Source organism: Bradyrhizobium sp. 137 (assembly GCF_023074095.1).
Taxonomy (GTDB): domain Bacteria; phylum Pseudomonadota; class Alphaproteobacteria; order Rhizobiales; family Xanthobacteraceae; genus Bradyrhizobium.
Genome location: NZ_JADPKU010000053.1, coordinates 1 through 55,671, shown reverse-complemented (window position 1 = coordinate 55,671; position 55,671 = coordinate 1). Strand labels below are relative to the sequence as shown.

General features: G+C 63.8%; 56 protein-coding genes (1 of these 56 only partly in view). 19 read left to right on the top strand and 37 right to left on the bottom strand.

The genetic code is table 11. The features are described from left to right. Nucleotides 1-366, bottom strand: the beginning of a protein-coding gene (locus IVA78_RS14190; RefSeq protein WP_247465994.1) for an EAL domain-containing protein. It extends 2,322 nt beyond the left edge of the window; the window shows 366 of its 2,688 coding nt (coding positions 1-366); it begins with the start codon at nt 364-366; its stop codon lies off the left edge, out of view. Between the two features lie 202 nt (nt 367-568). Here IVA78_RS14190 and IVA78_RS14185 point away from each other — a divergent pair, with 202 nt between their 5' ends. Beyond that, complete coding sequence (locus tag IVA78_RS14185; RefSeq protein ID WP_247465991.1) at nt 569-1,672, top strand: NAD(P)/FAD-dependent oxidoreductase; 1,104 nt, start codon at nt 569-571, stop codon at nt 1,670-1,672. 168 nt (nt 1,673-1,840) lie between these two features. Here the strand turns inward: IVA78_RS14185 and IVA78_RS14180 are convergent, their stop codons facing one another. Next, nucleotides 1,841-2,020: a DUF465 domain-containing protein gene (locus IVA78_RS14180; RefSeq protein ID WP_025034152.1), complete on the bottom strand. Its 180-nt coding sequence runs from the start codon at nt 2,018-2,020 to the stop codon at nt 1,841-1,843. 330 nt (nt 2,021-2,350) lie between these two features. Between IVA78_RS14180 and IVA78_RS14175 the strand changes: the two genes are divergently transcribed. The 3 genes from IVA78_RS14175 (at nt 2,351) to IVA78_RS14165 (ending at nt 3,164) form a co-directional block, all read left to right on the top strand. Then, the gene (locus IVA78_RS14175; RefSeq protein ID WP_008546179.1) at nt 2,351-2,557 is read left to right on the top strand and encodes a DUF465 domain-containing protein; all 207 of its coding nucleotides are present in this window, start codon (nt 2,351-2,353) and stop codon (nt 2,555-2,557) included. A gap of 115 nt (nt 2,558-2,672) precedes the next feature. Then, complete coding sequence (locus tag IVA78_RS14170) at nt 2,673-2,891, top strand: hypothetical protein (RefSeq protein WP_247280165.1); 219 nt, start codon at nt 2,673-2,675, stop codon at nt 2,889-2,891. Between the two features lie 21 nt (nt 2,892-2,912). Further along, nucleotides 2,913-3,164, top strand: a complete 252-nt coding sequence (locus IVA78_RS14165) for a hypothetical protein (protein ID WP_247465989.1) — start codon at nt 2,913-2,915, stop codon at nt 3,162-3,164. A gap of 2 nt (nt 3,165-3,166) precedes the next feature. Here IVA78_RS14165 and IVA78_RS14160 read toward each other — a convergent pair whose 3' ends face one another. Then, a complete protein-coding gene (locus IVA78_RS14160) occupies nt 3,167-3,877 on the bottom strand; it encodes a GGDEF domain-containing protein (protein WP_247280167.1) in 711 nt (236 codons plus the stop codon). A 141-nt stretch (nt 3,878-4,018) separates the two neighbouring features. On the opposite strand from IVA78_RS14160, the gene purE reads away from it, so the two are divergent. After that, nucleotides 4,019-4,507 (top strand): 5-(carboxyamino)imidazole ribonucleotide mutase, encoded by a 489-nt coding sequence (gene purE / locus IVA78_RS14155; RefSeq protein ID WP_247280168.1) that lies wholly within the window; start codon nt 4,019-4,021, stop codon nt 4,505-4,507. Continuing rightward, entirely contained in the window at nt 4,504-5,610 is a 1,107-nt protein-coding gene (locus IVA78_RS14150; RefSeq protein WP_247465987.1) for a 5-(carboxyamino)imidazole ribonucleotide synthase, read from the top strand. The genes purE and IVA78_RS14150 overlap by 4 nt, the downstream gene beginning before the upstream one ends. 35 nt (nt 5,611-5,645) lie before the next feature. Here the strand turns inward: IVA78_RS14150 and aqpZ are convergent, their stop codons facing one another. Further along, nucleotides 5,646-6,368, bottom strand: a complete 723-nt coding sequence (gene aqpZ / locus IVA78_RS14145; RefSeq protein WP_247465984.1) for an aquaporin Z — start codon at nt 6,366-6,368, stop codon at nt 5,646-5,648. Nucleotides 6,369-6,630: 262 nt separating this feature from the next. Here aqpZ and rpsU point away from each other — a divergent pair, with 262 nt between their 5' ends. Next, complete coding sequence (gene rpsU, locus IVA78_RS14140) at nt 6,631-6,924, top strand: 30S ribosomal protein S21 (protein ID WP_247280171.1); 294 nt, start codon at nt 6,631-6,633, stop codon at nt 6,922-6,924. Nucleotides 6,925-7,177: 253 nt separating this feature from the next. Next, nucleotides 7,178-7,828, top strand: coding sequence for a tetratricopeptide repeat protein (locus IVA78_RS14135; protein WP_247280172.1), 651 nt, complete (start codon nt 7,178-7,180; stop codon nt 7,826-7,828). 21 nt (nt 7,829-7,849) lie between these two features. Here the strand turns inward: IVA78_RS14135 and IVA78_RS14130 are convergent, their stop codons facing one another. The 12 genes from IVA78_RS14130 to IVA78_RS14075 all read right to left on the bottom strand — a co-directional run bounded on the left by IVA78_RS14130 (nt 7,850) and on the right by IVA78_RS14075 (nt 18,750). Next, nucleotides 7,850-8,827, bottom strand: a complete 978-nt coding sequence (locus IVA78_RS14130; protein ID WP_247465979.1) for a hypothetical protein — start codon at nt 8,825-8,827, stop codon at nt 7,850-7,852. 93 nt (nt 8,828-8,920) lie between these two features. After that, nucleotides 8,921-9,205 (bottom strand): cupin domain-containing protein, encoded by a 285-nt coding sequence (locus IVA78_RS14125; protein ID WP_247465978.1) that lies wholly within the window; start codon nt 9,203-9,205, stop codon nt 8,921-8,923. Between the two features lie 22 nt (nt 9,206-9,227). Then, nucleotides 9,228-10,325, bottom strand: coding sequence for an ionic transporter y4hA (locus IVA78_RS14120; protein ID WP_247465975.1), 1,098 nt, complete (start codon nt 10,323-10,325; stop codon nt 9,228-9,230). A gap of 49 nt (nt 10,326-10,374) precedes the next feature. After that, complete coding sequence (locus tag IVA78_RS14115; RefSeq protein ID WP_247465972.1) at nt 10,375-11,853, bottom strand: sodium:proton antiporter; 1,479 nt, start codon at nt 11,851-11,853, stop codon at nt 10,375-10,377. Then, on the bottom strand, nt 11,807-12,604 hold the full coding sequence (locus IVA78_RS14110) for an alpha/beta hydrolase (protein ID WP_247465970.1): 798 nt from the start codon (nt 12,602-12,604) through the stop codon (nt 11,807-11,809). Before IVA78_RS14110 ends, IVA78_RS14115 begins: the two co-directional genes overlap by 47 nt. Nucleotides 12,605-12,814: 210 nt before the next feature. Continuing rightward, nucleotides 12,815-14,212, bottom strand: coding sequence for an NAD(P)(+) transhydrogenase (Re/Si-specific) subunit beta (locus tag IVA78_RS14105; RefSeq protein ID WP_247465968.1), 1,398 nt, complete (start codon nt 14,210-14,212; stop codon nt 12,815-12,817). Between the two features lie 39 nt (nt 14,213-14,251). Then, nucleotides 14,252-14,569 carry a proton-translocating transhydrogenase family protein gene (locus tag IVA78_RS14100; protein WP_235543528.1) on the bottom strand — a complete coding sequence of 106 codons (318 nt, stop codon included), beginning with the start codon at nt 14,567-14,569 and terminating at the stop codon, nt 14,252-14,254. Between the two features lie 11 nt (nt 14,570-14,580). Continuing rightward, nucleotides 14,581-15,708, bottom strand: a complete 1,128-nt coding sequence (locus IVA78_RS14095; protein WP_247465966.1) for a Re/Si-specific NAD(P)(+) transhydrogenase subunit alpha — start codon at nt 15,706-15,708, stop codon at nt 14,581-14,583. A 138-nt stretch (nt 15,709-15,846) separates the two neighbouring features. After that, on the bottom strand, nt 15,847-15,999 hold the full coding sequence (locus IVA78_RS14090; RefSeq protein ID WP_247465963.1) for an aa3-type cytochrome c oxidase subunit IV: 153 nt from the start codon (nt 15,997-15,999) through the stop codon (nt 15,847-15,849). A gap of 98 nt (nt 16,000-16,097) precedes the next feature. After that, a complete protein-coding gene (locus tag IVA78_RS14085) occupies nt 16,098-16,493 on the bottom strand; it encodes a type II toxin-antitoxin system death-on-curing family toxin (protein ID WP_247451484.1) in 396 nt (131 codons plus the stop codon). Between the two features lie 10 nt (nt 16,494-16,503). Then, entirely contained in the window at nt 16,504-16,728 is a 225-nt protein-coding gene (locus IVA78_RS14080; protein WP_124162834.1) for an AbrB family transcriptional regulator, read from the bottom strand. Nucleotides 16,729-16,815: 87 nt separating this feature from the next. After that, nucleotides 16,816-18,750: a M3 family oligoendopeptidase gene (locus IVA78_RS14075; protein WP_247465960.1), complete on the bottom strand. Its 1,935-nt coding sequence runs from the start codon at nt 18,748-18,750 to the stop codon at nt 16,816-16,818. Between the two features lie 127 nt (nt 18,751-18,877). Here IVA78_RS14075 and IVA78_RS14070 point away from each other — a divergent pair, with 127 nt between their 5' ends. The 3 genes from IVA78_RS14070 (at nt 18,878) to IVA78_RS14060 (ending at nt 24,823) form a co-directional block, all read left to right on the top strand. Further along, nucleotides 18,878-20,374, top strand: a complete 1,497-nt coding sequence (locus IVA78_RS14070; RefSeq protein WP_247465957.1) for a sigma-54 dependent transcriptional regulator — start codon at nt 18,878-18,880, stop codon at nt 20,372-20,374. A gap of 346 nt (nt 20,375-20,720) precedes the next feature. Then, nucleotides 20,721-22,931: a L,D-transpeptidase family protein gene (locus IVA78_RS14065; protein ID WP_247465955.1), complete on the top strand. Its 2,211-nt coding sequence runs from the start codon at nt 20,721-20,723 to the stop codon at nt 22,929-22,931. 275 nt (nt 22,932-23,206) lie between these two features. Continuing rightward, on the top strand, nt 23,207-24,823 hold the full coding sequence (locus IVA78_RS14060; RefSeq protein ID WP_247465954.1) for a DUF882 domain-containing protein: 1,617 nt from the start codon (nt 23,207-23,209) through the stop codon (nt 24,821-24,823). Between the two features lie 53 nt (nt 24,824-24,876). Here the strand turns inward: IVA78_RS14060 and IVA78_RS14055 are convergent, their stop codons facing one another. The 3 genes from IVA78_RS14055 to IVA78_RS14045 all read right to left on the bottom strand — a co-directional run bounded on the left by IVA78_RS14055 (nt 24,877) and on the right by IVA78_RS14045 (nt 27,487). Continuing rightward, nucleotides 24,877-26,640 (bottom strand): adenylate/guanylate cyclase domain-containing protein, encoded by a 1,764-nt coding sequence (locus tag IVA78_RS14055; RefSeq protein WP_247465951.1) that lies wholly within the window; start codon nt 26,638-26,640, stop codon nt 24,877-24,879. 80 nt (nt 26,641-26,720) lie between these two features. Then, entirely contained in the window at nt 26,721-26,993 is a 273-nt protein-coding gene (locus tag IVA78_RS14050) for a DUF2312 domain-containing protein (protein WP_008546273.1), read from the bottom strand. 188 nt (nt 26,994-27,181) lie between these two features. Further along, a complete protein-coding gene (locus IVA78_RS14045) occupies nt 27,182-27,487 on the bottom strand; it encodes a DUF1244 domain-containing protein (protein WP_247465949.1) in 306 nt (101 codons plus the stop codon). Between the two features lie 190 nt (nt 27,488-27,677). Here IVA78_RS14045 and IVA78_RS14040 point away from each other — a divergent pair, with 190 nt between their 5' ends. Continuing rightward, the gene (locus IVA78_RS14040; protein WP_247280188.1) at nt 27,678-28,268 is read left to right on the top strand and encodes a DUF1036 domain-containing protein; all 591 of its coding nucleotides are present in this window, start codon (nt 27,678-27,680) and stop codon (nt 28,266-28,268) included. Next, the gene (pyk, locus tag IVA78_RS14035; protein ID WP_247280189.1) at nt 28,265-29,701 is read left to right on the top strand and encodes a pyruvate kinase; all 1,437 of its coding nucleotides are present in this window, start codon (nt 28,265-28,267) and stop codon (nt 29,699-29,701) included. Before IVA78_RS14040 ends, pyk begins: the two co-directional genes overlap by 4 nt. A gap of 145 nt (nt 29,702-29,846) precedes the next feature. Here pyk and IVA78_RS14030 read toward each other — a convergent pair whose 3' ends face one another. Further along, nucleotides 29,847-30,527: a TetR/AcrR family transcriptional regulator gene (locus IVA78_RS14030; RefSeq protein ID WP_247416228.1), complete on the bottom strand. Its 681-nt coding sequence runs from the start codon at nt 30,525-30,527 to the stop codon at nt 29,847-29,849. Here IVA78_RS14030 and IVA78_RS14025 point away from each other — a divergent pair. Then, nucleotides 30,507-32,300 carry a hypothetical protein gene (locus IVA78_RS14025; RefSeq protein WP_346275303.1) on the top strand — a complete coding sequence of 598 codons (1,794 nt, stop codon included), beginning with the start codon at nt 30,507-30,509 and terminating at the stop codon, nt 32,298-32,300. The genes IVA78_RS14030 and IVA78_RS14025 overlap by 21 nt on opposite strands. Nucleotides 32,301-32,561: 261 nt before the next feature. Here IVA78_RS14025 and IVA78_RS14020 read toward each other — a convergent pair whose 3' ends face one another. Then, on the bottom strand, nt 32,562-32,726 hold the full coding sequence (locus IVA78_RS14020) for a Flp family type IVb pilin (protein WP_247280192.1): 165 nt from the start codon (nt 32,724-32,726) through the stop codon (nt 32,562-32,564). Nucleotides 32,727-33,115: 389 nt separating this feature from the next. On the opposite strand from IVA78_RS14020, the gene IVA78_RS14015 reads away from it, so the two are divergent. Further along, the gene (locus IVA78_RS14015) at nt 33,116-34,606 is read left to right on the top strand and encodes a hypothetical protein (RefSeq protein WP_247465947.1); all 1,491 of its coding nucleotides are present in this window, start codon (nt 33,116-33,118) and stop codon (nt 34,604-34,606) included. A gap of 43 nt (nt 34,607-34,649) precedes the next feature. Here IVA78_RS14015 and IVA78_RS14010 read toward each other — a convergent pair whose 3' ends face one another. Then, complete coding sequence (locus IVA78_RS14010) at nt 34,650-35,561, bottom strand: arginase family protein (protein WP_247465945.1); 912 nt, start codon at nt 35,559-35,561, stop codon at nt 34,650-34,652. 156 nt (nt 35,562-35,717) lie between these two features. Between IVA78_RS14010 and IVA78_RS14005 the strand changes: the two genes are divergently transcribed. Further along, nucleotides 35,718-36,332: a TetR/AcrR family transcriptional regulator gene (locus IVA78_RS14005; RefSeq protein WP_247465890.1), complete on the top strand. Its 615-nt coding sequence runs from the start codon at nt 35,718-35,720 to the stop codon at nt 36,330-36,332. Nucleotides 36,333-36,404: 72 nt separating this feature from the next. After that, a complete protein-coding gene (locus IVA78_RS14000; protein ID WP_247416223.1) occupies nt 36,405-37,265 on the top strand; it encodes an EamA family transporter in 861 nt (286 codons plus the stop codon). Nucleotides 37,266-37,438: 173 nt separating this feature from the next. On the opposite strand, the gene ftsH is transcribed toward IVA78_RS14000, so the two are convergent. The 10 genes from ftsH to tolQ form a co-directional block, all read right to left on the bottom strand. After that, entirely contained in the window at nt 37,439-39,361 is a 1,923-nt protein-coding gene (ftsH, locus tag IVA78_RS13995) for an ATP-dependent zinc metalloprotease FtsH (protein WP_035998585.1), read from the bottom strand. A gap of 289 nt (nt 39,362-39,650) precedes the next feature. Then, nucleotides 39,651-40,709 (bottom strand): tRNA lysidine(34) synthetase TilS, encoded by a 1,059-nt coding sequence (gene tilS, locus IVA78_RS13990; protein ID WP_247465888.1) that lies wholly within the window; start codon nt 40,707-40,709, stop codon nt 39,651-39,653. Nucleotides 40,710-40,791: 82 nt separating this feature from the next. Further along, nucleotides 40,792-41,859: a tol-pal system protein YbgF gene (gene ybgF, locus IVA78_RS13985; protein WP_247465887.1), complete on the bottom strand. Its 1,068-nt coding sequence runs from the start codon at nt 41,857-41,859 to the stop codon at nt 40,792-40,794. Between the two features lie 188 nt (nt 41,860-42,047). Then, nucleotides 42,048-42,536: a peptidoglycan-associated lipoprotein Pal gene (gene pal / locus IVA78_RS13980; protein WP_035704649.1), complete on the bottom strand. Its 489-nt coding sequence runs from the start codon at nt 42,534-42,536 to the stop codon at nt 42,048-42,050. A gap of 268 nt (nt 42,537-42,804) precedes the next feature. Then, nucleotides 42,805-43,539: a hypothetical protein gene (locus IVA78_RS13975; protein ID WP_247466485.1), complete on the bottom strand. Its 735-nt coding sequence runs from the start codon at nt 43,537-43,539 to the stop codon at nt 42,805-42,807. Nucleotides 43,540-43,692: 153 nt separating this feature from the next. After that, nucleotides 43,693-46,023 carry an EAL domain-containing protein gene (locus IVA78_RS13970; protein WP_247465884.1) on the bottom strand — a complete coding sequence of 777 codons (2,331 nt, stop codon included), beginning with the start codon at nt 46,021-46,023 and terminating at the stop codon, nt 43,693-43,695. Nucleotides 46,024-46,264: 241 nt separating this feature from the next. Then, nucleotides 46,265-47,632, bottom strand: coding sequence for a Tol-Pal system beta propeller repeat protein TolB (gene tolB, locus IVA78_RS13965; protein ID WP_247465881.1), 1,368 nt, complete (start codon nt 47,630-47,632; stop codon nt 46,265-46,267). Between the two features lie 23 nt (nt 47,633-47,655). Further along, the gene (locus IVA78_RS13960) at nt 47,656-48,615 is read right to left on the bottom strand and encodes a protein TolA (protein ID WP_247465879.1); all 960 of its coding nucleotides are present in this window, start codon (nt 48,613-48,615) and stop codon (nt 47,656-47,658) included. A 3-nt stretch (nt 48,616-48,618) separates the two neighbouring features. Then, nucleotides 48,619-49,068 carry a protein TolR gene (gene tolR, locus IVA78_RS13955; RefSeq protein ID WP_028173005.1) on the bottom strand — a complete coding sequence of 150 codons (450 nt, stop codon included), beginning with the start codon at nt 49,066-49,068 and terminating at the stop codon, nt 48,619-48,621. A gap of 43 nt (nt 49,069-49,111) precedes the next feature. After that, nucleotides 49,112-49,828: a protein TolQ gene (gene tolQ / locus IVA78_RS13950; protein WP_028180156.1), complete on the bottom strand. Its 717-nt coding sequence runs from the start codon at nt 49,826-49,828 to the stop codon at nt 49,112-49,114. Nucleotides 49,829-50,262: 434 nt separating this feature from the next. On the opposite strand from tolQ, the gene IVA78_RS13945 reads away from it, so the two are divergent. Further along, on the top strand, nt 50,263-50,781 hold the full coding sequence (locus tag IVA78_RS13945) for a DUF2231 domain-containing protein (RefSeq protein ID WP_247465876.1): 519 nt from the start codon (nt 50,263-50,265) through the stop codon (nt 50,779-50,781). A 351-nt stretch (nt 50,782-51,132) separates the two neighbouring features. Further along, nucleotides 51,133-52,296 (top strand): acyl-CoA desaturase, encoded by a 1,164-nt coding sequence (locus IVA78_RS13940; protein WP_247465873.1) that lies wholly within the window; start codon nt 51,133-51,135, stop codon nt 52,294-52,296. Nucleotides 52,297-52,416: 120 nt separating this feature from the next. Here IVA78_RS13940 and IVA78_RS13935 read toward each other — a convergent pair whose 3' ends face one another. The 5 genes from IVA78_RS13935 to IVA78_RS13915 form a co-directional block, all read right to left on the bottom strand. Further along, the gene (locus IVA78_RS13935; RefSeq protein WP_247280203.1) at nt 52,417-52,908 is read right to left on the bottom strand and encodes a DUF2852 domain-containing protein; all 492 of its coding nucleotides are present in this window, start codon (nt 52,906-52,908) and stop codon (nt 52,417-52,419) included. A 107-nt stretch (nt 52,909-53,015) separates the two neighbouring features. Beyond that, nucleotides 53,016-53,753, bottom strand: coding sequence for a TetR/AcrR family transcriptional regulator (locus IVA78_RS13930; RefSeq protein WP_247465871.1), 738 nt, complete (start codon nt 53,751-53,753; stop codon nt 53,016-53,018). A 129-nt stretch (nt 53,754-53,882) separates the two neighbouring features. Continuing rightward, nucleotides 53,883-54,248 carry a hypothetical protein gene (locus IVA78_RS13925; protein ID WP_247280205.1) on the bottom strand — a complete coding sequence of 122 codons (366 nt, stop codon included), beginning with the start codon at nt 54,246-54,248 and terminating at the stop codon, nt 53,883-53,885. A gap of 58 nt (nt 54,249-54,306) precedes the next feature. Next, nucleotides 54,307-54,711 carry a YciI family protein gene (locus tag IVA78_RS13920; RefSeq protein ID WP_247465867.1) on the bottom strand — a complete coding sequence of 135 codons (405 nt, stop codon included), beginning with the start codon at nt 54,709-54,711 and terminating at the stop codon, nt 54,307-54,309. Nucleotides 54,712-54,848: 137 nt separating this feature from the next. Further along, nucleotides 54,849-55,268: a YciI family protein gene (locus IVA78_RS13915; RefSeq protein ID WP_247465864.1), complete on the bottom strand. Its 420-nt coding sequence runs from the start codon at nt 55,266-55,268 to the stop codon at nt 54,849-54,851. Between the last annotated feature and the right edge of the window lie 403 nt (nt 55,269-55,671).

Sequence of the window (55,671 nt, the reverse complement as noted above, 5' to 3'; positions counted from 1 at the left end):
ATAGATCTCGAGATAGCGGTCGTTGCAGAAGATGACGCGCCGCTGCGCATCCGTCATCACCACGCCCTGGTTGAGATTGTTCATTGCCGAGGAGACGAAGGCATTGCGCCGCATCTGCGAACGCCTGGTCCGCCGCAGCGAGGAATGGATCCATAGCGCGATCGCGGCGAGGAACGAGCAGACGATGATGCTCGCGATCAGGACTTCCCAGATCACGTTGGGATCGAGCTTGGCGAGATCGCCCGGAGCGGTGAAGCTGTCCGACAGCGCAAAGGCGTGCGCAGGGCCGACCGCGCTGGCCAGGCACACGACGGCCTGCACAGCAATCGGAAGCGCACTGCCCACGTGCCAGTTTTTCTCAGCCATCCGCCACCCGCGATTTCAACGCCGGATTGTCTGGCTTCGCGGGTTTGGATCGGGTAAACGCCTGTACGCGCAACGGAAAAATGTGACGCGAAACACGGCAATTGCCCTGACATGATAAATGCTTCCTTAACGGAAAACGGCCGCGCGCCGTCGCCTCAAGGCCCACTGCCACCGGCTCTCCCAACTGACGTCCTGCACGACCATGGATAGGGTCGATTGCGTCGTCATCGGAGCCGGCGTGATCGGGCTCGCGGTGGCTCGAAGGCTCGCTCAGGCCGGGCGCGAGGTCGTCGTGCTCGAGGAAGCCGAGGCCATCGGCACCGTCACCTCCTCGCGCAACAGCGAGGTGATCCATGCCGGCATCTACTACCGCGCCGGGAGCTGGATGGCGCGCATGTGCGTCGGCGGCAAGCAGGCGCTGTACCGCTACTGCGCTGAGCGCGGCATCCCGCACAAGAATTGTGGCAAGCTGATCGTCGCGACCAGCGCGAAAGAGACCGAGAAGCTGCAATCGATCAAGGCGCATGCCGAAGCCAACGGCGTGCTCGACATGCAACTGCTTTCGGGCGAGGCCGCACGCGCGCTCGAGCCGGCGCTCGCCTGCGACGCCGCGCTGCTGTCGCCGTCGACCGGCATCATCGACAGTCACGCCTACATGCTCTCGCTACGCGGCGAAGCCGAGGAGGCCGGCGCGGCCTTCGCGTTCCACACGCCGCTGGTCCGTGCCAAGGCAGCCGCCGACGGCATCGAGATCGAGGCCGGCGGTGAGGCGCCGATGACGCTGCAATGCAGCCTTCTCGTCAACGCCGCGGGACTCTCGGCGACGAATGTGGCGCGTAACATCGACGGCATGCCGCTGGACCGGATTCCGCCGGCCTATCTCGCCAAGGGGAATTATTTCAGCTGCAGTGCCAGGGCGCCGTTCTCGCGCCTGATCTACCCGGTGCCCGAGCCCGGCGGGTTGGGGGTGCACCTGACGCTGGACATGGCGGGTCAGGCCCGCTTCGGCCCCGACGTCGAGTGGATCGAGACCATCAATTACGAGGTCGATCCGGCACGCGCCGAGCGCTTCTATCCCGCGATCCGCAAATACTGGCCAACACTGCCCGACGGGGCGTTGATTCCGAGCTATTCAGGCATTCGCCCGAAGATCGTGCCGCCAGCGGTGGCGACGCAGGATTTTCTGATGCAGGGCCCGCGCGATCACGGCGTGGCAGGCTTGATCAACCTGTTCGGCATCGAATCGCCGGGACTGACGTCGTCGCTAGCAATCGCGGATCACGTCGCGGAGCTCGCGGACATCTAGAGCGTTTCGAGCAAAGCGGATACCGGTTTGCGTCAAGAAAATGCGTCGAAGCAAAAGGCTGACGCCGCACAAATTTGCACGACGCGCGCTCCTTGCAGCAGGGATGAGCGCAAAGGCGCTCATCCCTGCCTAAGGAGTACGATCAACTCTACGCTGTTGCGGGGGTCACTAGTGGAGCGTGTCGCCTTGCTTCAGACGCTCGATCTGGTCCTTGACCATCAACTTCCGGCGCTTCAACTCAACAATTTGCAGGTCGTCTGTTGAAAGGTGCACGAGAGCTTCGTGCAATTCGTTTTCGAGAAGTTTGTGCTTCCGTTCCAATTCAACAAGATGTGCCTGAATTGTCATTCGAAACCTCCTCGGTAGGGTTGAACCTCAGGATTCGATCCGGACGAGGGAAGTCTACATCACCGATTCGTTCTGTCGATGGGTATCCGTGGTTGCGCCGTCATTTTTGAAAATTCATATGTAACGAAGCGTGAGTAAGGGAACCACGCAGGAAAAAACCATGATATCAATGCGCTTGCACAGCGCCGCGGCGACCCGCAGAAATATGTTGCGGAAGATCAGCGGCCGGCGGCCGCAGATCGCTTGCGGTCACGCCGCGCAAGGACGATAATTTCCACAGGGCATCCACAGCCCAGATCTCACGGCTATCGGTTTTCGGCCACCGCAGACATGACCAATGAAGACGAGCGTGAGCTCGAAGCCGAGCTCACCCGGTTGCAGCAGGAACACCGAGACCTCGATGCGGCGATCGATGCACTGCATCAGTCGCCCGCCCCCGACCTGTTGCGGTTACAACGGTTGAAGAAGCGCAAGCTGTTGTTGCGCGACCGCATCGCTTTCATCGAAGACCAGATCACGCCCGACATCATCGCCTGATCCGCAAGGCGGCCTTGCGGCGGCTTGCGGGTGCGTGAATCTGCTTGACTCAACGAGAACAAAATAGGAACATTCTGGCTTCCAACGCCCCCAGGAAACGCCAAGGACAACGCAGATGTCGGCAACCGCCCTTCTCGACAACAGCCATTATGAACAGGCCTGCGATCAGGCGATCGCGATGTGCGACGGCAATCTGCGCAGCACCATCAAGGCGCTGATCATGGCCAATGAATATCTGGAAGCCGAGCTGGAGGAATTGCAGGCGGCGATTTCCGCCGGCTGCGTTCCGGAGATCTCGCCCGGCAAGATGCGAAGCAAAAGCAGCGCCGCCTGAGTTCAACATCGGAGCAACGCCATGTCGGATGTAACCTACTACGTTGCAATGCCCCTCCTGATCGATGCTGACGGATCGCCCGTCGCGGGCGCCGCAGAGGAGTGCCAGAGCTCGACGGCCGCGTTGCGGCGCGCCGAAATCCTATCGCGCGGCGCTGGTCACATCGGCGCGATCGCGTTCAGCCGCAGCGGCGATCCCATGACCGGCGAATTCGGCGACGCCACATTGCTGCGCAAGTTCGGCAATGTGCCACAAGATCTCACCGCGCTGTAGGATTAGCTCCCGGCCAGCCTGGTCCGCGGCTCGTGCCGCCGGCACGCCTTGCGCACATACATGGCGGCATCGGCTTCCTCGAGGGCGCGGCCTGCGTCGGACTGCGCCCCCAGCAACGCGACGCCGGCCGAGGCGCCCGCAGCCACGTGCTGGCCCCGAAAGGTGAAGGACAATTCGTCGATCGCCTGCTCGAACGAGGCGGCCTTCGCTTTGGCGTCGGTCTCGCTGAGATTCCACAGCAGCAGGGCGAACTCGTCGCCGCCAAGACGGCCGACCACGTCCGAGGCGCGGACCTGCCGCGTCAGCGTCGCGGCAATCGCCTTGAGCACTTCGTCGCCGGCGGCGTGTCCGAAGGAATCGTTGATCGGCTTCAGCCGATCGACGTCGAGCACGATCAGCGCGCCGCTGGCGCGGTAGCGCTTCATGTAGGCGATGGCGCGGTTGAGCTCGCGCTCGAAGCCGCGCCGGTTCGGAATCTCGAGCAGGAAATCGGTGTCAGCGGCCGCTTCGAGCTCCGCGACCCGCCGCTCCGCCGCCTTGAGCTTGCTCCGCAAGCCGCGGATGGTCGCCTTGATGCTTTCCGTGGCGCCATTGGCCTGCGTTCGGCGCCGCGACGGCCTGGCCGGAGGCTTGGCAGCGGCCTTGGAACGGCTGGCGCTGGTCTTCCGGCCTTTTTCGGCCTTCGCAGCACTCGCCCTTTTTGGTTTCTTCATGGGCATCCTGCTCAATGAAGGCTTGCGGGGATTCACCAAGACAGGATAGTGCATTCCCTTCTCCTTGCCACCGCCTTGCGAGCCGCCGGCCGGAACCTTTAATCTGGCCTATCTTTCTGTTTTCCGGGCACAATTGACGTCATGACCGCGCCGATCGCCATCATCATGGGAAGCCAGTCGGACTGGGACACGATGCGGCATGCCGCCGACACGCTTGCCGCGCTCGGCGTCGCCGCCGACACCCGCATCGTTTCGGCCCATCGCACGCCCGATCGCCTGTTTGCCTTCGCCAAAGGCGCCAAGGCGGCGGGATACAAGGTCATCATCGCCGGCGCTGGCGGCGCCGCGCATCTGCCCGGCATGGCGGCCGCGCTGACGGAGCTGCCGGTGTTCGGCGTGCCCGTGGAATCGAAGACGCTCAAAGGCCTCGATTCGCTGTATTCGATCGTTCAGATGCCCGCGGGTATCCCGGTGGGCACCCTCGCCATCGGCAAGGCCGGCGCGATCAACGCCGCGCTGCTGGCAGCTTCCGTGCTGGCGCTGTCCGATCCCGCCCTGTCCGGTCGCCTTGCCGCCTGGCGCAAGGCGCAGACCGAGGCAGTTGCCGAGCGCCCGGAGGACAAGGCGTGACTGACGCAAAGCAGGTGACGCTGAAGCCGGGCGACACCATCGGAATCCTCGGCGGCGGACAATTGGGCCGGATGCTGGCGATGGCTGCGGCGCGGCTCGGGCTGCGCTGCCAGGTCTTCTCGCCCGATCCGGACTCGCCGGCCTTCGACGTTGTCCTCAATGCGACCTGCGCCGAATATGCCGATGTCGAGGCGCTCGAGCTGTTCGCCAACGAGGTCGACGTCATCACCTACGAATTCGAGAACGTGCCGGCGGCCGCCGCGATGGTGCTGGACGCGCGCCGCCCGGTGCTGCCCAACCGCAAGATCCTCGAGACCACCCAGGATCGATTGGCCGAGAAGGATTTTGTCACCCGGCTCGGCATCGGCACCGCCGCTTACGCCGACGTCACCTCGGTGGCTTCGTTGCGCGAGGCGATCGTCGGGATCGGCCTTCCAGCCGTGCTTAAAACCCGCCGCTTCGGTTATGACGGCAAGGGCCAAGCCATCATCCGCGAGGGCGACGATATCGCCAAGGTGTGGACCAGTCTCGCCACCAAATCGGCGATCCTGGAGGCATTCGTGCCCTACGAGCGCGAGATTTCCGTGATCGCCGCCCGCGCGGCGACGGGTCAGGTCGAGTGCTTCGACGTCACCGAGAACGAGCACCGCGACCACATTCTCAAGATATCGCGCGCGCCCGCACCGATCGCGGACTCGCTCGCCGAAGAAGCGCGCAGCATCGCCAGCAAGATCGCCAGCGCGCTCGACTATGTCGGCGTGCTCGCCGTCGAGATGTTCGTGCTCACCAATGGCACCGGACCGAAGGTGCTGGTCAACGAGATCGCTCCGCGCGTGCACAATTCCGGACACTGGACGCTGGACGGCGCGTCCGTGTCGCAATTCGAGCAGCACATCCGCGCCATCGCCGGCTGGCCCCTCGGCAAGCCCGTGCGCCACGGTGAATGCGTCACCATGACCAATCTGATTGGCGACGAGATCAATGACTACGACAAGTGGCTGACGGTTCCTGGCGCCACGGTGCACATCTACGGCAAGGGCGCGCCGCGCCCCGGCCGCAAGATGGGACACGTCACCGAAGTCACGCCGACAAAAGCCAAATGAGGGGACCGCAGCAATCGCTGCGATCCCCCTTGCGATCACGCCGTCTTTGCGCCGGCGACGACACCTGTAGGCTCCTCGCTGAGCCAGCGGTAGATCACCCCGCCTAACGCGCCGCCGATCAATGGCGCGACCCAGAACAGCCAGAGCTGCGACAGCGCCCATCCGCCGACGAACAGCGCGGGGCCGGTGCTGCGCGCCGGGTTCACCGAGGTGTTGGTGACGGGGATACTGACGAGATGGATCATCACCAGCGCGAGCCCGATCGCGAGCGGCGCGAAGCCCGCGGGCGCACGGCCATGGGTGGCGCCCATGATGATGAACAGGAACATCATGGTCATCACCACCTCGGTGAGGAAGCACACGATCATGCTATACTGGCCGGGCGAATGCGCGTCATAGCCGTTCGACGCGAAGCCCTTGGCGACGTCGAATCCGGGCGCCCCGCTCGCGATGACATAGAGCAGCCACGCGGCAACGATGGCGCCCGCCACCTGTGCGATCACATAGGGCAGGATCTGGCCGGCCGGAAAACGGCCACCTGCGGCGAGGCCGATCGTGACGGCCGGATTGAGGTGGCAACCCGAGATGTGGCCGATCGCATAGGCCATGGTGACGACGCTCAGCCCGAACGCCAGAGACACACCGACCAGTCCGATGCCGACCTGGGGAAAGCCGGCGGCAATGACGGCGCTGCCGCAGCCTGCGAATGTGAGCCAGAAAGTGCCGATGGCTTCGGCGGCGTATTTTTTGATGTCCATGTGTCGTCCCCTGATTTCAAGTTTCCGGAACAAAGCTCCGGAAACGACCCCGCCATGGGCGTCAAATCGCCCAAATCGGGGCCGCACAGAGGTATTTTCGCCGCATTTAATGGCCGAAATTGGCCCGAAACCCGGCTTGGCCGGTGGACATCTGCAGTTTTGTCTGATACATCCGCGCGCTCAAGGTTAAGGGCTTGCGCGTTTTGCCATCCCCTTAATTCTTACCAGAATTCAAATCCGATCCACCTGAAGAGGATGCCGCGTGCAGGTTCTCGTCCGCGATAACAATGTCGATCAAGCCCTCAAGGCGCTGAAAAAGAAGATGCAGCGCGAGGGAATTTTCCGTGAGATGAAGCTCCGCGGTCATTATGAGAAGCCGTCCGAGAAGAAGGCCCGTGAAAAGGCCGAAGCCGTGCGCCGCGCACGCAAGCTGGCCCGCAAGAAGCTGCAGCGCGAAGGCCTGCTGCCGATGAAGCCGAAGCCGGTGTTCGGCGCAGGTCCGGGCGGTGATCGTGGCGGTCGCGGCCCGGGTGCAGGTCCGCGCGGACCGCGCTGATCTACCGGATCTTGCAAGACTTCAGTTTTCGATAACGCGGGCCCCTGGCCCGCGTTATTGTTTTGAGCGGTGCCTATTCTGGGACAGGGGCGCCACCGATGCGGCACTGAAGCACGATGAGATTGGGATTGAACGTCATCGCGCTTTGGTTTGTTGTTTGAGCATGATCTCCGCGCAAACGCATTTCCGCGTTTGTCGCGAGGGAGAACCGCTTCACACTTTTCGGACCATGCTCTAGCGCGAGCGACCGTAGATGGCCTCCCCTTTCCCCGAGCGCAGCTTGGCGCGGCTACGCCAGATCTGGCAGCAACCGTTCGTGTTGGCTTTGATCGGGATTGCGCTGTGCAGTTGCTCCTTCGATCTGGGATCGCTGATGCCGGAGAAGGAGAAGCCTCAGGAGGCGCCGAAGGCGATCGCGACCGCCGAAAGCGCGGTCAGCGCTGGCAACGTCAGCGAAGCTCAGGCGCACACGGCAAAGGCCCAATCCCTGGCGAAGTCAGGCGAGGCCGCAGCTGCGCTCGACGAATTCAATCGCGCGGTCGGGCTCGATCCCTACAACGCGCAGGCGCTCTATGGCCGTGCCTTGATCTATCAGGGCAATAACCAGCACGATTTCGCAATCGCCGATTTCAGCGCTGCGAGCGGGCTCAACCCGCAGAAAGTCGAACCACTGCTCGGCCGCGCCACCAGCTATCTCGCGCTCGGCAAGATCAAGGAAGCCGCAGCCGATCTGGACGAGGCCTCCGAGTCCGATCCGCACAACGCCCAGGTCTGGACCACCCGCGGACAGGCCTATGAGCGGCTGGGCGACAGGGCCAAGGCAGCGGCGTCCTACACCAAGGCGGTCTCGCTTCGCCCACGCGACGATGCCGCCCGCAGCGGCCTCGCCCGGGTCGGCGGCTGACAGCGCGGCTCAGATGCCGTCCTAATCGGCAGTGGCGGGTTTTGGCAGAACGGCGTGGAACATCGATTTCACGCCGGACAGCATCTCATCGGCGACATTAGTCTTCGGCCGCCGCATGGTCGTGGCCGCGGCGGCGTCGGCGCGCAGATCGAGCGGCGGTGCGATCACCGGCACGGGAATGTCAGCCGGCGGCGTGATCCGATTCGGGTCGTCATTTCCGACCGAGGCCATGTAAGGCGGGTTGAGCGGCGACGAGCCGCTATTGCCATAGGCCTCGGGTGACGGCGTCGACACGGTGATCGGCGGCGGCAGCGGACGCACCGTGGACGGCTCCGCGGTGATCACACGCGGCGCCTCCGGGGTACGGGCTGCTTCCCGTACCGCAGGCTCCGCCGGCCTTTCAGCCGGCTTGGTCTCGGAAGACTTGGTCTCGGAAGACTTGGTCTCGATTGATTTGGCCTCAGCGGCCTTGCCCTCAGGCGACTTGCGCAGACGCTCGATCGCGGCACGCACGAGATCGTTGGCGTCGGGGGCCGCGGCCGGGGAAGCCGCAGCCGGCGCCGAATTGGCCTCCACCATCGGGGCGGTGGCGGGAACCGCAGCAGCCGGAGCGGATTTGGCGGCCGCCTTTTCGCGCGCGGCGGTGCGGCCGCGCGGGCTGGTCTCGGCGGGAGCAACGTCTGCGGCCTTGGTCTCGGCAGCAGGCTGATGATCGGCAGGTTTCTCGGCCGCCGGCTTGTCCGCAGCGTTCTTCTCGGAAACGCTCTTCTCGGAGACGCTCTTCTCGGAGACACCCTTGGCCTTGACGCCGGGCGCGGGAAGGCTGGCGGTATCCGCCGGCTTGCCCTCACTGCCAGCCTGGGCAGGCACCGCCACGGCCGCAGGAGCATCGGGTGCGGGCTTGGCATTGATGTAGTGATTAACGATGTAAGCCCCGATGATCGTCGCGAGCACCGAGGGGAAAATATCCATCGAGATTTTAGCGAGGTATTTCAGCATTTCTCGGCCACTCCCCGCGCGATCTGATGCGGGAACTTTGGGGCATTGTGAGGGATCAACTGCGACGGATCGATGGCAAACAGCAACGCCAACCTACGGTTTTAGCTCGACTTCAAGGAACACGATCTCGGTTGAGGTTTCGTTAAGTACGTCATGCTGGACGCCAGCCTTGCGGAAATAGGATTTCCCGGCCGCAAGCTGCGCCTTGGATCTCTCGCCGCCGGGCGCCACGATGGTCATCTCCCCCGCCACCACGGGTACAATCACATAGTCCATGCCGTGCGTGTGATGCCCGGTGGCGCTCCCCGGCGCAAGTCGCCACTCGGTCACGCGAACCTGCGCGTCGTCGACCTGAACCTCGGACTGGGCGGCAAGCATCGGGAACTCTCCTTGTCGCGCTTCAGGGCACGAAGACCATGAACACGTAGACGGCAAATACCACCATGTGGACCAGACCGAACAGGACATTGGTCCTCCCGGTGCCGAAGGTCAGCATGCTCAAGAAGAAGGTCAGGAGCAAGAGCACGCTGCCCTGGGCGTTGAGGCCGAGTTCGAGCTCCTTGTCGAGCGCGTAGGTGGCGACGCCGACGGCCGGGATGGTCAGCCCGATGGTCGCGAGTGACGATCCGAGCGCGAGGTTAATGCTCTTCTGGAGGTCGTTCTTGCGGGCAGCCGCGATGGCCGCGACGCCCTCGGGCAGCAGGATCAGGAGCGCGACCAGAAGGCCGGCGAAGGCCGGCGGCGCGCCGATCCTGGCGCCCACGGCATCGACCACCAGCGAGAATTTCTTGGCGAGCAGCACGACCGCCAGAAGTGAGACCAAGAGCAGCGCCACGGTGAGCGCGAGCGCCCCACTTGACAGGTGCACCTCCCCGCCCTCGCCCTGCGCCCGATCATGAACGAAGTAATCCTTGTGCAGGACGGTCTGGGTGTAGAGAAACACCGCATAAAGCGCGAGCGTGACCACGTCGACGAAACCGAGCTGAACCGCCGAATAGACCGGCCCGGGCGTGGTGGTGGTGTAGTTCGGCATGATCAGCGTGATGGTGGCAAGCGCAAACAGGACGCTGAGATAGACGTTGGCCCCGGAGAGCTGGAAACCCTGCTCGCGATAACGCAGGCCGCCGATGAAGATGCAGAGCCCGACGAGGCCATTGCAGACGATCATGACCACGGCGAACACGGTGTCGCGCGCGAGCGCCGGGGCGGGCTTGTCGCCCAGCATGATCGTGGTGATCAGCGCCACTTCGATGATGGTCACCGAGAGCGTCAGCACCAGCGTGCCATAGGGTTCGCCGACCCGCTCAGCGATCACTTCGGCATGATGAACCGCGGCGAATACGGTGCCGAACAGGATGATCAGAAGGACAATGGCGAAGACGAGCCCGCCGAGCGACAGCGTGAACACGTAGTCCGTCGCGCTAACAGCCGCGAACAACAGCACGGCCAGCGCCGGGAAGATCCAGGCCGACCGGGGCATCGGGTTATGTGCGCTCATCCATCGCTTCCATGTGCTGGCATGAGCAGTAGCAAATCAGGCGTGAGATTCAATGCCAGTGCAGGATCGGCGCCACCGGCAGAAGCGTCAGCAGCAGGAACAGCGGAATCAGCACGGCGCCGGCGCGCAACATATAGCCGAAGAAGCTCGGCATCTCGATGCCGTTCTCGCTGGCAATGCTGCTCACCATGAAGTTCGGCGCATTGCCGATATAGGTGAGCGCACCCATGTAGACCGCGCCCATGGAGATCGAGGCGAGCGTACCCGAGAGTTCATGCATTAGCACTTGCGGGTCGCCGCCGGCGAGTTCGAAGAACAACAGATAGGTCGGCGCATTGTCGAGGAACGCCGACATCAGGCCGGTGAACCAGAAATAGGCGACTTCGCGCGGCGCACCGTCCGGCGCCGTCACCGCCGACAACAGCCAGGCGAAGGCACCGTGATGGCCGGCATTGAGCATGGCAATGACGGGAATGATCGCGACGAAAATGCCGGCGAACAGTTTCGCGACCTCGCGGATCGGCTCCCAGGTGAAGCCGTTGGCCAGTCTGTGCTCGTCCGGCGTCAGCCAAACCGACAAGGCCGCAATGGCCAGCAGCACCAAATTGCGGACGACGTCCTCCAGTTGCAGCTTGGTGCCGAGAATGTCGAAGGCAATGCCGGGCTTCCACATCGCCGACGCCAGCAGGCTCGCGACGATGGCCGCGATCAGCACCAAATTGACAAGGCCGCGGATGCGCAGCGGCTCCCCGCAACCTGCGTCGCCGGGCGGCGACTCGTTGCGGAAGCGCCAGACGTCGATGGCGACGAAGATGGCGAGCAGCAGTCCGGCCACGATTGCGGTCTGCAACCAGATGGTACGCGTGGTCCAGAAGAAATCGACGCCATGCAGGAAGCCGACGAACAGCGGGGGATCGCCGAGCGGGCTCAGCGCGCCGCCGACATTGGCAACCAGGATGACGAAGAAGATGACGACATGGGTATTGTGGCGCCGCAGCCGGTTGGCGCGGATCAAGGGACGGATCAGGATCATCGCGGCTCCCGTGGTGCCGACAATGCTCGCCCCCAATGTGCCGAGCGCGAGGATGCCGAAATTGGTCGCCGGCGTGGCCTTGATATCGCCCGTGATGAGGATGCCGCCGGCCACGACATAGAGCGAGAACAGCAGCACGATGAAGCCGAGATATTCGGCGAGCATGGCGTGAACGAGCGCCGCCAGCGTTGCCATGCTCCCGGCAAAGATGACGAGCGCGGCGAGTGCCAGCAGCGACCAGGCCGCGGCGATCTTGCCGTAGTGATGATGCCAGATTTTTGGAAACAGCAGCGGACCCAATGCGATCGACAGCAACAGGCCGGCAAAGGGTAGCGCATAGGGCCAGCACATGGCGGCACCATCGAGCCCGGTCGCTGCCCATGCGTGTTGCGGCGACAACGCGAGGATCGCGGCGAAGGCCAGGCGCCAGGGCCACGTGACGAACTGCTTAGGATTCAATGAAGCGCCTTGCCGTTTCGATCGCACCGAAAGCATCGAGATTGTCGTGTCCGCCGCCCGCGAAGCGAACGAACTGCTTGGGTCCGCGGGCGAGCGCAAACAGACGCTCTCCGAACACGATCGAAATGACAAGGTCATTCGTGCCATGCATGATCAGCAGCGGCACCGTGACGCGCGCGATCCGCTCGTCGGAGCGAAACGGGTCGCGCATCAGGAGGCGCACCGGCACGAACCGGAACGCCGATGCGGCGATATCGACCGCCGAGGTATAGGGCGCCTCCAGGATCAGCTTGCCGATCGGATGCTCGGATGCGAGCGCGACGGCCACGCCGGTGCCGAGCGAAAAGCCCCAGGCGACGATCCGTTCCGCGGCATAGCGCCCCGACGTGAAATCGTAGGCAGCTGCGGCATCGCGCAGCAAACCCTCCTCACTCGGCGCACCGCTCGACCCGGCATAGCCGCGATAGGACAGCGCGACGAGGCCGGTGCCGTCGGCCGTCATCGCCCTGAAGCGGCTGACGCGACCGGCGAGAAAATCGCCATTGCCCGGAAAATACAGGATCACGGGACGGCTACGCTTCGCCGGCACGTGCCAGACGATGACCTTCTCGCCGTCCGACGTGGTCAGGACATGCTCTTCCGCCTCGGGAAGGCCCGCGGCATCGGGTGCGGTGCGACCGGCGGGCGGGATCGGAAACATCATCTGGCGCTGTCGGACATACAGCACGAGGAGACCGGCGCAATAGACGGCCGCGAGCAGGATGGCGATCCACTTGACTATGGTCATGATACGCGGCCGGCCTTTCGGCTCACGGCTTGCGACGGCTCCGCAGCAATTTCATGACATGGGGCCGGAGGCTGGCCGGAACATCGCGGCAGCGGCACGCCGCCTTGCGGGCGGCCCGCCGGCTGCGCGCTGCGCGCGCGTCGCTTTGGGAGGCATGCGATGGGACCGGTGCCATTCCTTTGTGATGGGCACGGTCCGTTTGCTTCCGCGCTACATCGCCTTGACGATGTTCTCGGTGACCTTCTTGGCGTCGCCGAGCAGCATCATGGTGTTGTCGCGATAGAACAGCGGATTGTCGATGCCGGCATAGCCGGAGGCGAGCGAGCGCTTGATGAACATCACGGTGCCGGCCTTCCAGACCTGGAGCACGGGCATGCCGTAGATCGGTGAAGTCTTGTCCTCTTCGGCGGCCGGGTTGGTAACGTCGTTGGCGCCGATCACGAAGGCGATGTCGGCCTGCGCGAATTCGGAGTTGATGTCCTCGAGCTCGAACACCTCGTCATAGGGCACGTTGGCTTCGGCGAGCAGCACGTTCATGTGGCCGGGCATGCGGCCGGCGACCGGGTGAATGGCATATTTCACCTCGACACCTTCCTTCTTCAGGATGTCAGCCATCTCGCGCAGCGCGTGCTGGGCCTGCGCCACCGCCATGCCGTAGCCGGGCACGATGATGACCTTGGAGGCGTTCTTCATGATGAAGGCAGCATCGTCGGCCGAGCCGAGCTTGGCGGGCTTCTGCTCGCCCGTACCGCTGGCGGCCGCAGCGGTCTCGCCGCCGAAGCCGCCGAGGATGACCGAGATGAAGGACCGATTCATCGCGTGGCACATGATGTAGGACAGGATCGCGCCCGAGGAGCCGACCAGTGCGCCGGTGATGATCAGCGCGGAATTGCCGAGCGTGAAACCGATGCCGGCAGCGGCCCAGCCGGAGTAGGAGTTCAGCATCGAGATCACGACCGGCATGTCGGCGCCGCCGATCGGGATGATCATGAGCACGCCAAGCACCAGGGCGAGGATGACGATCAGCCAGAAGTCGAGCGCGCTGCCGGTCAGCACGAGGCCGACGATAAAGAACACCAGCGCCACGGCGAGCGCGATGTTGATGACGTGGCGGAACGGCAGGATGATCGGCGCGCCGCTCATGCGTGCGGAAAGCTTCAGGAAGGCGATCACCGAACCGGTGAAGGTCAGCGCGCCGATGGCGACGCCGAGCGACATCTCGACCAGGCTCTGCGGATGGATGTTGCCGGGGGTGCCGATGTCGAAGGCCTCGGGCGCGTAGAACGCGCCGGCGGCGACCAGCACCGCGGCCATGCCGACCAGCGAGTGGAAGGCGGCGACCAGTTCCGGCATCGAGGTCATCGGCACGCGGCGGGCGATCACGGCGCCGATCGCGCCACCGATGGCGATACCGAGGATCACGAGGATCCAGGCGACGCCGTCCGCAGGCGGATGGCTGGCGAGGGTGGTCGCAACCGCGATGCCCATGCCGATCATGCCGAACAAATTACCCTGGCGCGACGTCGCCGGGCTCGACAGCCCGCGCAGCGACAGGATGAACAGCACCCCCGCCACGAGATACAAGAATGCAGAGAGATTGGCGTTCATCTCAGGTCCCCATCTGTCCCTTCAGCCCGAGGTGGCCGCTTACTTCGACTTCTTCTTGTACATCGCAAGCATGCGCTGCGTGACAAGGAAGCCGCCAAAGATGTTCACGCAGGCAAAGATGAGCGCGACGAAGCCGAAGCCGCGCGCCCAGCCCGAGCCGCTCGAGATCATGCCGACGCCGACCGCGAGCAGCGCACCGACCACGATCACCGACGAGATCGCGTTGGTCACGCTCATCAGCGGGGTGTGCAGCGCCGGCGTCACCGACCACACCACGAAATAGCCGACGAAGACGGCGAGAACGAAGATCGACAGCCGGAAGATGAAGGGGTCGACGACCTGTGCAGCATGCTCCATGGCGACTCTCCTTAAACCTTCGGCTGGAAGTTCGGGTGGATGACGGCGCCGTCTTTCGTGAGCGCAGTGGCCTTGACGAGCTCATCGTCCCAGTTGACGGCGAGCTTCTTCTCTTTCTTGTCGACCATGGTCTCGATGAAGGAGAACAGATTGCGTGCGTAGAGGCTGGAGGCAGAGGCCGCGACGCGGCCGGCGACGTTGGTGTAGCCGACGATCTTGATGCCATCGAGATCAACGACCTCGCCGGCCCTGGCGCCCTCGACATTGCCGCCACGTTCGACGGCGAGATCGACCAGCACCGAGCCCGGCTTCATCGACTTGACCATCTCGGCACTGACGAGCTTCGGCGCCGGCCGGCCCGGAATCAGCGCGGTCGTGATCACGATGTCCTGCTTCTTGATGTGCTCGGCCGTGAGCGCGGCCTGCTTGGCCTGGTACTCCTTCGACATTTCCTTGGCGTAGCCGCCGGCGGTCTGCGCGTTCTTGAACTCCTCGTCCTCGACGGCAAGGAATTTCGCACCGAGCGATTCCACTTGCTCCTTGGTGGCGGGACGCACGTCGGTGGCGGTCACGACGGCGCCGAGACGGCGCGCGGTCGCGATCGCCTGGAGACCGGCAACGCCGACGCCCATCACGAACACCTTGGCCGCGGGTATAGTGCCGGCCGCCGTCATCATCATCGGGAAGGCGCGGCCGAAGGCCTCGGCGCCCTCGATCACGGCACGATAGCCGGCAAGATTGGCTTGCGAGGACAGCACGTCCATCACCTGCGCACGGGTGATGCGCGGCATCAATTCCATCGCGAAGGCGGAGACGCCGGCATCGGCCATCGCCTTCAGCGCCGCCTCGTTGCCATAGGGATCCATGATGGCGATGACGAGCGCGCCGCGCTTGTATTGCGAGAGTTCCGACGCCTCGGGGCGCTTCACCTTGATGATGATGTCGGCGTCCTTCAGCGCATCAGTGCTGACGGTGGCGCCCACGGCGGTGAATTCGGAATCCGGCAGGCCCGACTTGAGGCCGGCGCCCGGCTCGAGGGCGATCTCGGCGCCCAGCGCCTTGAACTTCTTCACCGTATCAGGCGAAGCGGCGACCCGCGGCTCGGACGGATCGATTTCCTTGGCAACGGCAATCTTCATGAGGCCTCCGGCGGCGCAGGACAGCGCGCGCGCAAACTAAAGCGTTACTCCCGCGGCGTTCGATACCGGTTCTGGGACCGGTTTGTATGCAAATTTTCTGGGCAGCTGCTGCCGCTGGCGTGTGCAGCTGCCGATCGATCAGGTGAGGAAGATCGCCATCAGGATCACGATGAGCGCGACCGAGGCCGTGCCGTACTTCACCAGCTTGATGAAGCCGTCGTAGGTCTGCTCGTGCGCAACGTAGTCGTTGCCGTCGGCGGTGGTGTACGCCACTTCGCTATGGTCAGCCATGGATTGTCCCCAGTCGAAAAGTCGAATTCTTGGGCTGGGATACCGCAAACTTTCGGGCAGGGCAACGGCACGCGGGCGCGGTTTTCCCGCAAATGAGGTCATTTGGAATTCCAATTGTCGCGGATCCAGCGCGCCAGGCTCTGCTCGCTGACTTCGCCCGCGGCAAGCGAGAGGATCATCGTTGTCGCTTCCGCGGGAGCGGGACTGAAGGCGACGCCGTTCTTGTGAAGGAAGACCATCATCGCCATGAAGGCGATGCGCTTGTTTCCGTCGACAAATGCATGGTTCTTCGCGAGGCCGAACGCGTATGCTGCAGCGAGTTCTTCCATTGGCGCCTGTTCATAGCGCCATTTGTTGATCGGACGCTCCAGCGCCGAACGCAGCATGCCCTCGTCGCGCAATCCGGGCGCGCCACCGAAGCGCCGGAGCTGTCGGCTATGAATTGCGACAGCCTGCTCGTAGGTGACCCAGAGTGGCTCCTGAGGATCACTCATGCGCCGGCCGCTATTTTGCCAGCGCAGCGAGCGTATCGCGATACTTATCCATCACCTCATCGGCAATTTCCATCGTCCGCTCGAAGTCGGGGTCGTAAGGCAGCAATTGAAAACCCCCACCGGGCAATTCCACGACATGCAATTGCTGCCCGCGCTTGAGATCGAGTCGCTGCATAAGCTCGCGGGGCAGCAACAACCCGTCCGAATTGCCGATCTTCTTGATCTCGATCTTCATGGCTAACCTCCAGCGGTTATACGGGTGTATAACATTGCTGGACTCTTGGTTCAACAGACGTTTTACGCCCCGTAAGAAGCCAGCCACTCAGGCCATCTTCTCCAGCTCGTCGATCATGCCGGCGATGACGCTGAGCCCGCCATCCCAGAATTTTGGGTCCTTGGCGTCGAGCCCGAATGGCCGCAGCAGCTCGGAATAGTGCTTGGTGCCGCCGGCGGCAAGCATGTCGAGATAGCGCTCGGCAAAGCCCTCGGCCGCATTCTCGTAGACCGCATAAAGCGAGTTCACGAGACAATCGCCGAACGCATAGGCGTAGACGTAGAACGGCGAGTGGATGAAGTGCGGGATGTACATCCAGTAGTTCTCGTAGCCCGCCTTGATCTCGATCGCGGGCCCCAGGCTCTCGCCCTGCACCGACAGCCAGATCTCGCCGAGCCGGGTCGCGGTGAGCTCGCCGTTCTTGCGCTCGGTATGAACCGCGCGTTCGAACGAATAGAACGCGATCTGCCGCACCACGGTGTTGATCATGTCCTCGACCTTGCCGGCGAGCAGCGCCTGGCGCTGTTTTGCGCTCTTGGTCTGCGCCAGCAGCCGCCGGAAGGTCAGCATCTCGCCGAACACGCTCGCGGTCTCCGCCAGCGTCAGCGGCGTCGGCGCCATCAGCGCGCCGTTCTTCGCGGCGAGCACCTGATGCACGCCATGGCCGAGCTCGTGCGCGAGCGTCATCACGTCGCGCGGCTTGCCCTGGTAGTTCATCAGCACGTAAGGGTGCGCCGACGGTGTGGTCGGATGCGAGAACGCGCCGGGCGCCTTGCCCGGACGCACCGGCGCGTCAATCCAGCGATCGGTGAAGAAGCGCTCCGCAATGTCGGCCATCTTGGGCGAGAAGCCGCGATAGGCGGTCAGCACCATGTTCCGCGCATCGGGCCAGCCGATGACGTCGGTCGCGGCAAAGGGCAGCGGCGCGTTACGGTCCCAATAAGCGAGCCGCTTCTTGCCGAACCACTTCGCCTTCAGCCCGTAGTAGCGATGCGATAATTTTGGATAGGCCGCGCGCACCGAGGCGACAAGCGCATCCACCACCTCGCGCTCGACGCGGTTGTTGAGGTGCCGGGAATCCGCAACATCCTGAAAGCCGCGCCAGCGGTCGGAAATGTCCTTGTCCTTCGCGAGCGTGTTGGTGATCAGCGCAAAGGTGCGCTCATTTGCCTTGAAGGTCTTCGCCAGGGCTTCGGCGGCGGCCTTGCGCTTTGCGCCGTCTGGATCCTGTAGGAGATTCAGCGTCGGCTCGATCGCGAGCTCTTTTACGCCCACCTTGAAGCGCAGGCCCGAGATGGTCTGGTCGAACAGCCTGTTGAAGGCGGAATAGCTGGTCTGCGCCTTCTCCAGGAAGAGCTGCTCGAGCTTGTCGTCGAGCTGATACGGCTTTTCCTTGCGCAAATCCTCGATCCAGGGGCGATAGTGTGCCAGCTCCGGTGTCTGCATCGCGCGGTTCAAAATATCGTCATCGATCCGATTGAGCTCGAGCGCGAAGAACAGAAGATGTGTCGACGCCGCCGTCAGGCGCTCGGACACGTCGCCGTAAAACTTTGAAATCGCAGGGTCCACGCTGTCGCCGGCGTGGACCAGGCCGGCATAGGAGCCGAGACGGCCGGCGAGGTCGTCGATCGCCTCATAGCGTCGCACGGCTTCAGCGAGCCATTTTCCGCCATCTTCGTTTGCTGTCCCTGTCGCGAGCTTGCCCTTGTAGTCCGTCTCGAACGCGACGCAATCGGCATCCATCTTGTCGAGGTCGCGCGCCACTTCCGGCGCCTCGATCCCCGAATAGAGATCGGCCAGGTTCCACTCCGGAAGCTTGCCGGTCTTGCTTGCAGGCTTTGCAGGCGGAGACTTTGCGGAAGGCCTGGAGGACTTTGCTTTGGCGGCGGATTTCCTGGTGCTCGGCTTGCGGGGAGCGGACTTGCTGGAAACGGGCTTCTTGAGAGCAGACTTCTTGAGAGCGAGCTTGGAGCGCGAATTCATTGTGCGGGAAACCTGTGTTCAACCGTCGCGACGGCGGGCGTGGGCATCAAGGTTTAAGAGTGCGTTAATCGGCTTCGGCCAGAGTGCCCCGATTCGAGACAGATAGTTGTAGCGTGCAGGGAAAACCATGGCTGCTAGTATTTTGATCGCCGACGACGACGCTGTAGCCCGCCGGCTGGTCGAAAACATGGTGCAGAAATGCGGCTACGAGACGGTCGTCGTGGATTCCGGCGACGCCGCGATCGCTGCCCTCACCGCTCCCGACGCCCCGGCCATCGACGGCGTCATCCTCGATCTCGTGATGCCCGGCCTCGACGGCATGGGTGTGTTGGCGAAAATCCGCGAAGCGGGCCTCAGCATCCCGGTCATCGTGCAGACCGCGCATGGCGGCATCGACAACGTGATCTCGGCGATGCGCGCCGGCGCGGCGGATTTCGTCGTCAAGCCGGTCGGCTTGGAGCGGCTTCAGGTTTCACTGCGCAACGCGCTTAACGCCTCCGCACTGAAGGGCGAATTGCAGCGCATCCGTCACAGCCGCGAGGGCCGTCTGAGCTTCTCCGACATCATCACCCGCTCCGAGGCGATGGCAGGCGTGATGCGCACCGCGCAGAAGGCGGCGAACTCCTCGATTCCCGTGCTGATCGAGGGCGAGTCCGGCGTCGGTAAGGAGATGTTCGCGCGCGCCATTCATGGCAGCGGCGAGCGTAAGGCAAAACCCTTTGTCGCCGTGAATTGCGGCGCGATCCCCGACAACCTCGTCGAGTCCATCCTGTTCGGCCACGAGAAGGGCGCCTTCACCGGCGCCACCGAGCGGCACATGGGCAAGTTCGTCGAGGCCCATGGCGGCACGCTGTTCCTGGACGAGATCAGCGAGTTGCCGCTGACGGCGCAGGTCAAGCTCTTGCGCGCGCTCCAGGAAGGCGCGGTCGAGGCGGTCGGCGGCCGCAAGCCCGTCAAGGTCGACGTGCGCATCATCTCCGCGACCAATCGCAAGCTCCTGGAGCGGGTCAAACAGGGGCACTTCCGGGAAGACCTGTTTTATCGCCTGCACGTGCTGCCGTTGACGATCCCGTCGCTGCGGGCCCGGCGCGAGGACATTCCGCATCTGCTGCGGCATTTCCTGGCGCGCTTTGCCGCCGAGGAGAACCGCACCATCACCGGCATCAGCGGCGAAGCGGTGGCTCACCTCGCCCAGCTCGACTGGCCTGGCAACATCCGCCAGCTCGAAAATGCGGTCTACCGCGCGGTGGTGATGAGCGACGGCGACCAGCTTGGCCTCGGCGATTTTCCCCTGCTCGCTTCGCAGCCGCATCCCGCAACCGACATTCCGACTGCGCCACTGATGCTCGAGCCGATTGCGGCGCCTTCCTTGGTATCAGGTAACGAAATACCGATTGCTCCCCTCCCGTCGGCAGGAACTCTCTGCATGCTGACCGCGAGCGGCGATGTCCGCCCGCTGGAGGACATGGAGAACGAAATCATCCGCTTCGCTATCTCGCATTACCGCGGGCAGATGTCCGAAGTCGCCCGCCGCCTCAAAATCGGCCGGTCCACGCTCTACCGCAAACTCGACGAAGCAGGCGTGCCTGGCCATGGCGGGAAAAGCGACGAGGAGACGCACTGAGCCGTATCTGCACAGCGGATTGCCCGTTGCCGCGAAGAGGCCGCAAGCCCTTCGCATCACGGTGAAATTTCGTCGCGACGCGAACCGTGACCTGGAAGTGACAGACACAGGGAAAAGCGCGTGGGGCATGCGCATAATTCGTTGCCAAAAAGGCTGCCTTGAAGTCAGTTTGTCGTGAGTTGTCCCGGGTAGCGCTGGCCGCAAAAACGGGGCCCGTATATCGTCTGCGTATGAATCGTTGCGTGCAGGCGTGCGACTTTCGAGCGGCCGGCGCGTTTAGCCGAAGATTTAGCGACGATAACGAAGCTGTTCCACGAGGGACAGTTCACCCGAGGGGTGTGACACAATGCGTGACTGTTTGAACCACCGTGCAGGCTTTGACCGTGTCTTGATGACGGTCGCGGCAACCTTCCTCACGGTGTCGGCCAGCTCAGCCCTGGCGCAGGATCAGACGCGCAGCAGCGCCGCCGAGCTCGCGATCGAGGCCGCGATCCCGCGCCCCGAGCCGGCCAACGTCCCGCCCCCAACCGCCTCCGACATCAAGCTCGATACCACCGCCACCGTTCAGGCCACTGCGAAGGAGCCCGTGAAGACCGAAGTCGCACCGGCGCCCGACAAGGTCGAGACCAGGCCTTCCGACGTCGCCACCTCGCCCGGCACTGAGGCGCCGACGAGCGAGACGGCCAAGACCGAACCTGCGAAGACCGAACCCGCGAAGACCGAGCCTGCCACATCTGAACCCGCCAAGGCAGAGACGGCGACGGCAACGCCGGCCGCGCCTGTGGCCCCCGCTGCGGCTCCGGCCGCCGAGCCGGTGAAGGCCGCGAGCAACGTTCCAGCTGCCGACCAGCCGGTCGCCGACAGGCTCAAGGACATCATCGGCGCCAAGACGTCGCGCCATTTCGACCGCAAGAACGAGCGCGCGGCGATCGAGAAGTTTTACGGTGCGCGCGACTTCGCGCCGGTCTGGACTCAAGGCGGCAGCCTGACCGCTGCAGCCAAGGGTGTGATCGCACGGCTGAAGGACGCGGCCTCCGACGGCCTCAATCCGGCCGACTATCCGGTGCCGGATTTCGCCGCCGCGACCACGCCCGATACGCTCGCCGATGCCGAGCTGAAACTCACCGCCAGTATGTTCGACTATGCGCGGCACGCCCAGAGTGGCCGCATGCACTGGTCGCAGGTCAGCGGCGACATCCTTTATCCCGAGCACCCGGTCGACCCGAACGAAGTGCTTGCCAAGGTCACGACCGCGACGGATGCGTCCGCCGCGCTCGACAGCTACAACCCGCCGCACAAGCTCTATAAGGAGCTGAAGGCCAAGCTCGCGGAGCTCCGCGGCCACGGCAGCGGCCCGTTGATCGAGATCACCGACGGTCCGGCGCTGAAATACACCCCGGCCGGCAAGAAGCAGGCCGAGATCGTCGTGGAAGATGCGCGCGTGCCGCAGCTGCGCGCCAAGCTCGGCATCACCGAGAACGCGAACGACACCCGCTATGACGCGGCGGTCGCCGACGCCGTGCGCAGATTCCAGAGCGGCGCCGAGATGAAGGCGACCGGCATCCTCGACGACAAGACCGTCAAGGCGCTCAACACCCCCAAGCGCGACAAGCAGATCGACGTGGTGCTGGTGAACATGGAGCGCTGGCGCTGGCTGCCGCGCGACCTCGGGGCGCCCTCACTCGGCGATGCCTATGTCATCCTCAACATTCCCGACTATACGCTGAAGGTGATGCAGCGCGGCCAGCAGGTCTGGACCACCCGCGTCGTCACCGGCAAACCGGGCACGCATGCGACGCCGCTGCTCACCGAGACGATGAAGTACATCACGGTCAATCCGACCTGGAACGTGCCCCCGTCGATCGTCTACAACGAATATCTGCCGGCGCTTCAGCAGGACCCGACCGTGCTTCAGCGCATGGGCCTCAAGCTCGAGCAGAACCGCGACGGCTCGGTGCACATCTCGCAGCCGCCGGGTGAAGCCAACGCGCTCGGCCGCATCCGCTTCAATTTCCCGAACAAGTTCCTTGTCTATCAGCACGACACGCCGGACAAGCATTTGTTCGCCCGGGACGAGCGCGCCTTCAGCCACGGCTGCATGCGTGTGCAGAATCCGGATCAGTACGCGTCCGTGCTGCTCAATATCACCATGCCGAACGACAAGTACACGCCCGAGCGCGTCCGCAGCATGTACGGCAAGAGCGAGATCGACCTGAAATTCCCGACCCCGATCCCGGTCAACATCACCTATCAGACCGCGTTCGTGGATGACGCCGGCAAGCTCCAGTTTCGCAAGGACATCTATGGCCGCGACGCGACCATGATCAACATCCTGAAGAACAACCGCGGCAAGGACCTCGAGGCGGTCGTGGCGCATTCGCAGCCGAGCTATTCGCGCCCGGCGACGACGCTGCCCTCTGGCGTGGCGGTGGCCAACAATGGCGGTGGCTTCGGCTCGTCCGGACCGAACTTCTTCGAGCGGCTGTTTGGGGCACCAGCCCCGACCGCGCCGCCCGCACCGGTGGGCCGCCGCCCGCAGCGGGTGTTTACCCGCTGAGGCTCAGCTCCTCTGTAAAATTCTGCAATAAAATCAGCGACCCCGCCCCTGGACGGGGTCGCTTAACGTTAACCACCCTCAACCTCGGCCCGGACAGCGGGCGTTTTTTTGCCACAGTCAACCGTTTAGGATTGTATTCTGACTTGGTTTGGGGGCGGGAAGGTCAACCTCGAATTAACCTTCTCGCTTTAAGAAAGCGTTCATCCTCTTTCGCGCTGCTACGGGGTTGGCGGGAGAGTCCATTTTGAACGCTGGTCGACTGGGTGGGCTCATACGTGCTGACTGGTCTCGCACGCCAATTCGCTGTGCTGTCGTTGTCCCATGCGGGAGTGAAGGCCGGATCCAGGATCGGCCTCGCTGCTGCACTGCTGCTTGCTGCCGCAGGTTCGGTTCATGACGCCGCCGCGCTGAACGAAACCAAGACGCTCTCCTTTCATCACACCCATTCCGGCGAAGACCTCACCGTCACCTTCAAACGAGACGGCCGGTATGACGAAGCCGCGCTGAAGCAGCTCAATCACTTTCTGCGCGACTGGCGCACCCAGGACGAGACGGTCATGGACCGTCGCCTGTTCGACATCCTCTGGGAAGTCTATCGCGACGTCGACGGCAAGCAGCCGATTCAGATCATCTCCTCCTACCGCTCCCCCGCTACCAACGCCATGCTCCGCCGCCGCTCCTCCGGTGTGGCGCGCTTCAGCCAGCATATGCTGGGCCACGCGATGGACTTCTATATCCCCGGCGTGCCGCTGGAGCAGATCCGCTTCGCCGGCCTGCGCCTCCAGCGCGGCGGCGTCGGCTTCTATCCGACCTCCGGCTCGCCCTTCGTGCACCTCGATACCGGCAGCATCCGGCACTGGCCGCGCATGACGCATGACCAGCTCGCCCGCGTTTTCCCGGACGGAAAAACAGTGCATCTGCCAACCGACGGCGTTCCGCTGAAGGGTTATGAGCTCGCCAAGGCCGAGATCGAGCGACGCGGCAGCGGCGACGATTCCGGCAGCAAGACCAATTTCTTCGCCGCCTTGTTCAAGGGCACGTCGGCGGCTCCGGCTGCCAGCAGCGACGAGGATGACGAGGGCGCACCGGCGCCGGCCGCGAAACCGGCGACGCCGACTGTGGTCGCCGCCGCGGCCAAGTCCGCCGAGCCGGTGCCGACGCCGCGCGCCAAGCCGCAGATCGCTGCAACGCTCCAGCTCGCCTCGGCCGACGCGCAGATCGTTGCGCCACCCAAGCCGAAGCCGGGGGCTGACAAGCCGGCGACCGCCAAATCTGCCGATGCCAAGCCCGAGACCCCGGCCGACATCATCAATGCCCGCGGCTTCTGGGATGATATCCCGGCCGCGCCGCAGCAGGCGACGCCGGCACAGGTCGCAGCGTTGAAGGCGCGCCAGGCACTTGCCGCCGCCACCGATCCGCAAGCCACCGCGAGCGTCTCCAGCGCAGCCTACCAGGCGCTGGCCTTTGCCCCCGCTTCCGCCTCGCCGGTCGACCGCGCCAATGTCGTCGCCGCCTCTACGCCGATCCCGCGCTCCGCTCGTCCCGCTTCCACGACGCGCAGCCTCGCTCAGGCCGAGATCAACACCGTGGTCGGCAAGAGCATCGATGGCAGGATCGCTACCGCGACCCGGCTTTCCGCGGCCAAGGGCGACAGCATCTGGCTCAAGATCGTGATGCTGTCACCGAGTGCCAGCCGTGCGATGTCGGTGACGCTGATGGGCGAGCTCGATACCGCGGCGCTGCGCCGCTATTTCATCAAGCCGCAGGCCGTGATCGCGATGGGTTTTGTCGAGGACCCGATGCAGGGCCTGTCCTGCGACAGTTTCTCGGGTAGCGCCACCGCCAAGCTCGAGACGACGTCCTTCGTCATGCGCACTGCCGCGCTGCGCTGAGAGCCGCGGCCCAGCCAAGCTCTCGCCTGCCCTGTTCTTCCTGCGCGTATCGATCAAGCCGGCAGGCCAGCCCTGAGGAGGCCGGATTCGTGACGCTCGCGATCGATCTCGCGCTTGTAGTGCAGGGTTGCAAGATAGGCTGCCACCGAGAACCCGGGTTCGCGCTTCAGGACCTCCGCGGCGTGAGCGCCAGCCGCGACGGCATTGTTCATCTGCGCGAATATCGCTGCAAGGAACGCGTGATGGGTATAGTCGGGCCGCGTGATCCTTGAAAACGCCTCGGCGGCCTCGGCGTATTTCTCCGCGCAATAATACGCGCGACCGAGATGGCTCCAGAATCGCTCGGGATGATGAGGGTTGAGCCGCATCGCTTTCCTGATCCAGTCGATGCCCTCCTCAGGCAAGCCCAGCCAGGTCAGGAGCTCTCCCTGCTGCACGACAACCAGATCGTAGTTCGGGTTGAGGGCCAACGCACGCTCCTGATGATAAGTGGCTTTTTCATAGTCGTGGCGCGTCAGATTGAGCGCGGCGAGGATGCGGTGCACGTCTGCATCATTGTCGTCGAGTGCCAACGCGATCTCGAGTTCTGCAGCCACCTGCTCGAAAGTCGCGTCGCGGTCAGCGCACCAGCCATAAATCCAGCACTGGCCGAGCACACACGCCTTCCAGGCGTGAGCGTGGGCGTAATTAGGATCCATCGCCAGCGCCCGGTTGAGCAGTATCTGCGCCTGCGCGTTGTCCTCGCGTGTTGAACGGTGATGCAGGAGCTTTGCAGCCAGCACGCATTCGTAGGCGCGCATGTTCTCGGTCGGCTTGCGCTTGGTGCGGTCATGCGCTGCCGCTTCGACGCGACCAGGCAACGTCGCGACGATCGCGCGGGTCATCTCGTCCTGGATGGCGAAAATATCCTGGAGCTCGCGATCGTAACGTTCAGCCCAGATGTGGCGATCGGTTTCCGCGTCGATCAGCTGCACGGTGACGCGGACACGCCCGCCGGCTTTCCGCACACTGCCCTCGATGACATAGTCGACCCCGAACTCACGGCCGATGTCCTGGACCTTTACGGCCTTGCCCTTGTAGACGAAGGTCGAGTTTCGCGAGATGACGAGCAGGTCGTGGAAGCGCGAGAGCTCGGTGATGATGTCTTCCGTGAGACCGTCGGCGAAGAACTCCTGTTCCGGATCGCCGCTCATGTTGGCGAACGGCAGCACGGCGATGGACGGCTTCTTTGAGACAGTTGGTGACGTAACAGCCTTCGTCGCCTCTGGCAGGCTTGCAGGCCCTTCCGCCAGCCGCATGCGGAAGATGCGGATCGGGCGAGCGATGTTCTTGACGTTCTGCTCGCCGAGATCGTCGAATTGAACTCCGTCGAGCCGGTCGCCCACCTGATCGCGGACCGCGCCTGAAACGCAGATCCCTCCAGGCTCGGCCAGCGCCTCCAGTCGTGCTGCGACGTTGACGCCGTCACCAAAAATGTCGTTTTGATCGACGATGACATCGCCAAGATTGATGCCGATGCGGAATTGTATCCATCGCGGCGGCGGGACATCGGCATTGCGCCGCGCCATGCGGCGCTGAACCTCCGCGGCACATAGCACGGCATCGACGACGCTGTGGAATTCGGCGAGCATGCCGTCACCCGTCGTCTTGATGATGGTGCCGCGATTCTTGGCAATGGCCGGATCGATGAGCTCGACCCGATGGGTCTTGAGGCGCGCAAGGGTACCCGCCTCGTCGACTTCCATGAGCCGGCTAAAGCCGACCATGTCGGCGGCGAGGACCGCGGCAAGCCTGCGCTCTGGTCCCGGCACATCCATCGCTCGGTCCCTTCACCGGGCACTCTAGCAGATGAAGGGATTTCGCCCAAGCTTGGTGCGCTGCAACGCCCCCGGGCGCCTCAGATCATCCCCAGCGCCTGCATGTAGGTCTCGAGAATGGTCTCGGCTTCAGCGCGCTCGTTAGGGTCCTGCTTGCGCAGGCGCACGATGGTGCGCAGCGCCTTGACGTCGTAGCCGTTGCCCTTGCTCTCGGCATAGACGTCGCGGATGTCGTCCGAGATCGCCTTCTTCTCCTCCTCCAGCCGCTCGATGCGCTCGATGATGGATTTGAGCTGGTCCTTGGCAAATTTCGTCGCGGGCTCGTCGTCGCGGACGGCGGCGGAGGTGGCCATCTTGGTACTCCCAATGGAACTGGCAAAAACAAGGTGACGCCGGCATCCTCACCGCGCGTGCTGGGTAGACCCTTAGGGTTGGCGCTCCCGGCGTTCAAGGCAGCATCGCGCTCGTCCACAGCGCGCCCACACCTTCCTGCGGCTGCTTGAAGAAAGCTGTTGTGTGGCGCGACTCAGCAGGCCGTCGTTCAGTGCCCGTGGGGATGGACTTTCTTCATCGCCTCGATCTGCTCCGGCGTGGCTGTGCCCTGGTATTTCGATTTCCAGGTCTCGTAGGGCATGCCGTAGACGGCCTCCCGGCTCTCATCCTTACTCAAGGCGACGCCTTGGGCGTCGGCGGCGTCCTTGAGCCAGTTGGACAGGCAGTTGCGGCAAAAGCCGGCGAGGTTCATCAGGTCGATGTTCTGGACGTCCGTGCGTGTCCTCAAATGATCGACCAGGCGGCGGAAAGCGGCCGCCTCGAGCTCCGTTCTGGTTTTGTCGTCGATTGCCATAGCTGGATTCCTTGGCCCTGAATTGTGCTCTGCCGCCCGATGGCGGTCACCCTTACGGGATCAGGTGGGTCCTGTCACAGATTTTGCCATATCACGGCGCAAACGAGCCGGCAGCCGGCCTTACCGCTCCTTGGGGCGGTTCTGCGGCGCCACGCCAAATCGTCAATGATCTGATATAGCTTCCGCGCCAATGATCGCCGAATCTCCCCGCTCCCCCCTTTGCGTGCTCGCCCGGTTGGTCCCGGTGCTGGCGGTCGCGCTGCTGTGCCTCTGGACCAGCCCGGCGTCCGCCGATTTCCGCCTCTGCAACAACACATCGAGCCGGGTCGGAATCGCGCTGGGCTACAAGGACGCCGAGGGCTGGACCACCGAGGGCTGGTGGAACATCTCGTCGCGCACCTGCGAGACGCTGCTGCGGGGAACGCTGGTCGCCCGCTATTATTACATCTACGCCATCGACTACGACCGTGGCGGTGAATGGTCGGGCCAGGCCTTCATGTGCTCGCGCGACAAGGAGTTCACCATCCGCGGCACCGAGGATTGCCTGGCGCGCGGCTACGACCGCACCGGCTATTTCGAGGTCGATACCGGCGAGCAGCGGGCTTGGACGGTCCAGCTCACCGACGCCAACGAACAACCGGCGCAGCAACGCGTACCTGGCCTGCCCGGCACGGTTGGCCCGGGCGGGGTTCCCGGTTTGCCCAACAGCCCGCCCGGTGGTACGCCGCCCGCGACTGGCCTCCCGCCAGCGCCCTCGCCCCCGTCTGGAAGTAAGCAATGAGGCGCCTTCGCCGTATCAAGATTCTCGCGACCCTGGGACCTGCCTCGTCGGACCTCGCGATGATCCGCCGCCTGTTCGAGGCCGGCGCCGACCTGTTTCGCATCAACATGAGCCACACACCGCATGACAAGATGCGGGAGCTGGTGGCGACGATCCGCAACGTCGAATCGAGCTACGGCCGGCCAATCGGCATTCTGGTCGACCTCCAGGGCCCGAAGCTCAGGCTCGGCGCCTTCAGTGATGGCGCGGTCCAGCTCCAGAACGGCCAGACCTTCACCCTCGATTCCGACAAGGCGCCAGGCGATACCACGCGCGTCCACCTGCCGCATCCGGAGATCCTGGCCGCGCTCCGGCCCGGCCATGCGCTGCTGCTCGACGACGGCAAGGTGCGGCTGATCGCGGAGGAGACCACGAAGGAGCACGCGGTGACGCGTGTCGTGGTCGGCGGCAAGATGAGCGACCGCAAGGGCGTCAGCCTGCCCGACACCGACCTGCCGGTCTCGGCGATGACCCCGAAGGACCGCGCCGACCTCGAGGCGGCGCTCGTCACCGGCGTCGACTGGATCGCGCTGTCCTTCGTGCAGCGGGCTGACGACGTGCTCGAAGCCAAGAAGATGATCCGTGGCCGCGCCGCGGTGATGGCCAAGATCGAGAAGCCGCAGGCGATCGACCGCCTCGCCGACATCATCGAGGCTTCCGATGCGCTGATGGTGGCGCGCGGCGATCTCGGCGTCGAGCTGCCGCTGGAGCGGGTGCCGAGCCTGCAGAAGCAGATGACGCGAATGGCGCGCCGCGCCGGCAAGCCGGTGGTGATCGCGACCCAGATGTTGGAATCGATGATCCAGTCGCCGGTGCCGACCCGGGCCGAAGTCTCCGACGTCGCCACCGCCGTTTACGAGGGTGCCGACGCCATCATGCTGTCGGCGGAATCGGCGGCCGGCAAGTTCCCGGTCGAGGCGGTCTCGACCATGAACCGCATCGGCGAGGAGGTCGAGCGCGACCCGACCTATCGGTCCGTGATCATGGCGCAGCGCCCCGCGCCGGAATCGACCGCCGGCGATGCCATCGCCGACGCCGCGCGCCAGATCGCCGAGACGCTCGACCTGCCCGCCTTGATCTGCTGGACCAGCTCGGGCTCGACCGCCGTGCGCGTTGCGCGTGAGCGGCCGAAGCCGCCCATCGTGGCGATTACACCGAACATCACGGCCGGCCGCCGCCTCGCCGTCGTCTGGGGCGTGCACTGCGTCGTGGCCGAGGATGCCCGCGACCAGGACGACATGGTCGGCCGCGCCGGCCAGATCGCGTTCCGGGACGGCTTCGTCCGGGCCGGCCAGCGCGTCATCATTGTCGCCGGCGTGCCGCTCGGCATCCCCGGCACCACCAACATGGTGCGCATCGCCTCGGTCGGCCCCGAGGGCGATGCCCATATCTGAGTCCGGCTGCTCAAACAAAAACTGCGAAAACAACCCCATGCACAGTAGAAGGCGCATCCGGCGCTCGTGCTGCGGTCTTTCGAAAAGCCCTGTTCGAGCAACGGCCTGAGCGCAATCAGGCCTCCGCCCCGATCGCGCGGCGGATTTACGCCCCAACCAGCGCCTTCGCGGTCGGCAGCAACGTCTGCTGCACCACCAGCCCCCTGGCCCGGGCGTCCATGACGCCGACCGCACGCAGCGCCAGCAGCGTCACCGTCTGCACCGCGTCGCGCATCTTGACGGGATCCTCGAGATTGTCGGGCGCGAGCGGCCCGACCAGGGCTTCATGCAGCGCGCCGAGCAGCGCGGTGGCAGCGAGCGCGGTATCCTGCGCCGGCAGATGGCCGGCGCGCACGGCGGCGTCGATCCGTGACGCAATCTCGCCGGCGATCTCGCGGCGGCTGGCAAGGCGCGAGGCACTGACATCGACATCAACGGGCTCGGCCAAGATGCCCCAGGCCAGCCTGCGCTGCGACAGCGTATGGACCGCCACGGTGGTGACCGCGGCCGCCAGCGCCGAGGACGGCCCCGGCGCGCCGTCGGCCGCCCGCCGGATGGCGGCGAGTTCGTCGCGCGAAACCTCCGCAATCAATTCGGAGATCAGCTCGGCCTTGGAGGGGAAGTAGCGGTAGACCGTCCCCGCCGCAACATTGGCCCGGAGCGCGACCGGCGCGATCTGCACAGCCGCCATCCCGCCTTCGGCCGCAGCCTCCCGCGCCGCCGCCAATATCGCACTGCGCCGGGCTGCAAGGCGCTTCACCACTTGATGCGTCCGCCGATAAACCATGGCGCGCTTCCTGTCCCCACGCGCCAGCCACGCCCCGCGGCCGAACGCTTCGTCACGTCGAAAGATGCAAATCGCCCCGCAAGGACTGAACAACTATTCAGGGTGGATGACAAGATACAAATGAGCATACGAGCGCCACGCAACTGGGCTGCAAGCAAGCAAGTAGTAGTAAAGGCATCCTTGCACCGCTGGGCCGCGGCAAGCCGGTCCAGTTTACCTCAACTTAAAGGCGATCATGTTCAGGTGCTGACGCGCTGTTGTGCGTGGTCATTCAACTCCGAGAGTGCAATGTCGATCTCCATCACGAGCAGCGTTCCCGTCCGCGGCGTTGCGCGCTGGCTCATGCCGTTCTGCATTGGCGCCATTGTCTACGTGTTCTTTCTAGGCATCGGCGACGTCATGCTGCGCGACTCCGATACGCTGTGGCAGATCAAGATCGGGCAGTGGATCCTCGAACACCGCGCACTTCCCTACAACGACATTTATTCGTTCACCCGGGCCGGCGAGGCCTGGATCTCGAGTTCCTGGCTGTCACAAGTGCTGTTCGCGCTTGTTTACGAACCATCGAACTGGTCGGGCGCAGTGATCCTGACATCGCTCGCGATCGGTGTGACTGCGGCGATTTTCGTCTACCTGCTTGAGCCCTATCTGGAACCTGCGCGCGCCTTTCTGCTCCTCACTCCGCTGCTCGCGATGTCGGTCGGCCACTTTCTCGCCCGCCCGCACATGCTGGCCCTGCCTGTCATGCTTGCCTCTGTCGGCGGGTTGCTGGCGGCCGCCGATCGGCGCACTGCGCCCTCCTGGCTGTTGCTGCCCTTGATGGCCTTGTGGGCCAATCTTCACGGCGGTTTCGTCATGGGGCTGGTCCTGATTGGCCCCATTGGCCTCGATGCAATCGTGGCCGCAGATCGCAACGACCGGTTTGCAGTGGCGGCGCGCTGGGCCTTGTTCGGACTTGCTGCGCTTGCCGCGAGCTGCTGCACGCCCTACGGCTGGGACACGCTTCTCGGCGCCACGAAAATCCTCAGCCTCGGTAAGCTGCTCTCGTTGATCTGGGAGTGGATGCCGGCCGACTTCAGCTCGTTCAGCCCGTTCGAAGCCGCCCTGCTCGGTTTGATCGCTATCGGCTATTGCAGCGGACTGACGCTGCCGTGGACCCGCATTCTTCTGCTGCTAGGCCTGACCTGGGCGGCACTCACCCACGTCAGAAACATCGAGGTCTTTGCCCTGTTGACCCCGCTCGTGGTCGCAAAGCCGTTCGCCGAACAATTGGGACTGACGAGAGCTGTGGCGCAAGAACCGCGGTTCTCCTTTACAATGACCGCAATTGCGGCGCTCGTGATCGTCGTCGCCGGCTGGAGCATCACCCGCTCCTATGCGACGCCGCACCGGTATGCTTTTGTTGCCAATCAGAGTCCCGCGGCTGCGGTCGACCTGCTCGAACGGCGGCACGCGCAGCGGATCTTCAGCACCGCTCCGATCGGAGGCTATCTGATCACCCGCAACATCAAGAGCTTCATCGATGGCCGCGCTGAGCTGTATGGAGAGCAGTTTGTGCTCGACTACTTCGATGCCGTTGAGGGCAAGAACGTGGAGACTCTGCTGCGTCTGCTCGAGACCTACCGGATCGATGCGACGTTGCTGAACACCAGCATTCCCGCCGCTAGAATTATGGACCATTTGCCGGGGTGGAAGCAGCTCTATGCGGATGATATCGCCGTGGTTCACGTCCGCGATGACGCACCGGTGCAGCTACCTCCCGCGTCACGGTGAGCCAAACAAGGCCGCTGGCTCTCGCGACCTTGCGCGTAAGAAGAAAACCATGGCGGAAGCTTGCGCTCTCCTTCGAGGCGTCCGTCTGGGGCGGACTCTCAAGTGGTTTGCGGCGGGATATTTGAGCCGCATGGTGAGGCGCCTGCCAAGCGGGCGACTTGAACGATACACCTTAGGCGGTCGTCCGACTGCAGCTGCATCGCCCAAAAGAAAAGAGCCCCATCGGGGACGGAGCTCTCGAAATTCTTAAGTCGTCCAGTCTTACTTCAGGCTGGTCGAGATCGAGCCGAACTTGCCGTTCAGCGTGCTGCCGAGGTTGGTGACGACGGTGATGATCGCGAGCGCGATACCGGCGGCGATCAGGCCGTATTCGATGGCGGTGGCGCCGGATTCGTCCTTCACGAAACGCGAAACGAGGTTCTTCATAGACTGCTCCAAAGAGTATACGGGCTATAACTGAATCTGGTCTTCTCGGCCCAGCGCCGCCCGACCATGAAACCCAACTTAGGGGCAAAGAATTTCGCCGCAGTTAATTCGACTGCGCAAACACGGAGCGGTTTGCGTGTATTGGCCGATGGTAAACCGAAATTGAAAACAACCGGTTAAATCGTCGGAGATGAGACTGACCGGCGCCGGTTTACCCGAAGTTATCACCGCCGTGGTCCAATGCCGCCCGCTCGGACTGAAGCGCGACCAGATGAATCGTTCAGCGCGCTTCAAGTTATTGTTTCGAGCATGATCTTTCCGGAAAACTGCTACACACTTTTTGCGGATCATGCTCGGACCGACAAGAGACAACAGGACGACGAGGCGGCATGTCCCTTTCCTTTGCCAACGGCATCGCGGTGCAGGGCCGCGCACGAGCCCTGACGCCGCTCTGCGTTGGTGCGGGTGCCTATCTCTTCTTCCTCTTCGTCGGCGACACGCTGCTTCAGGACTCCGACTCGTTCTGGCAGATCAAGATCGGGCAATGGATCCTCGATCACGGCGCCGTGCCCACCACCGACTTCTATTCCTTCACGCGGACGGGCGCGCCCTGGATTTCGACGTCGTGGCTGTCGCAGGTGATGTTCGCGTTCTGCTATGCGCAATGGGGCTGGGCCGGGCCCGTGATCCTCACCGCGGTCGGGGTCGCGCTCTCGGCCGCGATCTTCGTCTATCTGCTCGACGCCCAGATCGAGGCACCGCGCGCGGTGCTGTTCGCGATGCTGGCGCTGCTGTTGTCGCTGCATCACGTGCTGGCGCGTCCGCACATCCTGGCGTTGCCCGTCATGGTGGCGTGGGTCGGCCTCTTGATGGCCGCTGCCGACCGCAGAAGCGCGCCGTCCTGGGCCTGGCTGCCGCTGATGGCGCTCTGGGCGAATTTGCACGGCGGCTTCGTGCTGGGCCTGGCGCTGATCGGCCCGATCTCGCTCGAGGCGGTCGAGCATGCCGAGAAGGGACGAGGGCTCCAACTGTTCCTGCGCTGGGTGCTATTCGGCATCGGCGCCCTGGTCGCGAGCTGCTGCACGCCTTACGGCTGGAAGACGTTGATGGGTGCTACCAACATCCTCAGCCTCGGCGAACTGCTGTCACTGATCTTCGAATGGATGCCGGCGAATTTCGCCACGTTCACCTCGTTCGAAGGCGCGCTGCTCGGTCTGATCGCGCTCGGTTACTATCGCGGCCTCGTGCTCTCGGCGCCAAGGATCTTCCTGATTCTGTTCCTGACCTGGAGTGCGCTGACGCATGTCCGGAGCATCGAGGCCTTTGCCTTTCTGGTGCCGCTGGTGTTGGCAAAGCCGCTCGGCGAGATGTTTTCGCGCCCGCAGATCGACGCCACTGATGGCGACCGCTGGCCGGCCCGCTACGTCACCGCGCTCGGCGCGCTGATGATCGTGGCCGCAAGCTGGAGCTCAACCTCGATCTACATGGGGCACCACCGCTTCAGCTTCACGATGACGCAGACGCCGGTGGCAGCGGTCGACCTGCTCGAACAGCGCAAGGTGCAGCGCATCTTCAACGCTTATCAGTTCGGCGGCTATCTGATCTCGCGCGACATCCCCGTCTTCGTCGACGGCCGCGCCGAGCTCTATGGCGAGAAATTCGTCATGGACTTCTTCAAGGCGACGGAGGGCAAGAAGCCGGATCTGCTGCCGCGTCTGCTCGACGAGCACAAGATCGACGCAACGCTATTGGTCGCCGATGCGCCGGGCCCGCAGATTCTCGACCAGCTCAAGGGCTGGAAGCGGATCTACACCGATGACATCGCGGTGATCCATGTGCGGGAGAATGCCGAAGGCTCGGCGGCGGTGCTGACGAAGTGAGGACGTAAGCCGATGGCGTCCGGCGCAGGTGGCTGGCTAGCAGCTACACCGCCCGTTTCCGCATGCAACCTATCGCATTGCAGATAATTCGCGCGACAGTAGTTGCTCCAATATTTTGCAAATCGCGATGCGGGACGAACTCGACCACGTCTAATCCGACGATCGTAGACTTTGACGCAATACCTTGCAGCAGTTCAATAACGTCGAAATAGTGCAGACCGCCCGGCTGAGGGATGAGCACACCCGGGACGACTGACGGATCAAGACCGTCACAATCGATGGTGATGAGGCACTTACCGTCGTCTTCTATTTCTTCGAGAACGCTAGCGATTCCGTGACGTCGGAGCTCTCTGGCAGTGAAAATCTTCGCGCCCCATGCTTTCGCATCGTCAAATTCAGCGCGACCAGAGCCGCCAATGCCCCGCAAACCGACTTGGACGATGCGCTTCACCCAAGATAATTCGCTGGCTCGCCGCATTGTGCTGGAGAACGTATAGCCTGATCCGCCTCGCTGATCGCGCCAATCGAGATGGGCGTCAATCTGCAGGATCGTCAGGTCTTCGGTCTTATGGAATGCCTCGAAGAAGGGTATCGGAACCGAATCATCACCGCCCAGCAGGATCGGGACAGCTCCGACGGAAAGTATTGCTTGTGTAGTTGCTCTGATCGCGTCTCGATTGCTCTCGGGTGTTGTTGGGTCCGTCAGCAGGTTCCCACCGTCCAGGACCTTCATGCTTGCTGATTCGAGCAACTCGGCGTCTTGATCAAAATCCCAACGGGTGAGATCGCTCTCATAGTGGCGCAGGGCACGACGAATGACATCCGGCGCCTTAGCGGCATGGCTCGTCTGACCTGCAAGATGAGGGGTGGCATCTGAAGCGCCAAACAAGATCACGTCGGCAGCCGGTAGCGCGGCGGCCAAGTCGCAGGCCTCAATGCCCAAAAAAGTCGCCATGTCGGGACGCACTCCGAGTATCCCGCGATAAGCTATGATCTCCAACGTAAGTTGCCCGGCTGTGTTCCCATAAGACCAGACGTCCTCGGATTTCCTGAGCTGGAGCCTGGCCGCCGCCACTTGTAATTTGAGGACTGATCGGTCTATATATCACGCATGAGCCGCCAGCCCCTAGCGCAATTGCCTCGCGGCCGCCCGCGAAGCTTCGACGTGGACGCCGCCGTCGAACGCGCGATGAACGCGTTCTGGTCGCGCGGCTATCACGCCACCGCGCTGCCGGACCTGCTTCGTGCCACAAAATTGTCGCGTGGCAGCCTTTACGCCGCGTTCGGTGACAAGCACTCGCTGTTCCTTCGCGCGCTCGATCGCTACATTGCCGATGCGGTGGCACGGATGGATGTCGAGCTCAGCCCTCGCAAGGGGCCGATCGACGGCCTGCGAACCTTTCTGGCCGGCTACGTCGAGCGCACCAGCGGTGCCAATGGCCGGCGCGGGTGCCTGCTGGTGGCCACGGCCATGGAGCTAGCCGGACACGATTCCGAAGTAAACCGCCGCGTCTCGGGCTTCTTTAGGGCGATGGAGGCCAGGGTGGCGAGCGCACTATCCCGCGCAAAGACAGCAGGCCAGTTGGCGGAGGATGTCGATCCCTCGAATGCCGCCAAGATTCTCGTCTGTTTCGTCGAGGGGCTGCGCGTCGTTGGCAAAACCGCGCCGGCACGGACCACGTCGCAAGCCATCGCTGACGCTCTTCTCGATCGCTTCATCAGGTAGACGACTCTTCAGGCACGCACCGCAATTGGTTCGCCTATATTTGAACCAATCGGTCTTGAAAGAAAACACGCCATGTCTGCCATCCAGATCGTCTGCGCGGTAGCCGTCCCCCTGCTCTGGGGCTATCAGTTCGTGGCGATCAAGGTCGGCGTCGCGGAGTTTCCGCCGCTCTTCTTCCTCGCGCTGCGCTTTCTGGCGATCGCGCTGGTGCTCGTTCCGTTCGTCAAAAGACCCATGCGCGAGCAGCTCCGTCCTATCGCGGGCATTTCGATTTTCCTTGGCGGTTTGAACTTCGGCCTCTTCTATGTCGGCCTTGGGCTCGGCTCGGGAAGTATGTCGGCCGTCGCCTATCAGCTCGCCACGCCTTTCACCGTGCTGTTGGCCTGGCCGCTGCTCAGCGAGCGGCCGTCTCTCACCACCTCCGCCGGAGTGCTGCTGGCCTTCGTCGGCGTGGTCGTGCTGGCGGCGGAGCCCGGCCTGTCCACCAATTGGCTTCCTCTGCTGCTCGTGGTCGGGGCAGCCTTGGCATTCGCGGTGTCTAACGTCCTGACGAAACGCTACGGCCCTTTTGATCCCCTGATGCTGATGGGATGGTCGTCGCTGTTCACGGTGCCGCAAGTGATGTTGATGTCGCTGCTGCTCGAATATGGACAGATGGCGAGCCTCGCCACGGCGGATGGACGTGGTTGGCTGGCCCTCGCCTACACGATCTTCATCGGAGGAATCGTCGGGTTCGGCCTTTGGTTCTGGCTGATCGGGCGTTGCTCCATGGGCCGCATCGCGCCCTTCGGCCTGCTGCTTCCGGTGTTCGCCTTGATGTCGAGCGTGTTGATCCTTGGCGAGCGCATGACGCCAAAATTGATCGTCGGTGGGCTGCTCGCGATCTCCGGCGTGGCGATGACGCAGCTCAGGCGGAGCGTACGCCGCGCTTGAGCCCGGACGCCGCGTGCGGCATCGACACCTGAGTACCAGCGGGCGTCGGCTCCTCTATGCCGGTCCCAACTCGCAATGACGGGCAAGAATGTCCGCTCCCGAACGCGCGCTCGACCAACAAAAAAAACGCGGCGTTGCCGCCGCGTTTTTCGAGTCGATCTGCCGTTCGCAGCTTACGCCTGCGGCTGCGGCTCCAGGCCGGGATCCGGATCGGGGCGCGGGCGCGGCTTGCCGGCCGGAGGCACCGCGGAGGCGCGCGGCGTGGTCGGCTCGAGCACGGATTCGCGGTTCGGCTTCTTGCCCTTGAGCAGGTCGACGATCTCATCGCCGGTCAGCGTCTCGAACTCGAGCAGGCCCTTGGCAAGCGTCTCGAGGTCGGCGCGCTTCTCGGTGAGGATCCGGGTTGCTTCCTTGTAGCCTTCCTCGACCAGGCGCTTGATCTCGGAATCGATCTTCTGGACCGTCGCCTCGGAGGCGTTCTGCGTGCGCGACACCGACATGCCGAGGAACACCTCGTCCTGGTTCTCGCCGTAGGAGACGGTGCCGAGCTCTTCCGACAGGCCCCAGCGCGTCACCATCATGCGGGCAAGGCGCGTCGCCTGCTCGATGTCGGAGGCCGCACCCGAGGTCACCTTCTCGCGGCCGAAGATCAGCTCTTCGGCGACGCGGCCGCCCATCATGATGGCGAGGCGCGAGGTCATCTGCTCCAGCGACATGGACAGCTTGTCGCGTTCCGGCAGCTGCATGACCATGCCGAGCGCACGGCCGCGCGGTATGATGGTCGCCTTATGGATCGGATCGGTCGCGGGCACGTTGAGGCCGACGATGGCGTGGCCGCCCTCGTGATAGGCCGTGAGCAGCTTCTCTTCCTCGGTCATGACGAGCGACTTGCGCTCGGCGCCCATCATCACCTTGTCCTTGGCCTCCTCGAACTCGGCCTGCGTCACCATCCGCTTGTTGCGGCGGGCGGCGGTCAAGGCGGCTTCGTTGACGAGGTTCATCAGGTCGGCGCCGGAGAAGCCGGGCGTGCCGCGCGCGATGGTCTTGAGGTTGATGTCCGGCGCCAGCGGAACTTTACGAACATGCACCTTGAGGATCTGCTCGCGGCCGACGACGTCAGGATTGGGCACCACGACCTGGCGGTCGAAGCGGCCGGGACGCAGCAGCGCGGGATCGAGCACGTCGGGACGGTTGGTCGCGGCAATGAGGATCACGCCCTCGTTGGCCTCGAAGCCGTCCATCTCGACCAGCAGCTGGTTCAGCGTCTGCTCGCGCTCGTCATTGCCGCCGCCGAGACCGGCGCCACGGTGACGACCGACGGCGTCGATTTCGTCGATGAAGATGATGCAGGGCGCGTTCTTCTTGGCCTGCTCGAACATGTCGCGCACGCGGGAAGCACCGACGCCGACGAACATCTCGACGAAGTCGGAACCGGAAATGGTGAAGAACGGCACGTTGGCTTCACCCGCGACCGCACGCGCGATCAGGGTCTTGCCGGTGCCGGGCGGGCCGACCAGCAGCACGCCGCGCGGGATGCGGCCGCCGAGGCGCTGGAATTTGCCGGGGTCGCGCAGGAACTCGACGATCTCCTGGAGGTCCTGCTTGGCCTCGTCGACGCCGGCGACGTCCTCGAAGGTGACGCGGCCATGCGCTTCGGTCAGCATCTTCGCACGCGACTTGCCAAAACCCATCGCCTTGCCGGCACCACCCTGCATCTGCCGCGACAGGAAGATCCAGACGCCGATCAGCGCGATGAAGGGCAGCCAGGAGACCAGCAGCGAGACGAACCACGGCACGTTGTCGCCGGGCGGCTTCGCCGTGATCTGCACCTTGCTGTCATAGAGGCGCTTCACCAGCGTCGGGTCGTTCGGCGCATAGGTCTGGAAGCTGGAGCCGTTGGTGAAGGTGCCGTGGATGTCGGGACCCTGGATCACGACGTCGCGCACATTGCCGCGGTCAACCTCGCTCAGCAGCTGGGAGAAGGCGATGTCCTGCGAGGAAGCGCGCTGACCCGGATTCTGGAAGAGCGTGAACAACGCCAACAGCAGCAAGACAATGATGACCCAGAGGGCGAAATTGCGCAGATTGGCGTTCATCGATCTTCCTTCGTGGTCGCGCGGATCGCGGCCGTGATCCTTGGGCAGTTACTTTGGTCAATGCGAGGAAATCCCAAGGAATCCTCTCGGTTAGACGCATACAATTTAGGTGCCGCCCCGGTCGCTGCCAAGGGAACGAGATGGGACTATTTATCCCATCTTAGCGCGATTCCCGCTGAAATAATGGCGCCCGAGCCGGGGTTTTTCCCGCCTGGTTAAGGTCGCCTGAGGCGCAGAGCCGAACCGGCCGGTGTCATGATCCCGACCTCATGCAGCCTTCATACACAGTTCAAGCGCCCTTGCGCCGCCGCGGCGGCGCCGGCGCGATGCGGATACGCCCGCCGGCGAGGCTGATCAAGGCTCCCGCGAGCGTTTGCTTCAGAACCGGCCGGCCATTTGCGGCGGCACGGGGACCTGCGGCGATGGCCCGATCGAACACGGCCATCAGGCTTTCGACCTTGCCGAGTTCCGCCGGCCCCTCGTGCCCGAGCGCGTCGATGGCCCGCAGCAGGAGCCGCAGCCGGACCTCCTCCGGCAGGGCGGCAAATGCCGAGGCCTCGAAGCTCCGAACGCCCGCCTGCGGCGCAACGTCGCGATCCCTCAAGCGGAGGAAGCGTTCGGCGCCGTCGGCGAGCACCTCGAGCGCTGCATTGGCGCGCGCCAGCCTTGACGCGAGCCGCACCAGCGTGCGGGCATCGCCGCCCTCGGCCGCGAGCTGTGGCAGCAGCGTGCGCAGCCGCGGCCGGGTGAAGGCGGTGTCGCGATTCGAGGGATCATCGGCAAAGCCGACCTTCGCCCGCTTCAAGGTCGCGATCAGCTGCGCCTTCGGAACGTCGAGCAGCGGACGCGCCAGCATGATGCCATCGCGCTCGCTGACACCAGCCATCGCCGAGAGCCCGGCAAGTCCGCTGCCGCGGAGCATTCGCATCAACAGGGTCTCGGCCTGATCGTCGCGGGTGTGGGCGGTCAACACATGACTTGCGCCAACGGCGCGCGCGGCCTGTGCGAGCAGACGGTAGCGGGCCTCGCGCGCCGCGGCGGGCAGTCCCGTCTTCGGCTTTGCACCGCGCCAGCGCAAAGTCCGGTGCGGCAATCCGAGTTCGGCGGCGAGACGCTTGACCTCGCGCGCCTCGCGGGCCGCTTCCGGGCGCAGGCCGTGATCGACGGTGACGACGGTGAGTTGCGGGCCGCGCGCAAGACTGCGGCGCCAGCGGGCCGCGAGCCACATCAGCGCGACCGAATCGGGCCCGCCCGAGACCGCGAGCACCAGCGCCGGCGAAGTTTTGAGGCCGGCGAACAGTCGCCTCGCCTCACGTGCCGAGATCGGAGAATTGTCGTCGTCTGACATGACGCGGCCCAGCAATCGTCAGCGGATGATTGCGATGTTTAGCGCAGCACCATCCGCATTGTCAGGACTCAAACGCCAGGCGTCAGCACTTCACCCGCTTCTGCTCACGATCGACCGCGGCTTTGACACCGGCCGAGGCGCGCGGATATTTGCGGCCGACCTCGCCGAAGGCGGCGCAGGCGGCCTCCTTCTCCTTCAGCGCGGCGAGCGACTGGCCGAGCCGCAGCAGGGCATCCGGCGCCTTAGCCGATTTTTCGTATTTGGTTGTGACGGCGAGGAAGGCTTCCGCGGAATCGCGATATTGCTGGCGCTGGAAGTAGCTCTCGCCGAGCCAGTATTGCGCATCGCCGAGCAGCGGGTCGCTCGGATATTTCTGCGCAAAATTCTTCATGGTCTGCTCGGCGAGCGCATAGTCCTTGCGCTGCATGTAGCCGATGCCGAGGTCGAACTCGTCGCGCGGTGTTGCCGAGGGCGGCAGCGTCGTCAGGCCAGCGCCGCCTGATGGCGCGGGATAGCCGGATTGGGCCGGCGGATAGCCGGGCTGGGCGGCCGGGGGAGCGGCCTGCTGCTGATAACGGGGGCTGGTGTTGGCAAGATCGAGCGGCTCGCCGGCACCGCGTCCGCCCGGTGCTCCTGCCGGCATAGGCTGCTGCCCACCGCCGAGCGCACGTGGCGCACCGGGCGCGTTCGGGCTCTGGTTTGGATCGAAGGCATCGCCGCGGCGGCGCGTGCCCGGTGCGCCAGGCGCCGGCTGCTCCTGAACGATCGGCGCGGGAGCAGCGATCTGCGGCAGCTCGTAATTCGGCTGCACGGCCGGTTGTTGCGGCTGCTGCTGGCGATAGCCCGGCGCGACTTGGCTGGGTGCGATCTGGGCAGGCGGCATCGCCGCGACGCTGGGCGCCTGTCCGGGCGGGGCTTGCGCGCCGCTTTCGAGCGCCCGCAGCCGCTCCTCGAGCTGGCGGTTGCGATATTGCAGCTGCTCGTTCTGGCCGGTGAGCTGGCGCAGCTGGTTCTCCAGCCGCTCGATCCGCATCTCGGGGTCGGCATCATCCGACTGCGCGAAGACCGACTGCGCAAGTGCGGGCGAGCACAAAGAGAGCAGCGCGGCAATCGCCGCGGTGCCGGTAAAGACCTTAAATCTGGATGACATCTTGCCCTGACGACAAAAGCGAAATGGCCTGCAACGGAACATTCGACGCGCCACACATTGAAGTGGAGTACGCCAAAAATGTGACTGGTACCAAGGGGTTTCCGTCACAGAATGCTGAAACGAAACCGGCGCCCGAGAGGGCGCCGGCATAATCGAGTTCTGAAGCTGAACGGCACCTGACTGAAGCGTCAGGAGCTCGCGTTCAAGACGGTGACGGCGCGCCGGTTCTGCGACCAGCAGGAGATGTCGTTACAGACGGCCACCGGCCGCTCCTTGCCGTAGGAGATCGTGCGCATGCGGTTCGGATCGATGCCGCGCGAGGCGAGGAACGAACGTACCGACTGGGCTCTGCGGGCGCCGAGCGCGATGTTGTATTCGCGGGTGCCGCGCTCGTCGGCATGACCTTCGATGGTGAAGCTGTAGCGCGGATAGGTCTGCAGCCACTGCGCCTGCTTCTCCAGGGTCACGATCGCCTGCGGGGTCAGATCGGTCTGGTCGCTTTCGAAGAACACGCGGTCACCCACGTTGACGACGAAGTCCTGCTGGCTGCCCGGCGTCGCCGCGTTGGCCATCGCATCCGTCGCAGCATTCTTGTTGGCGCAGGCGCCCATCGACAGCGCGACGGCAAGCACCGCGACCAGCTTCAATCCCTGGAGGATACGCATAGGATGTTTCATTCCGGAGCCTCCACGCTCGCGTTAGTCCACTGCTGTCCGGTCTACAGGGGGTTGGTTAAGCGAACGTTCCGTCAACCTTGACGGAACCTTGCCTCAGCCGATCAAATGCCCCCAACCAGCGAAAAGCACCCGTCATGGTTAATGGGTTGTAAATGTGGCGCAAGGGTGAAGGCAAGCGGTGTTCATGACCAGAACGCGCGCTTGCACCAGGATAGAACCCCGCTGCCAGCGGCTGAAACCACATGAAACCACAAACGAGGCGGAGGGATCAGGCCTGGGCGGCCACAGCGCCGGCAACAAGAACCGGCCTGGATGCCGCGATCCGGTGGGTGCCACGTTCAAATAGCATCCGCCGCTCAAACGCGCTCGAGCGCATGATTGGGAAACGCGTCAGGATCTTTTCCCGGACCTTGGGATAATTCGAGGCCATCAGGACGGCTTTCTTCGTCGGCCAGCCCGGAAATGAACGCGGCTCAGTGAGAGTCTCGGACAGGAACACGCGGCGGTAGAACGCCTGATGATCGGTCCGCACCATCGAAAGTCCGACGTCGGCATTGAAATGCTCGCAAGCTACGAAAGGCAGCCGCACCGTCAGATAGGGCAGTTCAGGGAACCGCTGCTGCATTTCGGGATCGGCAACAAATCGACACGGATCGACAAAAACCTCGCCCCCGTCCAGGCGAGGATGCAGGACGTCGCCGAACACCTCCGTGGTGTAGGACATCCGCCATTCGGAGGTCAGAACGTGGATGCGCACGGCAGCGCAAAGCTCGTCTGCGACGTAGACGCCGAAATTCCAAACGTTGGGCGCGCTATCAAAACGGTCAGTTACGCGCTGGGACTCGGACGGTGGAATCAGTCCTGCTTGCAGATAGGCGCGGTAGCGCATCCGATACAGGGTTTCATTGTCCTCCGGCGTTTCGAGGAGGCGATAGTCGATGCGATCGAACAGCGCGGCTCCGCGCGGAAGGAGCGCCGTCTGCGGTTCGGCCCCGGACTTCATCTGCAATCTCTACGCTCCGAACAACCTCTGCGAGTAAGTAGAGATTAATGGTTCATTAACGGAATTGCAAAGACTTGAATCGGATACGGTTAACCCCGTACGACTACGGTGATGCTGAACGAGCGGAAACGAAGGGATCTTGAGAACTGGAAGTCAGGCGATCGATCGCGATACGGCGACCACCTGATCCTTGCCGCCGCGAATGCCGTGCGAGGCATTGAGCAATTGGCGCACCCGCACCGCCGGTACCGGCCGGCTGAACAGATAACCCTGTCCCTCGGTCACCGTACCGTCGGCACTGATCAGCTCGAGCTGCTCGTTGGTCTCGATTCCCTCGACCACGACGGACATGCCGAGGTCCGCCGACAGTCTTGCCACGCCGCGCAAAAGCGTCAGCGGCCGGTCGGCGTCGATGCCCTCCAGGAAGGAGCGGTCGATCTTCACCTTCTGCATCGGGAAATTGTGCAGATAGCTGAGGCTGGAGTAGCCGGTACCGAAATCGTCGAGCGAGATGCGCACGCCGAGCGCATGCAGTTGCGACAGGATGTCGTGCGTGAGCTGGGTGTTGCGCAGCAGCGAGGACTCGGTGATCTCGATCTCCAGCCGATGCGCCGGCAGGCCCGACACTTCGAGCGCGTAGCGGATTTCGCTCAGCACGTCCCGCTGGTGGAATTGCTGCGGCGAGAAGTTGACGGCGACGCTGACGCCCTCCGGCCACTTCGCGCATTCCATGCAGGCGCGGCGCAGGATCCAGCGGCCGAGATCGACGATCAGGCCCATGTCTTCGGCAACCGGGATGATGTCGACCGGCGAGACCGTGCCGCGCACCGGATGATTCCAGCGCAGCAGCGCCTCGCAGGTGGTGATCTTGCCGGATTTCAGATTGACCAGCGGCTGATAGAACAGCTCGAACTCCTCGTGAGCGAGCGCCTTGCGCAGGTCGAGCTCGAGGATGCGGCGGGCCTCGACGGTCGCCGCCATCTCGTCGCGGAAGAAGCAGAAGGTGCCGCGGCCGTCGGCCTTGGCGCGGTACAGCGCCATGTCGGCGTTCTTGAGCAGCGTATCGGCGCTGGTGCCATCCGGCGAGGTCAGTGCGATGCCGACGCTGGCGCCGATCTCGACCAGATGGTTGTCGATGCGATAGCGCTCGCTCAGCCGCTCGACGATACGGCGGGCCAGCGCAGCTGCGTCCTCGGGCGAGGAGAGGTTCTGCTGGAACACGACGAACTCGTCGCCGCCGAAACGGGCGACGAAATCCTCGGGGCGCAGCATCTCGCGCAGACGGTTGGCCACCGCGCACAGGAGCTGGTCACCGCAGGGATGGCCCAGCGTATCGTTGACTTGCTTGAACTGGTCAAGATCAACGAACAGCAGAGCGGATAGACGCGCTGAATTCCGCGCGACGGCGAGCAACCGCTCGATCTCGTCGCGAAAATTGACACGGTTCGGCAGCGCTGTGAGGTCATCGTAGCGGGCCAGATGGCTGATCCTGGCCTCGGCGTTGCGCCGCTCGGTGATGTCCTCGAGCAGCACCACCGCACCGCCATCAGCCATTGGTTGGACGGTCCATGACAGCGAACGGTTCCTTCGCGGATCGGGGTCGGTGGTGATGATTTCGTTCGCCCGCGCGGTTTCGATGTCGGCAATAATCAGGTCGCCGCTCGCGGCCGATATCGATCCCGCTTCGACGCATGCGGCGACGACGCCGCGCACGCTCGTGCCGTTCTGGGCGAGATTGTCGGGCAGGTCCATCATCGCGCCAAAGCGGTGGTTCATCACCGCGAGTTGGCCGTCGATGCGAAACATGCAGAGCCCGTGCGGCATGTTGTTGAGGGCCGTGTCGAACTGGCCGGCGAGCGCAGCCTCGCGCTCGCGTGCGATAACCGCGCGCAGGAATATCTTGTGCAGATTGCCGGAGAGCCGCATGACCGAGAGCAGGAACGCGGCGCACACGACGGACATTGCCACGTAATAGGGCGTGCCGCGCAGCGCCAGCGCGACCACAGCCGGGCCGAATATCAAGGTGGCTTGCAGACGGAATATCGACTGCCGTCCGTAAGCTCTCCCCGCTCCTCCGGCCACGATTCCGGTGGTGACCGAGAGGGCAATCATGTGAGCGATGGCGTCGTCATTGCTCAGCAGCGTCGTGGAGCACCATAGACCAATCACGACGGCCTGGATGAGCGCTCCGACTTGGTAGCGCATTTGCAGATTTGCCGCTTGTTCCGCGCTCAGGACCGATTTTCGGGCCTGGTACCGGCTCAAATCGAAGGCCCGTATAGCTCCTGCGAGAATGAGAAGAGGAACAAATCCCCAAATCAGCGTCTGTCCCGTCTTCAGCGCCGTCAAGGATGCCGCGAACGCCGAGAAGATGATGCCGGTAAGCACCGTGCCAGGAGCCTCGAACAGCGAATCGGTCAGCGCCGCCGAAATCGTCGGCGAGGCCTGCTCCTCAGGTTCTCCGCTCTGGCTTGCGAACTGCATCTGTATCTGTACGCGCGTCCTGTTTGGCGCGTAGTTTTACTCAACCCAGATGAAGCCTTTCTGAGGGAACATCGTTAAAGTGGAGTTGTTTTTCGGCAATGGCGAACCTATTTCTGCTGATATTTCAAGCTGCTAGGCAAGCCTTGCCGAGCGCAAGGTGAAGGAAAGCTTGCTTTCCTCCGCGAAGCCGAAAAATCTGCGCGCTTTTTCGACAACGTTGCGCGTCTGACCGCGTAACTCTTTATTGGCCCGCCGTCGAAGACAATAGCGGCGACCACGCCGGGTCTGAGGCGAAGCCCGGCGTCGGCACCTTCAGCTCGTTGCGCCCCGAAATGTCGACGCTGTACAGCGACGGTCCGCTGTTGCCGCCGGGGTCGCGAAAGAACATCAGCACGCGGCCGTTCGGCGAGAAGGTAGGGCCTTCGTTGTGGAAGCCCGAGGTGAGCAGCCGCTCGCCGGAGCCGTCCGGCTTCATGACGCCAATCGCGAACTGCCCGCCGCCTTGCCTGGTGAAGGCGATGTAATCGCCCTTCGGCGACCACACAGGTGTCGAATAGCTGGCGTTGGTGTCGTCCTTGGAGAAGGAGATGCGCTGCGCCTGTCCGCCGCCCGCCGCCATCACATAGATCTGCGACCTGCCGCCGCGATCGGACTCGAAGCAGATCCGGCTGCCATCTGGAGAATAAGAAGGAGAAGTGTCGATCGCCGGCGTGTCGGTGAGGCGCGTGGTCGAGCGCGAGCGCAGATCCATCACGAACAGGTTGGAATTGCCGCCCTGCTGCAGGCTCATGATGACGCGCTGGCCGTCCGGCGAGAAGCGCGGCGCAAAGGTCATGCCGGGGAAATTGCCGACGATCTCGCGCTGGCCGGTCTCGATGTTGAAGAGATAGACCTTCGGATCGCCCTGGCCGAACTCCATGTAGGTGATCTCTTGCGAGTTGGGCGAGAACCGCGGCGTCAGCACGAGGTCGGAGCCGCGGGTCAGGTAGCGGACATTGGCGCCGTCCTGATCCATCATCGCAAGTCGCTTGACGCGGCGCTCCTTCGGCCCGGTTTCGTCCACGAACACCACGCGGCTGTCGAAATAGCCCTTCTCGCCAGTCATCCGCTCGTAGATCTGATCGGAGATGATGTGGGCGATGCGGCGCCAATATTCCGGCGAGGTGAAATATTGCTGGCCGGCGAGCTGTTGGCCGGAGACGACGTCCCACAGGCGGAATTCGGCCTTGAGCCTTCCGTCGGGCTGCCGCGTCATGCGGCCGGTGACGAGGGCCTGCGCGTTGATGGTCTTCCAGTTCTGGAATTGCGGCGCGACGTCGATGTTGCTGATGCGCTCGATGAAGGCGGCCTGGTCGATTGGCGCGAACAGGCCCGAGCGCTTCAAATTGTTGGTGATGACCTGCGTGACGCCGTTGCCGACGTCGCCGTCCGACGGCGAGCCCGGCACGAAGTTGGTGACCGCGATCGGGATCGGCTGGAACGCCGTGGGATCGATGCGAAGGCGGGGCTCCTGGCCCTGCGCGAAGGCCCGGCCGCCCCCGAGCATCGCGAGCGTCGATCCGGTCAGGGTCATGAAGCGGCGGCGGTTCATCGATCGGACGTCATTCATTGCAAAATTCTTTTGTTCGGATGTCACAACATATCTTTCAGGCCGAAAGTCATGGGAATGAGCTTCCAGCTCTCGTACTGCTGCTTCGGCATGAACGAGTAGACCTGACACTGCACGATGGCGCGCTTGGCGCTCTCCGCCACCGCCTGGGCGATCGACCGCGACGGTCCCCTCACCGCGACGACGATCGGCTCGGAGGCGAGCGATCCATCGATCTTCATGGGAATGTCGATGTCGGCCTCATACTGCTCGGCATCCTGCCCGTTATAGGTCGGCGTGAAGCAGCGCTTGACTGCGCCTTGGAATGCACCACGCCAGGTCGCGACGTTGTTGGCGGCCGTCCCCGTCGCCGCTCCTAGCGAGGCCGACGCGTTCAACGTCGAGCCGGCGAGCTCGTGCCGGGTGGCAGCGCGCTTGTCGAGGTCGCGCTGGATCTGGGCGGGATCGAAGGTGCGCTCCTTGGGCTTCGGCTGCTGCAGGGGCTGCACCGCCGCGACCTTTTGCTCAACCGGCTTTGGCGGCGGCTTCTTGGTCTCCAGCTTCTTCTGGAGCTCGGCGATCGGATCTTCCTTGGCCGGATCAGGCTTCTTTTCCTGCGGCTTCGGCTCTTCCTTCGGCTTTGCCTCGGCAACGGGCTTCGGCGGCTCGGGCTTCTTTTCGACCGGCTTCTCGACGGGTTTTGGCGGCGGCTCGGGCGTCGAGTTGGTCTTGATCAGCTCTTTCTTCTCGGTGACCTTGCCGACAGCGTCTTCCTCGGGCTTGGGCTCCGCGATCTTCTCCACCTTCGGCTTCGGCTTGTCCTTGTCGCCGGTCTTCTGCCCTGCCATCATCTTCGCGAGCTGATCCGAGGAGATGATGTCGATCGGAAGCGACTCTTCCGGCGCCACATAGGCCTTGCTGCTAAAGGTGACGAGCCCCCATCCCAGCACGAGGACGTGGAGAGCAATCGACGCAACGAGTGTCTTGTCGACCTTCACCTTCACGGCCTACCCCTGATCCGCTTCCGTGACGAGCGCCAGCTTCTTGAAGCCCGCGCCGGACAACAGGCCCATCACCCTGGCAACCGTTCCGTAATCGGCCTTCTTGTCGGCGCGCAGATAGATGCGTTCCTCAAGCCCTCCGCGGGCGTCCGTGATCGCCTTGAGCTTCGGCACCAGCTCGTTGATCGCGATCTCGGCGTCGTTGATGAACACCTTGCCCTTGATGTCGACTGACATCTGGATCGGCTTCTGGTCGTTCTGCTCGAGGCTTTTCGCCTGGGTCTGCGGCAGATCGAGCGGCACGCCGACGGTGAGCAGTGGTGCCGACACCATGAAGATGATGAGCAGCACCAGCATGACGTCGACCATGGGAGTGACGTTGATCTCGGCCATGACCGGCTTGCGCCGGCTGCGGCGCCCGCCGCCTCCGGACGAACTCGCGACGTTCATGCCCATGGTCTGGTGCCCAATTTGCCCTTCACACTATACATGCCGTCGGTCAGCCCCGCTCGTCGATCTGACGCGACAGGATGGCGGAAAATTCATCCGCGAAGCCCTCGAGCCGCTGGGCCTGCCGGTTCACCTCGGAGGTGAACTTATTGTAGAAAATAGTGGCAGGAATGGCGGCGATAAGGCCGACGGCGGTCGCAAACAGCGCCTCCGCAATACCGGGAGCCACCACCGCCAGAGAGGTATTTTTCGACGCCGCGATCGACTGGAAGCTCGACATGATGCCCCAGACCGTGCCGAACAGGCCGACGAAGGGGCCGGCGGAGCCGACCGTCGCGAGCACCAAGAGCCGGCGTTCCAGCCGCTCGACCTCGCGCGCGATCGACACGTTCATCACCTTGTCGATGCGCATCTGGAGGCCCGCGACCGAGCGGGCATGGCTCTCGAAGGAACGCTTCCATTCGCGCATCGCCGCGACGAAACAGGCCGCCATGGAATGGGTCGGCTTGGCCGAGAGCGTGCGATAGAGCTCCTCGATCGATTCGCCGGACCAGAAGGCCTGCTCAAATCGGTCCATCGAGCGCCGCGTGCGCGCGTAAAGAAAGATCTTGTCGATGGCGATCGCCCAGACCCAGACCGAACAGGACAGAAGTCCCAGCATCACCGCCTTCACGATCCAGTGAGCCTGCCAGAACAGCGCAATCAGCGACACGTCGGCGGAGGCAGCAACCGGAAGGGCTGACTGAGCCACGTCGGCCGGATTCATAAGCAGTATCCTCTCAAGGCGATCGTTACCTGACGTCCTTCGGCCAGCAAATGGCTGCCGGTGTTCCCCAACAGCCGCGCTAGAACCGGCGCGGCTGGCAAGCCCGCTCAAAGCCTTGTCTTTTTGGGGTGCAGGGCTCGTCCAAAGGCTCTTCCAAAGCCGGTCGCCTGCATTCCCCGCCAAGATGTCAAAACTATGGGCTTCGACACGGCTTCGGGCGCGACTGTCCGCAATTACCAGAGCCCGGCGTTGGTTAATGCCGGGTTACCGCCAGCGAGTTTGGCTACGGGAAACGCAGGCAACGCAGGGGGATGGAGGCAGGCAGGGTCCGCGGCGTCGGGACACGGGAGTTCCGCCTCCTCCGTCCCGTGCCTGCAGGAACCAGCTCTCGCCCGGAAAAGTTGTCCCAGAAATTCATTTTTGCGAGGTTTTCCATGAGCATCAACCCCAAAACGACCGCCGCGGTCGGCGACCACCCTCTGCACCCCATGCTGATTCCATTCCCCGTCGCGTTCCTGGTCGGCGCGCCCATCGCCGATCTGGCGTTCATCGGAACCGGCGATACTTTCTGGGCGCGCGCCGCGATCTGGCTGATCGGAGCCGGCATCGTCATGGCGCTCGTTGCTGCTGCGGCCGGCTTTACGGACTTCTTGAGCGAGCCCCGGATCCGACGCCTGAATGATGCCTGGTACCACATGGTCGGCAATCTCGCGGCGGTCGTGCTGGCGCTGGTGAACTTCTATCTCCGCTACGCGCAAGGCACTGAAGCTGCGGTCAAGCCGTGGGGCGTGGTGCTGTCGCTCATCGTCGTCGGCATCCTCCTGTTCACGGGATGGAAGGGCTGGGAAATGGTGTATCGGCATCACGTCGCGGTGCTGGACGCGCCAGGCCAGACCAGTTCGGAGCCGGTCACGCCACATCGTGGCGGCGAGAGCCACCGGCGGGCCGCCTGACGCCGTGCCGATGCTGATGCTGATGCTCTGAAAGGCTTGTGACCTCCGCCGATCGCCACATTGGCGCCGATCATCATGCCGGTGGCATGGTCGAAATCCTCGGCGATTGGCCGCTGCGCCCGACCTGGCGTGCGCTCCGCGCCGTTTCCGTGAGACTACGTGCTTGCATAGCAGGCATTCAGGACCATATGTTCGTCGAGCTTCGGCCGACTGCTTTGGCCGAATGTACCGGCAAAGCATCTCGTTCGCGACCCCGCGGTGGCACGCCATCAGCGGGGTTTTTCACAGGCGGCCGACTTTGGCGCCGCCGGAGCGAAACGCATTCTCTTCCGTCAAGGTCACTCTGAAAACATGTCGCCCAACACCGCCGCCGACGACCAGCATGACGACATCATGTATCCCTCCGCCCTGCCGTTTCTGCTGGTCCATCTCGGCTGCGTTGCAGCGATCTGGTCAGGCGTCGATTGGCAGGCCCTCGTGATCTGCGTCTTACTGTATTGCGTGCGGATGTTTGCGATCGGAGCCGGCTACCACCGCTACTTCTCACATCGGGCGTTTGCGACCGGCCGAGTGTTTCAGTTCATCCTGGCCTGCCTCGCGCAGAGCAGCGCGCAGAAGAGCGTGTTGTGGTGGGCGGCCAAGCATCGGCACCATCACCTGCATTCCGATACCGAAACCGACGTGCACTCGCCGCGTCACCGCGGCTTCCTCTACAGCCATCTCGGCTGGATTTTTTCCCGGCAGCACGACGCCACCGACCTCGTGAAGATCGCCGATTTCGCCGCTTATCCGGAGCTGATGTGGCTGCATCGGCTCGAGCTGCTGCCGGCCTTTGTGCTTGCAGCGCTCTGCTTCCTGGTGGCGGGCTGGTCAGGTCTGGTCGTCGGCTTCCTCTGGAGCACGGTGCTGGTCTATCACGCGACCTTCTGCATCAATTCCCTCGCCCATGTGCATGGACGCAAGCGGTACGTGACGGGTGATGATTCCCGCAACAATTGGCTGCTGGCGTTGTTCACCCTGGGCGAGGGCTGGCACAACAATCACCACGCCTACCAGAGCAGCGTGCGACAAGGCTTTCGCTGGTGGGAGATCGACGTGACCTATTACGTCCTGAAGGTCTTGTCGTGGGTCGGCGTCGTCTGGAACATGAAGGCGCCGCCCGAACGGGTGCTGCGCAACGAGCAACCGCTCGGCGCGCGGGTCATCAATCGGGCGGCCCGCGAACTTGCCGGACGGTTCGATGCGCAGACCTTGGCGCATGCGATTTCGTCGGCGCGGCGCCGGGCCGACCTCGCCCAGCTGCAACTGCCGACGCTGCACGACATCCTCAACCGCGCGCACGAAGGCGTCGATGCGCTGACGCATCTGCATCTGCCGAAGATCCCGAGCCGGGACGAGTTTCTCGCCGAGGCCAAGGCGATGTTCGCGCGAACACGATCGCTCAACGACATCGTGGACCACGCCTACGAACACTTCCTGGCGTCGGTCCGCGCGCAGCTCGCGACCACGACCTGAACGTTGCGGCTGACCGCCGCGCTTCCCCGAAAACCAAACCGCCCGCCTGCAGGTTGCGCAGGCGGGCGGCTCGGGGCCATCAGGACTTTGGGGGCATGCGCCTGAAGGCTTTGAGAGGTGTCAACCCTGCTGCTGGTCTGTCGGCGGCGGGGTCGGACGCGTCTTGTGCTGCGCCATGAACTGGTCGAACTCTTCCTTGTCCTTGGCGTGACGCAGCCGGGTCAGGAAATCCTTGAACTCGCGCTGCTCTTCCTCGAGCCGCTGCAGCGTCTCGGCGCGATATTCGTCGAAGGCGCGGTTGCCGGATGACGGCGGGCCGAAGCCAAAGCCGAAGCCACGGCGCTCCATGCGATCGCGCATGCGGTCCATCCTGTACTGCATCTTCTCCATCTTGTTCTGCCAGCGATCCTGGTGGCTCCAGCACGACATTCTTCTGCTCCCGAGTGTGAAAAAGAGAAGGGCAAGTCCGATCGGCCACCAGATGATGAAGCCGAGGATGGTCACGGCGATCCAGCCGGGATGCCAGGGCGTCTCGAGCATGTGAGGACGCTGGTACTGTTGGTATTGGTCCGAGGGGCCGCGCCATCGATTGACATCAGCGGTGTAGGCCATTTCCATCTCCATGACGGCATCAGCGCCGTTGTGAATGTAAATAACATTTACATAGCTAGACCATCCCGCGATTTTGTCAAGCCAGCCGCCGAATTATTTGCGCAATTTTATTTCGGCTTGCCCCAGGGGCCGCCGGGCGGCACGCCTGAACCGGAGGCCTCCGGTGGGACCGGCGGCGGCTCGGCGCCCTTCTTCTGCGAGCGGCGATCGGTTGGGAAGCCGAGACCGCGCAGATAGATCAGCACCTCGGCTTCGAGCAGTTCATCCGGCGACATCGGCAGTTTTCGTCGCGCGGCATCGCCGCGGGAAAACAAGGAGGCCACGCCATGCGCCATCGACCAGATGTGCAGCGCCATCATCATCGCCGGCGGCCGCGGCGTGCCCGGAGGCGCCAATGCCGCGAGCCGCTCCGCGGCGGCGCGAATGATGTTGAAGGCGCGCTCGCTGGCGGCCTGTAGCGCCGGATTGGCATCGACCGGCAGGCCGGACTCGAACATCGCGTTATAGAAAGCGGGCTCCTCGCGGGCGAAAGCGAGATAGGCCTTGCCGACGCGCTCGAACGCGGTGACCGTGTCGGGACGCCCATCGTCCCAGGCCGACGTCAGGCGCGCCTCGAACTGCTCGAAGCCGCGCTGGGCAATCGAGGACAACAGCTCGTCGCGGTCACGAAAATGCCGATAGGGCGCCGCCGCGCTGACCCCGGCCATGCGCGCGGCATCGGCAAAGGTGAAGCCGGCCGCACCCTTCTCGGCAATCAGCCCGAGCGCGGCCTGCAACAGGGCTTCCTTCAGATTGCCGTGGTGATAGCCGCGCTCGGCGCGGCGTTGCTCCTTGCGCCAGCTCATGTGAACGACTTTTACATGAGCCGGGCGTGAAGGTCACTAGCGGCGATGAGGCGTCATTGACCCGTATTTCCACGTCAGGCCGGGGCCGATGCGTCAGTATCGGGCCCCGGAAGGAAGTTCGGCCGAAAGCTACATCTGCGGAATGGGCAGCACGGGCATGACTTCGATCGCCTCGCCCGGGAAGATCGCAAAATGTGGATGGTTCTCGAACAGCCTGGCAGCTTCCTCTTGCGAGGCAGCCCGCACGACCGTGAAGCCGGTCAGGGCATTGCTGACCTCGGTGATGCCGCTCGCGTCGATCCTGCGGGTCTTGCCGAGCGGGCCGCCCATCTCGACGATGACGGCTTGGTGCTTCTCGACCCAGCCGTGCCAGGCGGCCATGCCCTCCTGCTCCCTTGCTTTCCGTTCGGCCTCGGGCAGCGCGCGCCAGGCCGCCATTTTCGTACCCGTCATGCTGCCGAGATAGACAGCGAGAAATTTCTGTTCGGTGCTCATCGGTTCTCTCCTTGTTGATCGATTGACGCTAGCCGCGATTCATCGCGACCCGCTGTGGCTACTTCTTCAGGTCGTCGAATCCGGCGGCGGCGTGCTGCACGTCGGGGGGAAAGTCGCTCATCTCCTGCACCTGCCGGATCTCGATGATTTCGTTCGGCGAGGCCGGACACTTCTTGGCCCATGCGATCGCTTCCTCGCGCGAGGCGACCTCGATCATCCAGTAACCACCCAGGACCTCCTTGGCCTCAGTGAAAGGCCCGTCGGTCACGATAGGCACGCCGGTCGCAAACGAGACCCGTGCGCCCACCGAGGGCGGATGCAGGCCGTCGAGCGTGATCAGCACGCCGGCATCCTTCAGTGCCTCGTTGTAGCGCATCATCGCGGCAACGCGTTCTGGATCGAGCTGCACGTCCGGCGGTGCGCTCTCGTAACCGAGCGGGATCATGAGCATCATAAATCGCATGGGAGTTCCTCGTTATTCGCTGTCACTTCCGGTGCGCGACGAAGTCACGAGCCCCGGAATCCATTCATCCACTATTGCTGCCGCCCGATGGATCCGGCTGGCGCTATGCGCGCCCCCGGAATGACGGCGGCGGAGAGCTATTTCTTCGCCGCATGGGCGCGCGTGCGCTCTTCCTGCTCGCGCAGTTCGGGGGTGAAGGCTTCGCCAAAATCGTCGGCCGAAAACACTTGGCGGATCTCGATCTCGGAGCCGGAGTCGAACGGCGCACGCTTCACCCAGGCGATAGCCTCGTCGAGCGATGCAGTCTTGATCAGCCAGAAGCCGGCGATCAGATCGGGGGAGAGATCGAACGGACCGCGGGTGACGCTTGCCTCCGACCGCGCTGAATATCTGACCCGGGCGCCCTTCACCGTCGGATGCAGGCCCTCGCCGGCCTCGATCACGCCGGCCTTGGCCATCTCCTCGTTGAACCTGCCCATGGCCGCCAGCATCTCCGTGGTCGGCATCTTGCCGGCCTCGGTATCCTGGTTTGCCTTGACGATCACCATGAAACGCATCGACGTGCTCCGTGATATCCTTAGAAGAGGGCCGGTCCGGCCCCTGCTCCCAAGTAAGACGAATGCGATCTCCTCGAGCCGACACCGTACTGGAGATAATTTGGTCGCTCTGGAAGCCAGTCGCCGCGGCTTCGGCGAAAACGGCTGTCGATGCGGCCGAGCCCCAGTTTCCGACGTGAAGAACTCGACCTTGCGAAGCCTCGATCCGCCACGCGGGGAAACTTGACAAGACCTGATGCCGGTGAACCGAGGCCAGGCGCGGCATCGGCGGCACCAAGTGATCCCCCGTCACCCCCCGGCAACCCTTTCAATTACCCACATTTAGCCGAGAGGGCTGAGGGAGCGCACCAACTATTGCATCGCGGGAATCGACCGTGATTCCTTGTCTGGCACCGATTCGCAG

Excerpts from the sequence above, each read along its gene's own strand:
- IVA78_RS14085 (WP_247451484.1), bottom strand. The coding sequence starts at position 16,493 with ATGAGTGATCCTCAGGAGCCACTCTGGGTCACCTACGAGCAGGCTGTC.
- tolQ (WP_028180156.1), bottom strand. The coding sequence starts at position 49,828 with ATGAATCCGGCCGACGTGGCTCAGTCAGCCCTTCCGGTTGCTGCCTCC.
- IVA78_RS13975 (WP_247466485.1), bottom strand. The coding sequence starts at position 43,539 with ATGAAGTCCGGGGCCGAACCGCAGACGGCGCTCCTTCCGCGCGGAGCC.
- aqpZ (WP_247465984.1), bottom strand. The coding sequence starts at position 6,368 with ATGGACATCAAAAAATACGCCGCCGAAGCCATCGGCACTTTCTGGCTC.
- IVA78_RS14080 (WP_124162834.1), bottom strand. The coding sequence starts at position 16,728 with ATGAAGATCGAGATCAAGAAGATCGGCAATTCGGACGGGTTGTTGCTG.
- pal (WP_035704649.1), bottom strand. The coding sequence starts at position 42,536 with ATGAAACATCCTATGCGTATCCTCCAGGGATTGAAGCTGGTCGCGGTG.
- IVA78_RS14115 (WP_247465972.1), bottom strand. The coding sequence starts at position 11,853 with ATGCTTTCGGTGCGATCGAAACGGCAAGGCGCTTCATTGAATCCTAAG.
- IVA78_RS14170 (WP_247280165.1), top strand. The coding sequence starts at position 2,673 with ATGTCGGCAACCGCCCTTCTCGACAACAGCCATTATGAACAGGCCTGC.
- IVA78_RS14065 (WP_247465955.1), top strand. The coding sequence starts at position 20,721 with ATGCGTGACTGTTTGAACCACCGTGCAGGCTTTGACCGTGTCTTGATG.
- IVA78_RS14005 (WP_247465890.1), top strand. The coding sequence starts at position 35,718 with ATGAGCCGCCAGCCCCTAGCGCAATTGCCTCGCGGCCGCCCGCGAAGC.
- ftsH (WP_035998585.1), bottom strand. The coding sequence starts at position 39,361 with ATGAACGCCAATCTGCGCAATTTCGCCCTCTGGGTCATCATTGTCTTG.
- IVA78_RS14025 (WP_346275303.1), top strand. The coding sequence starts at position 30,507 with ATGCGTCCGCCGATAAACCATGGCGCGCTTCCTGTCCCCACGCGCCAG.
- tilS (WP_247465888.1), bottom strand. The coding sequence starts at position 40,709 with ATGTCAGACGACGACAATTCTCCGATCTCGGCACGTGAGGCGAGGCGA.
- IVA78_RS14030 (WP_247416228.1), bottom strand. The coding sequence starts at position 30,527 with ATGGTTTATCGGCGGACGCATCAAGTGGTGAAGCGCCTTGCAGCCCGG.
- IVA78_RS14105 (WP_247465968.1), bottom strand. The coding sequence starts at position 14,212 with ATGAACGCCAATCTCTCTGCATTCTTGTATCTCGTGGCGGGGGTGCTG.
- IVA78_RS14185 (WP_247465991.1), top strand. The coding sequence starts at position 569 with ATGGATAGGGTCGATTGCGTCGTCATCGGAGCCGGCGTGATCGGGCTC.
- IVA78_RS14090 (WP_247465963.1), bottom strand. The coding sequence starts at position 15,999 with ATGGCTGACCATAGCGAAGTGGCGTACACCACCGCCGACGGCAACGAC.
- IVA78_RS14000 (WP_247416223.1), top strand. The coding sequence starts at position 36,405 with ATGTCTGCCATCCAGATCGTCTGCGCGGTAGCCGTCCCCCTGCTCTGG.
- IVA78_RS14110 (WP_247465970.1), bottom strand. The coding sequence starts at position 12,604 with ATGACCATAGTCAAGTGGATCGCCATCCTGCTCGCGGCCGTCTATTGC.
- IVA78_RS14040 (WP_247280188.1), top strand. The coding sequence starts at position 27,678 with ATGATCGCCGAATCTCCCCGCTCCCCCCTTTGCGTGCTCGCCCGGTTG.
- IVA78_RS14165 (WP_247465989.1), top strand. The coding sequence starts at position 2,913 with ATGTCGGATGTAACCTACTACGTTGCAATGCCCCTCCTGATCGATGCT.
- pyk (WP_247280189.1), top strand. The coding sequence starts at position 28,265 with ATGAGGCGCCTTCGCCGTATCAAGATTCTCGCGACCCTGGGACCTGCC.
- IVA78_RS14075 (WP_247465960.1), bottom strand. The coding sequence starts at position 18,750 with ATGAATTCGCGCTCCAAGCTCGCTCTCAAGAAGTCTGCTCTCAAGAAG.
- ybgF (WP_247465887.1), bottom strand. The coding sequence starts at position 41,859 with ATGTCATCCAGATTTAAGGTCTTTACCGGCACCGCGGCGATTGCCGCG.
- IVA78_RS14070 (WP_247465957.1), top strand. The coding sequence starts at position 18,878 with ATGGCTGCTAGTATTTTGATCGCCGACGACGACGCTGTAGCCCGCCGG.
- tolR (WP_028173005.1), bottom strand. The coding sequence starts at position 49,068 with ATGGGCATGAACGTCGCGAGTTCGTCCGGAGGCGGCGGGCGCCGCAGC.
- IVA78_RS14120 (WP_247465975.1), bottom strand. The coding sequence starts at position 10,325 with ATGAGCGCACATAACCCGATGCCCCGGTCGGCCTGGATCTTCCCGGCG.
- IVA78_RS14050 (WP_008546273.1), bottom strand. The coding sequence starts at position 26,993 with ATGGCCACCTCCGCCGCCGTCCGCGACGACGAGCCCGCGACGAAATTT.
- IVA78_RS13930 (WP_247465871.1), bottom strand. The coding sequence starts at position 53,753 with ATGAGCTGGCGCAAGGAGCAACGCCGCGCCGAGCGCGGCTATCACCAC.
- IVA78_RS13945 (WP_247465876.1), top strand. The coding sequence starts at position 50,263 with ATGAGCATCAACCCCAAAACGACCGCCGCGGTCGGCGACCACCCTCTG.
- IVA78_RS14095 (WP_247465966.1), bottom strand. The coding sequence starts at position 15,708 with ATGAAGATTGCCGTTGCCAAGGAAATCGATCCGTCCGAGCCGCGGGTC.
- IVA78_RS14015 (WP_247465947.1), top strand. The coding sequence starts at position 33,116 with ATGTCCCTTTCCTTTGCCAACGGCATCGCGGTGCAGGGCCGCGCACGA.
- IVA78_RS14010 (WP_247465945.1), bottom strand. The coding sequence starts at position 35,561 with ATGGCGACTTTTTTGGGCATTGAGGCCTGCGACTTGGCCGCCGCGCTA.
- IVA78_RS13920 (WP_247465867.1), bottom strand. The coding sequence starts at position 54,711 with ATGCGATTTATGATGCTCATGATCCCGCTCGGTTACGAGAGCGCACCG.
- IVA78_RS14180 (WP_025034152.1), bottom strand. The coding sequence starts at position 2,020 with ATGACAATTCAGGCACATCTTGTTGAATTGGAACGGAAGCACAAACTT.
- IVA78_RS14130 (WP_247465979.1), bottom strand. The coding sequence starts at position 8,827 with ATGCTGAAATACCTCGCTAAAATCTCGATGGATATTTTCCCCTCGGTG.
- IVA78_RS14020 (WP_247280192.1), bottom strand. The coding sequence starts at position 32,726 with ATGAAGAACCTCGTTTCGCGTTTCGTGAAGGACGAATCCGGCGCCACC.
- IVA78_RS14125 (WP_247465978.1), bottom strand. The coding sequence starts at position 9,205 with ATGCTTGCCGCCCAGTCCGAGGTTCAGGTCGACGACGCGCAGGTTCGC.
- IVA78_RS14160 (WP_247280167.1), bottom strand. The coding sequence starts at position 3,877 with ATGAAGAAACCAAAAAGGGCGAGTGCTGCGAAGGCCGAAAAAGGCCGG.
- IVA78_RS14135 (WP_247280172.1), top strand. The coding sequence starts at position 7,178 with ATGGCCTCCCCTTTCCCCGAGCGCAGCTTGGCGCGGCTACGCCAGATC.
- IVA78_RS14055 (WP_247465951.1), bottom strand. The coding sequence starts at position 26,640 with ATGGATGTGCCGGGACCAGAGCGCAGGCTTGCCGCGGTCCTCGCCGCC.
- tolB (WP_247465881.1), bottom strand. The coding sequence starts at position 47,632 with ATGAATGACGTCCGATCGATGAACCGCCGCCGCTTCATGACCCTGACC.
- purE (WP_247280168.1), top strand. The coding sequence starts at position 4,019 with ATGACCGCGCCGATCGCCATCATCATGGGAAGCCAGTCGGACTGGGAC.
- IVA78_RS13915 (WP_247465864.1), bottom strand. The coding sequence starts at position 55,268 with ATGCGTTTCATGGTGATCGTCAAGGCAAACCAGGATACCGAGGCCGGC.
- IVA78_RS13935 (WP_247280203.1), bottom strand. The coding sequence starts at position 52,908 with ATGGCCTACACCGCTGATGTCAATCGATGGCGCGGCCCCTCGGACCAA.
- IVA78_RS13925 (WP_247280205.1), bottom strand. The coding sequence starts at position 54,248 with ATGAGCACCGAACAGAAATTTCTCGCTGTCTATCTCGGCAGCATGACG.
- IVA78_RS14100 (WP_235543528.1), bottom strand. The coding sequence starts at position 14,569 with ATGGAGCATGCTGCACAGGTCGTCGACCCCTTCATCTTCCGGCTGTCG.
- IVA78_RS13940 (WP_247465873.1), top strand. The coding sequence starts at position 51,133 with ATGTCGCCCAACACCGCCGCCGACGACCAGCATGACGACATCATGTAT.
- IVA78_RS14175 (WP_008546179.1), top strand. The coding sequence starts at position 2,351 with ATGACCAATGAAGACGAGCGTGAGCTCGAAGCCGAGCTCACCCGGTTG.
- IVA78_RS14045 (WP_247465949.1), bottom strand. The coding sequence starts at position 27,487 with ATGGCAATCGACGACAAAACCAGAACGGAGCTCGAGGCGGCCGCTTTC.
- IVA78_RS13970 (WP_247465884.1), bottom strand. The coding sequence starts at position 46,023 with ATGCAGTTCGCAAGCCAGAGCGGAGAACCTGAGGAGCAGGCCTCGCCG.